This window comes from Algoriella sp., assembly GCF_036647415.1.
Lineage (GTDB): Bacteria > Bacteroidota > Bacteroidia > Flavobacteriales > Weeksellaceae > Empedobacter.
In genome coordinates, this window is the sequence record NZ_JAVXKG010000018.1 from 1 (window position 1) to 57,671 (window position 57,671).

Genomic DNA, 57,671 nt, shown 5'->3' on the forward strand with positions numbered 1-57,671 from the left:
CTCTTCTTTCATAATGATACTTTTTTCTGTATCATTATTTCAGGACGAGACATATTGTTGAATAAAAAAAGCTCAACTAATGAGCTTCTTGTATATTTTTTTTAGTAGGAAGAATTCGTTTTATGAGATTAAAGACAATTAGATAAAAAACAATTGAAATAAAAAGTAATTCAATATTCTCATTAATGTAGCTATATGCTTGTGATGGATGTGTGAATATAGTTTTTACTAAATTTATTGGTCCTGTAAGTAGGTTGGTTTTGTATGTGAGAAGAATTCTAACAATTATGAAAATCATGAAGATTTGATTGAATAATCCATAAAGTAATTCTAATCCTTCGTTTTTGTTATTGAGTTTTAGTTTGAAAGGGTTTTTGAGAAAATTAATGACTATTTTGTTGCTATTTGATAATAGGTTTGGTGAATCTGTTAAATCTGATAATATCCAATAGCCATCTGTGCGTATAAATGGGATTAATTGATATAAAATAATCACTGTACTTGCTCCTATAATGTCTTGTATTTCGTGTATATCTGTTATTAGATAGACTATATAAAGAAATAGAATAATGAATAGTTGTACATATACGCCAGCTAAATTTGTTATGAGGCGTTCTTCTTTTTTTGCTGCCCAAATGGGTGTAATGTTTGAATAAAATACTGGAAATAGAAAATAAATTCCGACACCAATTTCACCATTTTTTTTTGTGAAACGGTTGCATGCTGCAATATGTCCAAATTCGTGAATAAATGCACTAATAATATAAATTATAAATAAATACATTATATACTTTGTATCTAAATGAAAATGGTGTAATGTCCAGATATTATAAATAGCAAGTGTAAAAAGTAATGAAAAACCGATCCAAAAGAAAGTGGGCTGAAATAATGGTTGTATTATTTTTGACCATTTTTCTGCTTTTTTGGGTGAAAGAATAGTTGTTTCGAAAAGTATAAATGATTTTTCTTTTTTCTTATTCTGTTCTTTTTCTTCGTCTAATTCTAATGTTTTTAGATTTTTGCTGACAATTGTATTAAAATCTGCTTCAGAAACATAATCAAATTCTTTGATAAAATCTTGATAAGCTAATGTTGAATTAGCATTATTGCGTTGTAGAATTTCTAGTAATAATTTGATTTCGTTACTTACAATAAAGTATTTTTCGGAATGTTCTAAAATCCAATTGTTATCGTTTTTCTTTTTGAAAATAAAATCTTTATCTGAAAGTGTATTAAGCATGGCGAATCTCGTCTATTTGTAATTTCCAATCTATAATCTGTTCGTTAATTACATTTATCCAATTTACGATCTTATTTAACTCATATTTTTTAGCAATTTCCTTGGCTAGAGAAAACTGTTCTATCATATAAGAAAACTGCGGATTAGCTAATTCTTCTAAAGCAAAAAAAGCTTTATGTGTATAGCTTTGATTATCTGGATAATAATCGTCATCTGCTTTTAGTAATTGAATTGTATTAGAAATAATATATGTAAACTGCTTGTCTTTTAAATCTTCGCTAATATCTGTCATATCATCATACATTTGTATTGCACGAAAAATATAAGATAACATTTCTTTTATTTCTTCTTTCGGATAATTTTTTTGTAATAACTGTATACCATCTACTATAAAAAATACAGGAATGTGCTTATCTACAGCTATTTCCTGAAACTCATCTTTAGATAATACATAACTATCAAAATTCCATAATTTTTCTTTGATTAAAGCATCAAAATAAATTTTGCTATATTTTGCTTTACTTTCAAAAATTGATGAATCTTCACCAAATAAATTGATAAGGGTTTTTATACATTTTTCATGATGTTCTGTTAGATTAACTAACGGATTATCATCTAAAAGTTGTTTATCTATAGGAATCTCATTATCAATTAATTTATCAAGATAAATAATGTATGTATAATATGTTTTGGCAATAAGATCTAATTGTGATTTTTTATCAGAGTTAATATTTATATTTTCAGTTAAAAATTCGACAATATCTTGAAAAAATAATTGATTTATTTGGCTCATTTTTTCAGTTTATGGCTTAGGAATTTTATTAAGACTTACAATTAAACTTTGCTGTGTAGAAAAACTTGAATGATTACTACAGCCTGATCCTTGATCTCCGAAAGTAATACTGACATTAGTATTACCTGTATATAAATATTTATAAGCTATATAGTATTTATAAGTTCCTGCAGCTAAATTTTCATCATAAAAAAGTGTATTAAAACTTTCAAATGGGCAGGTACCACCTGTGTATACAGAAAAAATCTTTGTTCCAACTAATTTAGGTGTACTAGCAACATCTGTTCGTTCTTTAAATAAAGCCACAGCATAAGTAAATCCAGTAGGGGGAAAACCATTATTTATAGATGAGAATGTAATTGTACCAGTCGCATTAGCTGATATCTTATTATCAATTTTGCTAGGATCTGGAATTACAATACCAGTTACTTCATAATTTGGTATTTTTTGCCATCTATATCCTGATGTAGTAGTTGACCCTAAATCACTATCTTTTGCAAAACCTCCATCATTCGTATTTGTTGTAGGAAAAAAAATATTATCAGCAGCACCAGGTATATTATTAGCACTTGTTAGGTTTATAGAGTTACCACCATTTGTAGTAGAATTGAATGTTGTTGCGGAATATGTTTGTATAGTAGGTACATAGTTATCTACTGTACTTGTATTAAGTAATGACGACCATTTACCATCAATAAAGACATAATATCCTAATGTAAAACTAGTATTTGTGTTGTAAACTATCGTTCCTTCTGGTGGCCAGTCTGCTGTATTTGATGGTGCTAAAGCGATTAATGAAACTTTAGGTAATAAAATACCAGCTTTTTTCGAATTTACATCAAAAATAGCTTTTGGAGTAAGCGAACTACTTGTAAGATATGTAGTATCATCTGAGATGACTACTTGTGCACTCAAAAAAGAAGTTGTAAAAAGTAAAAAATATAGTGCTTTTTTCATGATTTTAAAAATTTGGGTTCTCAAAAGTATTTATAACCAATTCAGTAACCATTGTAGAAGAAGGTAAAAAGTTTTGTTTACGCGTTGCTAAAGTTGTCGATTGACAATTAGCAGTATTTCGACTAGCAACAGAAGTAGCGTATGTGATATTATTTGTTCCATCTATTTCTCTAAATTCCATTGCAACCTTCACTTCACTTATTCCTGTAGGTAAGTTTTTTACAGAACTTAATACATCAAATTGAAAATTCATACAATCCGTATACATATTTGCTGATATAATTTTATGCCCTTTTAGTTTAAAATCAGTATCACCAGGACTTTTTATAAATAAAGCTAAACCAAGAAAACCTTTTAATCCATTTTGTTTATTTGAGCCAGTTGGTGCTTGAATTGTACCAGAAGCTTTAAATATATTGTTGTTAATACTATTTTTAATTTCGATGGTTTTTATAGTCCCATTTGCAAAATTTAAATCTGTCCAATAATTAGCAGGTCTTGCAGAATATAACTCATTAATAACATGTTGTCCATTATTATTTGGAGTTCCAACAGCATTTCCATTATTATAGGTTACTGCTACACCTGAGGTATTAAATTTCACAATTTTAGCAAGGTTGCTTAGTTTAGAATTTACAATACTCATATCAGCTATGTTAGTCCAAGAGTCTGTATCCCAGAAGTATAAACCTTTATTTGTATTGGAATTATCTGAGTTGAAAATTAACAAAGAATTTCTAAGATTATTTGCATTAGAGTCTCCTAGATAATCAGTTGTTTTAGATGTTAATTTATAGTTTGGTACAGAAAATCCTTTAATATCAGTTCTACTATTACTTGATATATTAACAATTGTATTTGTACTATTATCAGCAGGAATACCTGTATTAACTTGAGCATTTGATTGAAAAGTAATTAATGCGAAAGTAATTATAAATATTTTTTTCATAATGGCTTAATTTTTAGGTGTTATCTCTGATACTAAAATATTTAAGTTTGTACTCATCGTTAATGCATTTGTATTATTACAATTTCCATTTAATTCACCTTGAGTACCAGAATTAGAGCTTTTTCCCCCAACTGTTAAGTACGTGAAATTGTTTGAATTGTTGGCTTTTCGAGTATAATAATCAGTACGAGTTGATGCAGTAATTTTAGTAATAAAATTACGTCTTCCCATTATAAAAACCTTTGCAGTATAATCCCCAACTTGGTCAAGTTTTATAACTGAGGTTACGGTGTATGGAGTTACCAAACAGCTAAGTAGTGCTCCATTTGCAAATGTACCAACAGTATATAATTGATAAGTAGAATCACTAGCACCTTTCTTTTTAATAAAAATACCAATATTAAATCCTAATGTATATGCTTGTATATCATTTCCACCTGCAATATAATTATTGCTACCAGTTTGTGCATTACCATTTACAGTTACCGAAACAGTATTATTAGTTTGTAAAACTTGAAAATCTAAATCGGTACCTTGTATAGGATTCCATTTTGCATTTGGTAAGTTTGTATAACTTTTATAAGTTAAAGTGGGGATTGGTTCTGAAGTTATATCAGAGCCATTGCCAAAAAATTGACTTACTACGGTAGGAGTATTACCATCTGTTGTAGATGAGTATAAACGAGTGATGTCTAAACGATTTTGTATATTTTTAAGATCTAATACATAATTCCATTGGTTATTTTGCCAAAAATAATATCCAGAACCTAAACCTTCAGTACCACCTTCGCAAAAAATCAACAATCCATCTGGTATAGTTTCAGAGGGAAGGTTTAAGAATGTCTTATCAGTTAAATTTTTAACGATAGGAATTCTAGGTATTAATACACCTTGATTTGTAGTTCCCGTTTCAAATGCAGAATTTACATTAACATTTGTTTTATTAACCCCAATTTGGGCAAAAGTTAAAGATGATATTATATATAAAAGAAGAAATTTTATTTTCATGTTAGGTATAATTTAGTTAAATTAATTAAGAATACGATTAGCCATAAAAATGGCTAATCGTATAAAACTATTAATCCTCTCCTCCTGGATTTGGTGGTGTTGTTCCACCATCATCACAAACTACTGGTTTGTGGCCTCCACAGAATAAATGTAATACACAATAGAAGATAAACTCTTTTCTGTCTTCTAATTTTTCTACTTGAAAATCATTAATTGACTTTTTCATAATAAATTTGGTTTTAAGGGTTAAATAAAAATATATTAAACTTTTGAAGAATGAATAGTATATTCAATCTTCGTATAAAAATTTCTAAAAAAAATAGTAAAATAAAATTTATAAATTGCTCAAAATTATGAAATTGAGCATTTATGCTTTATGTAGTGTATGTAGTTTCATAGGTAGTAGTTGTATAGTTTTGGTATTTCAAATATATAAATTTTTTTATTGATAAATGTTAAATTTTAATTTGGTTAAGTCATTGTTTTTTAGAGTTTAATCCGATACAAATGGTATTAAGTATTTAATTTTTATTTTGTTTTTCTTAAAAATGAAAAAACTAGCTTTATACGATCAATTTTTTATACTTTCGTTTGATAATATTCTCCTTTGGATTTAGAAATTTTAAAACATATTAGTTCACATCAAAACGAAGAGGCTTTTAAGTTACTTGTTTCGTATTATCACCAAAAAATTTATTGGCAAGTGCGTCGCATGGTTTTTATACATGAAGATGCAGATGATGTAACACAGAATGTTTTCATTAAGATTTATCAAAATTTAGATACGTTTAAAAATGAAGCGAAACTTTCTACTTGGATTTTTAGAATTACGTATAATGAAACAATCAATTTTATTCATAAAAATGCAAAAGAAAGAAATGTATCATTTGAGGACTATTCGAATTCGATCGCAAATGAATTAAGTGCAGATGATTATTATAATGGTGATGAGATAGATTTGAAATTACAAAAAGCAATTGCAAATTTACCAGAAAAACAGCGTATTGTTTTTATGATGAAATATTATGATGAGTTGAAGTATGAACAGATTTCGGAAATTTTAGGAACTTCGGTTGGTGGTTTGAAAGCGTCTTATCATCATGCGGTTACAAAAATTAAAGAATTTTTAGAAGTAGAGGATTAAACCTTTCTTAATTTTAATTGTCTTATTATATGATATGAAAGAAAATGAATTTAAAAACGCTTTTAAAGTTCCAGAAGAGTATTTCTCGAACTTGAAAGACGAAATTTATCTCAAAAAAGTAAAAGATCAAGAAAATTTTAAAGTTCCAACCAATTATTTTGAAACATTGGAACAATCTATTTTAAAGCAAACTGTGCAAGCTAAACCAGCAAAAGTGTTTCAGTTGAATTATTGGTTGGTTGCAGCGTGTGTTATTTTATTAGTTGTAATTTCTATTCCTTTAATTTTAAATAATCAAGAAAAACAAACGACTCAGATTGTAGATACAGAAGTAAAAAACGAAGTTTACGAAAAAATATATGATACTTATATTGTAACAGATCAAAATAAAAAATCGCCTAATGTAACATTAGACGATTCGGATTTTGTATTGTATAATTATTAAATAATTTCGGCACTTAAGCCTCGGTTCAATAACTCTGTGCATCGAGGTTTTAAATCTTCTAATTCACCAGTCAAAACTTCACATTTTCCTTTGTAGTGAATTAAAATAGAACATTGTTCTGCTTGTTCAGGCGTGTGATCGCAAACATCTATCAACGACTCTATTACCCAATCAAAGGTATTTACATCATCATTATATACAATAATTTGATATTTATGCGATTCTTGCTCTAATACATCAACAGCAGAATCTTTTTCTGTTTCCCATATTGGCTGTGTTGCGTATCTTATCATACGTATATTATTTTTTGAAATGTAGTGAAATCCACTCATTTCGTTGTTTTTTAGATACAAATTTTAAGCCACGATCTGTACAAAAAGTATAAATGTCATTATAATCTTGTTCCATTAATCCGCTTAAAAATAAATCACCATTTTCATTCAGCACAGTAATGTAAGAAGGAATTTGGCTTATCAAAATATTTTTATTGATATTAGCTAAAATTACATCAAAATGTTTGCTTCCTAAAAGTGAATTATCACCCATTTTTGCATCTAAACTAACACCGTTTCTTTTCCCATTTTCGATAGAATTTTCAACAGCCCATTCGTCAATATCGATACATTCTGCATAATTTGCGCCACGTTTCATTCCCAAAATAGCAAGAATAGAAGTTCCACAACCCATGTCCAAAATATCTTTTCCAGTAAATTCTGTTTCCAAAATATATTCGACCATCAAGTGTGTTGTAGAGTGATGACCAGTTCCGAAAGACATTTTTGGTTGAATGATAATTTCGTAAGGAATGTTTTCTATTGTTTCATGAAATTCTGCACGAATCAAACATTGATCATTTACTAAAATTGGCGTAAAATTTTCTTCCCAAGTCGCATTCCAGTTTTGTTGTTCAATTTCTTTTCGAGAATACGTAAAATCGATGTTTTCTATTTCATCAATTACTTCTTTTATTTCGTCAATATTTTCGTCCGTTTTTGGCATATAAGCATCAAAACCTTCTTCGTTTTCTACAAAACTTTCAAATGGTAATTCAGAAATCAAAGCAATAATAATTTCGTTGAAGGGATCAGTTTCAGTAACTTTAAATTTATATTCGATGTAATTTGTCATAAATAATTTTGAAAACCCTTTTTAAGTTTTCGATTGCAAATTTACGATTTTTAAAATTATCGTAAAAATATAGACCAACAAGTCTTTGATTTGATTTCTTAAAAGTTGTTATAAAGAGAAATTTTTTAACCCAACCATCATTTCTCGTTTACCTGGAGGACCTGGTCGTTTTTCTACAACATAACCAAGTTCTTTTAGTCCTCTTTTTACAGTTCCTTTGGATGCATAAGTTGTAAAAATAGCAGTCGGTTTGGTTGTACTATCTATAATTTCAAATAATTCTTTTTCCCACATTTCTGGTTGTACTTGCGAGCCAAATGCATCAAAATAAACCAAATCAAATTCAGTTTCATTGCAATTTTTTAGGTTGAAAAAATCATCTTTCACTTTTTTTATTCTAAAATATGGTGAAATAATTTGCCAATTTTCCCAATCAGATAAAAATAAATAACGATATATAATATGTAATTCTTCTTTACGATGAGCTAACTCTGGATAGAATTTAAAAACATCATCAAAAAAATCAATTGCATCAAATTCTGCTTCCAAAACAGGAAATTTTTCTATTCCAACATAATTTACATATTGCTGATTTTTCTCAGCTTCTAATAAAGTTATAAAAGCATTTAGTCCAGTTCCTAATCCAATTTCAAGAATTTTAAGAGGTTTTTTAGTTGTAATAAAATGAGAAAAACCATTTTTAATAAAAACATGCATTGCCTCTTGTACAGCACCATGCTTAGAATGGTAAGATTCATTCCAATCCTCAATATAGATAGTTTTTGAACCATCTTCCGTTTCTTGAATTATCCTTTTCATAGTCGAAAGTTATGATTTTTATTATGAAAAAATACAAATAAAATGTATCTTTGGTAACGCAACAAACAAAATATATCATAACATGGTTATAGAAAAAATTGCTGAATCAAAATTTAATGATTCAGTTTTTAACTCGACTGTTTTTGGGAAAGAGTTTACAGATCACATGTTGATCGTACATTACAAAGATGGAAAATGGGATGAACCAAAAATTGTTCCTTATGGACCAATTTCGATGACGCCAGCGGCGATGTCTTTTCATTATGGGCAAACAATTTTTGAAGGAATGAAGGCTTACAAAAATGATAGTGATGAAGTATTTATTTTTCGTCCTGAGAAAAACTTCGAGCGTTTTAATTTATCTGCAGCACGTCTTAATATGCCTCAAGTTCCGAAAGAAATTTTTATTGATGGTTTAGAAGCGATTGTTGATCTTGATCGTCAGTGGGTACCAAAGGATTATGGAACATCTTTATATATTCGTCCAGTAATGTTCGCAACAGAGGAAGCTGTTTCTGCAAGAGCATCTAATGAATTTATTTTTGCGATTTTATTGGCTTATGCACCTAATTATTATGACAAACCATTGTCAGTAAAAATTGCAGATTTCTATAGCCGCTCTGCTCAAGGAGGTGTAGGTTTTGCAAAATGTGGAGGAAATTATGCGGGATCATTTTTCCCAACTTCAGAAGCTCAAAAAGATGGTTATGATCAAGTGATTTGGACAGATTCTATCGAGCATAAATTTATCGAAGAAGCTGGTACAATGAATGTAATGGTTCGTATCGGAAACAAAATTTTAACTGCACCAACATCAGAACGCATTTTGAATGGTGTGACACGTGATTCTGTTTTGACCCTTGCAAAAGATAATGGTTATGAAGTAGAAGTACGTCCAGTTACTGTAGAAGAAATGTACGAAGCGTATAAATCTGGTGAATTGAAGGAAGTTTTTGGTTGTGGAACTGCTGTTGTAATTACACAATATGATGCAATTGGTTTTGGTGAAGAAAGAGCTCAATTACCTGCATTAGAAGAAAAAGATTCTTTTGCATTACAATTAAAAACAAAATTAAAAGATATTCAATACGGTATTGCTGAAGATCCTTATGGATGGAGAGTAAAAATTGAAGAAACTGTAAATGCATAATTTATAGCTGTCTAAAAAATATAGAAAGCTGACATTTTAAGTGTCAGCTTTTTTTGGCACGATATTTACTATTATGTATTACAAAGTACTAAAATTATAAAATGAATTTTTTGCAAAAATTTCTTATCATCTGTTCAGGCAGTAGTTTTGAACTCTTGAAAAAAACTCCAACTGATGTTAATAAACATGTCGGTATTGGCGGAGTTATTTTGTTTACTGGAATCTTGGCCGCATTATCAGCAGGCTACGCGCTAAATACTGTTTTTGATAATATTTATGCAGCAACAGGTTTTGGAATTTTATGGGGATTAATGATTTTTAATCTTGATCGTTATATTGTAACATCTATGAAAAAATCAGGCGGATTTTTCAGACAATTTATGACAGCTTTACCTCGGCTTATTGTGGCAGTTTTATTAGGAATTGTCATATCGAAACCATTAGAATTAAAAATCTTTGAAAAAGAAATTAATAAACAGTTAAATGTTATTGTTAACCGTAATAAAGCAGAATTACAAAAAGGTATTGATGCACGTTATACAGATTTAGGTACACCTTTTTCTAATGAGCGTAAACAAATTTATGATCAGATTGATAAATTGCGAGCAGAATATAATTTAGCTTCGACCGAGTTAGAAAAGGAAATTGTTGGTACAGAAACTGAAACAACAACAGGGCGAGAAGGTAATGGTCCTAATGCGAAACGTAAAGCAGAATTGAAAAAGCAAAAAGCTGCGGAAATTGAAACATATATTCAGCAATCTACGCCACGTTTAGCTGAAATTAATAAAGAATTAGATCGATTGAATTTTTCCAAAGAGAAAGAAATAGATGCAGCCAAACCAACCGAAGAAAATTACAATGGTTTTGCGGCTCGTATGCAAGCTTTAGACGAATTGTCAGCAACAAATCCAATATTAGGAACTGCGGCTATTTTTATAGCACTTGTTTTTATTTCGTTAGAAACTGCGCCAGTTTTGGTAAAATTAATTGCACCCAAAGGACCGTATGATTTCTTGTTAGAAAAACATGAACATTCGTTTAAGATATTTAGTAAAGAATCCATCGAAATAATGGATATAAAATCTGAAAAAAGGATTCGTCACGAAATAGAAAAAGTATAAATCATAAAAAAGTAACTTCTATTTGAAGTTACTTTTTTATTTTTGTGTCTTTATTATTTCTTGATTAGTTGATGTTGAGCAATTCCTTTTTGGGTTTTTACTTTAATAAAATAGATTCCTTTTGGTAATTGAATAGTTTGAGAAAAATGATTTGTATTCAATTGATTAAATTCTAAAACTATTTTTCCTGTTGTATCATAAACTACAATTTCTTGAATTTTGTTACTTTGTTCTGAAATCAGGTTTAACTCACCGTTTGTAGGGTTTGGAGCTAAAACTACTTTTCCTACTTTTTGATTATTGATATCATTTACCGCTAAAGTTGTCAAATCAAATTGATATAAATTATAATCTTGATTTACCAAATATAATTTCTCATTTAGGATTTGAAAATTACGCCAGTTTTTTAGAATATTTTCTTTTTCATTCTTCGATAGACCAAACATCGGAAACCACAAAATTCCTTTGTCTGCCGAAGCGAGTACTTCTCCATTTACAATAGCAACAATGAAATCTTTATAAAGTGTCACTGCAAAATTTCCATAGCTTGGATAATCATATTGAGCCGAAACAAAGTTTTTACCAAAATCCGTAGATGTTTTGATGTAAGGAATTTCATTAATTTGATAAAGATAAATAATTAATCCTGTTTTGTCCACATATTTATGACTGTTGGTTTCTTCTGTAGGTATAGTGAACAAAGTTTCTTTTGTTTTTCCTTCATCATATGTTATATTAACGTTCCTGCTTGCGTAGTCATACCACCAAATAGTCTCTAAATCCAAATATGTACCATATTGCATTTCTTCTGGTATATCTCTTATTTCCCAATTTTTACCACCATCTTTTGTTACTATATTAAGATATTTACCATTAGAAAATGTTGAGACAAAACCCAAATTTTCATCAATAAATTTGATCTTACTAAATCCATCCGCATGAAATATAGCTGGGTTGTTGTATACAAGATTCCAGTTTTTTCCACCATTCTCGGTTTTAAAAATAGAAAAATCTACAAATTGATTCACAACAAAATAACCAACATTTTTATTAATAAAATCTAATCCAATGGAATGATAACTAATTTCTATTGGAGCAGGAAAATCGATTGACTCTTTGGTTTTAAAATTATATAGAGTTGGTTGTAAGTTAGCATCTTGTCCCCAAATTTCTTCATCAGAAAATATATCCAAATGGTCAGTTTTATTTAGGTAATTAATGTAAATTAACTTACTATAAATTTCCCAATTTTTCAAATCATATGAAAGCATCGATTGTCCTTCGTATACACCCAAATATTCGTTATTGTCAATAAATAAATAAGATACAGGGTAAGGCAATTTCATTTTTTCTAAATTTTGACCATCTTCCACAAATTTATAGAGATAATTATCTGCTTGATTTTTATACTGTTGATAAACATAAAAAGTATCACCTTTAAGTATAATTTGTCTATCTAAACCGATTTCAGGTAAAGGTGTAATTTTCCAACTATTCCCATCATCTTTACTTGTATAGATTTCGTTTTTAGAAATATATAAGGCCGTTAATTGGTTTGTATAAAATATTTTACTAGATATGGATACATAGTTGTTTGGCTTTTCAATTTCTCGCTGAGCATTCCATGTGACTCCACCATCTTTAGTAGAGTATATCCAATGTTTATTATTAGCATAGATAAATGCTTTTCCTTCTAAATTATTTTTAAAAGCAAAGTTATAAATACCAATCTTCGTTGCATCAGTGTTTATTTGCGCTCTTATCCATTCTCCAGAAAAGTTATCCATGTAAAAAAAACTTTCTGTATTGTTTTCCCTTGAAGAAATTATAATACGATTATTTTCTAATAATTTTACAACATTAGCATCTTTTACATATTTGTTATTTTTCACTTGTATGAAATTCTCTCCTTTATCATAAGAAACATAAAAATTATCATATCGACTAGTATAAAGTAAAACATCTTTGTTATTTAATATACCAATTGAGTTATAATCTCCTTGAAATTTTTTCGTCCATGTTTTTCCCTTATCGTCACTTTTATATATAATATCATTATAGCTATTGAATCCAAAATAAGAATCTTGTATTTTTACCAATTCATTAATAACAGTTCGCTCACCCAAAAGTTCTGTATTTTCTTTAAGACTTAATTTTTGTGCAGATATAAAACAAGAGATAAAGATTAAAATAAAAAATAAATGTTTTTTCATAAGCGTTAATTTTTGTAAATATATGTATTATAGTGATATAAAATTATTTTAACATAATGCTAAATAGGAAATGTAAATTTTCTTTTTGATTATCTCAAGTAGTAAATAGTGTAATCGAGAATACTTTTTTTTATTTTTGCAAAGATTATGGAAACTTATAAGATAGAAATTTACGGAGAAGACGAAAATCTAATTCAGAGAATGGAAGAAGTTATAACACCAATAAAAGAATTGGTCGGTTATTCTTGGAAATTATTGTGGATTGATGGAGAAAGCGAAACAGATGAATATTCTGTTTTTGAGTTACAAGAGGTAATTGATCAACAAGACGGAATTATTGTTGATTATGACCAATTAGAAAGTCTTTGTTATAAAATGGAAACTGTTTCTGAAGCATTGATTATTGGCGATAGAAACGAAAAAAATCTTTTTGTAAACATAGAAGATGAAAATTTATACAACAACGAAGTTGTTTTTGAATTTGTAAAAGATTCACATTGGCAAATTTTAACATCAGATCTTAATGTGGTTGATACATTCAAAGTTTTCTTTCCGAATAGTAAAATTATTGATTAAAATTGATTAGATTTATAATAAATCTCTCATTATGAATGTAGAAGAGTTAAAAAAGTTAGCAATAGAAAAGCTGAACAAACTTGATGATGTTAATATTATTGAACAAATTAAAAATTTGATTGATTTTGAATCTGAAAGTGATTTTTACGAATTAAATGATGAGCAAATAATTCGTGTAAAGGAAGCTAAAAATGAATACAAAAATTCATTTGTTTTAAACGAGAATGAAGCCAATCAAGATATTGAAAAATGGCTAAACGAAAAATAGTTTGGACAAATACTGCAAATCTTGAACGAAAAGATATTTTAGAATACTGGATTTTGAGGAATAAATCAAAGAGATTTAGTTTAAGATTAAATTATTTGATTCTTCAAACATTAGAAGTTTTGCGTGAAAATCCAACAATAGGTCGTCGTACAAATGTTGATAACGTAAGAATAAAACTTATCAGAGGTTATTTATTATTGTATGAATTTACAGTTTCTGAATTAATTATTTTGAGTATTTGGGATGCTCGTAGAGATATAAAATAATAAAGCCACTAATGAAGTGGCTTTATTATTTTTTAATATTTTCCTTGTAAGGCATTATAAATTTGTAAAGTTTCTTTTGCAGCTTTTACATCATGCACGCGCAAAATTTTTGTACCTTTTTGTAACGCAACCATATTAAGAACAGAAGTTCCATTTAGAGCTTCTTGTGGAGTTGTGTCAAAAAGTTTATAAATCATAGATTTTCTTGAAACACCTACTAATAAAGGAAAATCTCCAAAACCTAAAGCTTCCATTTTACTGAATAATTCATAATTCTGTTCCAAAGTTTTAGCAAATCCAAAACCAGGATCCAAAATAATATCATTTATTTTTGCGGCTTTCAATTGCGCAATTTTTTTAGCAAAATATTCATTTACTTCCAGTGTTACATCTTTGTATTCAGCATTTTTTTGCATGGTTTGCGGCGTTCCTTTCATGTGCATCAAAATGTATGGAATTTTTAAATCCGTAATTGCGGCAAACATATTTTCGTCCAATTCCCAACCCGAAACATCATTTATAATTGCAGCACCAGCTTTTACAGCTTCGCGCGCAACATTTCCACGAAAAGTATCAATAGAAATAATCAATTCTGGATGATTTTTAATAATTGTTTCAATAATCGGAGCAGTACGGTCAATTTCTTCTTGTTCCGAAATGGCTTCAGCACCAGGTTTTGTCGAATATCCACCAATATCCAAAATATTTGCACCTTCAGAAAGATGTTTTTCTACTTTTTCTAAAATCAAATTTATTGATTGATTACTTCCACCATCGTAAAAAGAATCTGGTGTCGTATTCAAAATTCCCATAATTTTAGGCTCGCTCAAATCAATCAAGCGTCCATTACAATTAATTGTCATATCTTAGAAGTTCTTTAAGTAATTTCAATTATTTTTGAAATCGAAACGAAATTATGAAAAATACGTCAATTCAATTCAAAGAAATCATCTCAGTTTGTCGAGATTTATATATCAAAAAATTAAAAGATTACGGTCCGGCTTGGCGTGTACTGCGTTTGCCATCTTTAACAGATCAAATTTTTATCAAAATTAGTCGTATCAGAACGTTGCAAGAAGCGACGGAGCGAATGATAGATGAAGATGAAGAAGGAGAATTTATTGCGATTGTAAATTATTCGATAATGGCACTGATTCAGTTAGAATTAGGTTTTGCAGATCAACCAGATTTGACGGACGAAGAAGCAATAATCTATTATGATAAATATGCTATAATTGCACATGATTTGATGTTGAAAAAGAATCACGATTATGGCGAAGCTTGGCGAGATATGCGTATAAGTTCTATCACAGATTTAATCTATCAGAAGGTTTTACGTACCAAAAGTATCGAAGACAATAAAGGAAAAACAATAGTGTCAGAAGGTTTGGATGCGAATTATTTAGACATGATAAATTATTCAATTTTTACACTTATTTTAATTAACGAAAAGAAAACAACATGAAATATTTAGTTCAATTTGCTCGAATTATTGTCGGCGTTCTTTTTATTATTTCTGGATTTGTAAAAAATGTAGATCCAGTTGGATTGAGTTATAAATTAGAAGAATATTTTTCGCCAACCGTTCTTAATATTCCATTTTTAGAGGGTTTAAGTTTACCATTAGCAACATTTTTCTCACTTTTCGAAATTGTTTTGGGTGTATTGTTATTACTTGGTGTTTGGAGAAAATTTACCACAATTGCACTTTTATTAACAATTGTATTTTTTACATTTCTTACATTTTATTCAGCCTATTTCAATAAAGTGACAGATTGCGGATGTTTTGGCGATGCGTTAAAATTAGAACCTTGGACATCATTTTACAAAGATGTTGTTTTATTAGTTTTGATTATCATTTTAGTTGTTGGTCAAAAATATATACAACCATTGTTTTCAGCAAAAGTAAATTATGGTATAAATACATTGGTATTAATCGTTTCAGCAATCATTGCATATTTAGGAATTTCTCACAATCCTATTATTGATTTTAGAGCTTATGCAGTCGGAAAAAACTTGATTGAAGGAATGAAAACTCCAGAAGAATTAGGTCTAAAACCAACCACTTATAAAACCATTTATACTATGAAAAATAAGGTTGATGGACAAGTTGTAGAGATTGACGATGCGCAATATATTGCAGATGATAAGTGGTACAAACAGGGAACTCCTTGGCAAATTGAAGAAGACAAAACGCGTACAATTGTAGAGAAAAAAGGATATGAACCACCAATTCATGATTTTAGTTTTGATTGCAATGGAGTAGATAAAACTTCAGAAATTTTGAATGCGTCAAAAACATTAATTTTTGTTGTTCCATTTGTTGAAAAAGTGGATAAAAGTCAAATTGCTAAATTGAATAGTCTTGGAAAAGAGGCCAAACAGAAAGGTTTTGTAGTAACGACAATTTCTAATAATCCAATCAAAGGTTTAGAATTGGAGAATTGTTTTATGGATCAAACAACGATGAAAACAATTATTCGTTCAAATCCTGGTGTCATGATTTTGGAAAAAGGAACAGTGAAAGCAAAATTTCATTACAATGATTTTCCAACAATAAATCAATTAGAAGAATTATTTTAAGAAGTGATTAATTATATTTTAAATAAAATTTTCTACGGATTTTTAACGCTTTTTGGTGTTATAACTGTAGTTTTTCTACTGTTTTCTGTACTTCCAGGTGATCCTGCACGAATGATGCTCGATCAGAAAGAAGATCCAGAACAATTGACTCAGATTAGAAAAAAATTAGGTTTAGATCAACCTTTATGGAAACAATATGCTTTTTATATAAATGATTTATCGCCGATTTCGTTTCACAATAATGATGTAAATACAACATATACGTCATTAAGTTCGGAGAAATACAATTACACAAAATTGATAGATTTCGGGACAAATGAAATGGTTTTAAAAACACCTTATTTGCGCGAATCTTTTCAGAAACAAGGAAAAAACGTTTCAACAATTATTGGTGAAACCTTACCAAATACAATTGTTTTGGCGGTAGCTTCTATTATTATTGCAACTATTTTTGGTGTATTGTTAGGAATTATTTCTGCATTGATGAAAGATACTTGGGTAGATCGTTTACTATTGATTGTGACAAGTTTCGGAATGAGTATTCCTTCTTTTTTTGCAGCAATTATTATTGCCTATATTTTTGCATTTTTGATGCATGATATTACAGGACTTAATATGATTGGAAGTTTATATGAAGTGGATGATTTAGGCGAAGGAAAACATCTTGTATTGAAGAATTTAATTCTTCCTGCAATTACATTAGGGTCTCGTCCGTTAGCGGTTTTTACACAATTGACACGCAATTCTTTGTTAGAAGTTTTGAATCAAGATTATATACGAACAGCATTTGCAAAAGGTTTATCACGAAAAACAGTTATTACAAAGCATGCACTTCGTAATGCGTTGAATCCTGTTGTTACAGCAATTTCTGGATGGTTTGCATCTATGTTAGCAGGTTCTGTTTTTGTGGAATTTGTATTTGGTTGGAATGGATTGGGAAAAGAAATCGTAAATGCCTTAAATACATTAGATTTACCAATTGTAATGGGCGCAGTTTTAGTAATTGCTGTGATGTTTATTGTGATTAATATTATTGTAGACATATTATATGGTGTTTTAGATCCTCGTGTTCGTATAAAATAAATCAGCTTTTAAATTCGTAAGATTTAATTATCTTGCAGTATAGTTAAAACCAAATCAAAACAAAATACACTTTTATGCGAGATAAAATCGTTGCAGGAAACTGGAAAATGAACTTAAACTTTGAAGATGCTATAAAATTAGCAACTAATATTAATGCGTGGGTTGCGGATAATCATCCAATTGCGCAAGTTATTATTGCGCCGTCTTCACTTTATTTACAAACCTTGTTAGAAGGAGTTGATGAGCAATACGTAAAAATTGCATCACAAGATATTTCTGCACACGAAAAAGGTGCCTATACAGGAGATATTTCTGCAGAACAATTAGATAGTATTGGCTTAGATTTCGCAATTATTGGACATTCTGAACGTAGAGAATATCAAGGAGAAACAGATGTAATAGTTGCAGAAAAATTAAAACAAGCATTCAAACATCAAATAAATCCAATCTTATGTGTTGGAGAGAAATTAGAAGAACGCGAAGCAGAAGAGCATTTTAATGTAGTGAAGACTCAATTAATGAATGCTTTAGTTGTTCAAAGTCCTGAAAATTTATCTCGATTAATTATTGCTTACGAACCTGTTTGGGCAATCGGAACAGGAAAAACAGCTTCACCAGAACAAGCGCAAGAAATACATGCTTTTATTAGAAAAGTATTGAAAGAAGAGTTTGGAGTAGAAGTAGCTAACAAAACAAGCATTTTATATGGTGGTAGTGTAAGTGCGCAAAATGCAAACGAAATTTTTGCTCAACCCGATATTGACGGTGGTCTTGTTGGAGGAGCTTCCTTAAAATATGATGATTTTGTGCAAATAATTGCTGCATGTAAATAATTTCAAAACTCAATCTTAGGATTGAGTTTTTTTATTTTATAAACTAAAAGTCGCTCTGCATAAGGTTTCATTAATAATAAAAATATTTTCTTTAAGAAAATTATAACATTTATTACCATTTATTAAGATTTTTCGGAACAATGTCTGCAAACTGTAAATTGTACTAACTATTAAAAAGTATCATTTTTAAAAACAAAACACATTTATTATGAAAAAATTGACGCAGATATTAGGAGTTGTAGCAATAGGGTTAGTTTCTTTCTCTTTTACAACAAAAAGTGAGGTTCCAGTTTCAACAACATATTCAGTTGTAGAAGATGCACCAAAAGTGGTGATTTTAGATATTGTAGATAATATTGCAGCGCAGTCTGGTTCTAACATTGCTACAGAATTTAAAACAAAATTAGAATCATTAAACAAAGAGAATGTACAAGTTCTTTTATGGAAAGATTTAACGAAAGGGTTAAAAGATGAAGAAAAAAGAGCAATTATCGATAGTTTAAAACCTGAGTTAATCATGACATTAAATTTTGATAAGACTGACGATAATACAAATAAAGTAGCAGCAGTAGTATTTAAACAAAATGTTGCTTTTGATGAAACGATTAAAGTAGCAAAAGAATTAACAGAAAACTTAAATTCAACAGTTGTAAAGAATGACGGAGTTTATCAGAATGAATCAAATTATATTCAAGATAATGCAGCTCCTTCAATTTTTTTAAGTGTAAAAGTGAAGAATGAGCCAACATCTAATGCAGAAATTATTAATAAAATTTCTAATTTCATTGAAACAGCAGATTTTGTAGAAACACCAATCGCAGTAGAAGCACCAGTTATAGAGCAACCTGTAGCAGTAGCAGAAGTTGCAACAGAAGTGAAGCAAGATGTGAAAAAAGTAGTGAAAGATGTACAACAGAAAGTGAAAAAATCGAAATAAAAGAAATCGTCTTTTCGAATATATGATTTTTTATTAATGGAAAAAAGTAACATTTTAGATAGAAATGTTACTTTTTTTTGTTTTTAAAATAAGAAGACTTAAGTTTGTTCAAATACTTACAAACCAATGTCAAAACAGGGATATATTGCGCGTTACTTCAATATTGTTCGTAAATTATCGCAACAAAAATATTGTTCTTTTGAGAACCTTGAGCGTTTTTTGGAACGCGAATTTGAGATGTTGCAAATTAATGACGATACATTAGAATTTAATTTTTCGAAACGAACGCTACAACGTGATATAAAAGAGATTCGTAATGTTCTTGGAATTGATATTATGTATAGCCGTAGCCAAAAAGGATATTATATTATTCAAGATGATTATAGCTCAGATTTATTTCTGAAAACTTTAGAAGAAATCAATAGTTTTTCTGCGTTGAAATTGACAAATTCGCTCGAATCTATTGTTTATTTAGAAAAAAGAAAACCAAAACGTGCCGAATTTTTACCTGATATTGTACAAGCAATTCAACGAAAAAAGAAAATAGAATTTCATTATCAGAAATTTGGTGAAGAAAAAGAAACTCTGCGTAAAGTTTCGCCAATCGCAATCAGAGAACACAATAATCGTTGGTATTTAATTGCGGATGATAAAGGAACTGTGAAGAATTTTGGTTTGGAACGAATGAATAAAGTGAAAATCTTGTCAGATAAAATTGATGATAATATTGAATTTAATTATGATGATAAATACAAATTTGCATTCGGAATTATTGTTCCAACAGATGAAAAACCTGAAAAAATTGTATTGAGTGTCACAAAAAAGCAAGCCGAATATTTACAATCTTTGCCTTTGCACGAATCTCAAGAAGTAATAGAAACGAAGAATAATGAAGTTTTAATTGGTCTTGAATTATTTTTGACGGATGATTTTATAAGTGAAATATTGGCTATGAGCAGAACTGTAACCATTATAGAACCAAAGAAATTAAAAGATAAAGTAAAATCTATTTTGAAAGAAACTTTAGAGAAATATGAATAATAATAGAAAAAAAAATCTTCGATAAGCTGAGAAACACATTCTAAATATTTGTCATTCTGAGCTTGTCGAAGAATTTATAAATTTTAACCTTGAAAAAAGATCACAAAGACAGTTTCTCTAAATTTGCTCAAACTCCAAATTAAAATTCATATCAAGAATAATTTTTCCAGCAACTTTTTCTCCAGTTGTAGGATTAATTAGTCCTGTCATTTTACCCGTTTTTTGTTTGGTTACTAAATCCAATATTTGTTTATCAGTTAGTTTTTTACTCATAAAATCAAACGGAATTTTAAAACCACATTCCTTAAAATTAGAACAACCATACGCCGCTTTTCCTTTCACTAATTTGTGTGATTTACATTTGGGACAAGTTGCATCTTCCAAATTTATTTCCTCTTTTGGTTTACGCTCTCGTTTTGGTTTTTCGGGAGTTTCAACAACTGCTTGATGAGAAGAAATCGGTCTGAAATAACTATTTTTAACATCAAATGTTAATTTAGAAACCATTTCTATCAATTCTTGTTTGAATTGTTCTAACTCATATTCACCTTTTTCTATCAAACGAAGTTTTCGTTCCCAAACTCCCGTCAATTCAGGAGATTTTAATAATTCGTCTTGTATCGTATCAATCAAATCAATACCAGTTTGTGTCGCCACAATATTACGTTTTCGTTTTTCTATATATTTTCTACGAAACAAAGTTTCGATGATATTTGCTCGTGTAGATGGACGTCCAATTCCATTTTCTTTCATCAATTCGCGCATTTCATCATCATCAACTTGTCGTCCAGCAGTTTCCATTCCACGAAGTAAAGTCGCTTCTGTATAATTTTTTGGCGGAGTTGTTTTTCCTTTATGTATAAACGGTTTGTGAGGACCTTTTTCTCCAATCTCAAAAATTGGCATTATTTTTTCTTCGTCTTTATCGTCTTCTTTTTTATCTTTTGCATAGACATCGCGCCAACCCATTTCGAGAATTTGTTTACCAGTCGCTTTAAAATTAATGGCAGAAATAGTTCCATCTTTACCAGTATTTTCTACTTTTCCTTCTACAGTTGTATTGGCAACTTTACATTCTGGATAAAAAACGGCAATAAAACGGCGGGCAATCAAATCATAAATACGCTTTTCTTCGTTAGATAAACCTTGTGGAAAGATTTCTGTCGGAATAATTGCGTGGTGATCTGTTACTTTTGTATTATCAAAAACTGTTTTCGACATCGGAATTGGTTGTACCATCAATGGAGCAATCAAATTTTGATAAGCCGATAATTTATTCAGTATTCCAGGAACTTTTGGATAAATATCTTCGGATAAATAAGTTGTATCAACACGTGGATAGGTTACAAATTTTTTCTCGTAAAGACTTTGTACAAATTTTAATGTATTCTCTGCAGAAAAACCAAATTTTTTGTTTCCTTCTACTTGTAAAGCGGTCAAATCGAATAATCTTGGATTCTTTTCTTTTCCTTCTTTTACTTCAAAATCAATAATTTCAAACTCACGATCTTTGATAAAATCCAAGCCTTGTTTAGCTTTATCTTCAGATTTTAGACGCGCAATTGTGGCATTAAATTCAACTTCTTTAAAAACTGTTTTCAATTCCCAATATTCATCAACCACAAATGCATTTATTTCTTTTTGACGTTGTACAATCATGGCTAAAGTAGGTGTTTGTACACGACCAATTGAAAGAACTGTTTTTGGAGGAGCAAATTTTTTGGTAAACAAACGTGTTGCATTCATTCCCAAAAGCCAATCGCCTATGGCACGGGCTTGTCCTGCCGAAAAAAGATTGAAATATTTATCACCATCTTTCAGATTTTGAAAACCTTCTTTTATAGCTTCTTCTGTTAAAGATGAAATCCAAAGACGTTTCATTGGAGCTGTTGCTTTTGCTTTCAATAAAACCCAACGTTGTATTAATTCTCCTTCTTGTCCAGCATCGCCACAGTTAATAATCTCTTCAACTTGACTATCAGTTACAAGTTTTTGAATGATTTTAAATTGTTTAGCAACGCCTTTATCGTGAATTACTTTTATTCCGAAGCTTTTTGGAATCATTGGAAGATAATTTAAATCCCAGCTTTTCCATTCGGGTGTATAATCTTGCGGTTCCTTTAGTGTACATAAATGTCCAAAAGTCCACGTAACCTGATATCCATTTCCTTCATAATAACCATCATTGCGCTGATTAGCACCAATAACTTTGGCGATATCTTTGGCTACACTAGGCTTTTCGGCGATACAAACTTTCATATACTTTAGATTAAATAGATGTGCAAAAGTCAAAATAATAATTTAAAACTTAAAAAAAAATATAAATATGTATAATTATTGAATAAATTTGCAATAGGTTAACTTTTGTGAAAAGGCTAATTTTGATAAATCTACAAGATGTTTAATATTAAGTTTATTGCTTCGATTGATTTTTAATTATCAAATCGATAAAAATTATTATTGATTTTAAGCAAATTATAAATTTAACGTCATAACAACGCAAAAAATTTAGAAGAATTAAAAAATTTTCACTTAATTTACACCCACATTAATAAAAATCATAATATTTAAAAGAATTAGTAAATGGAAAAGAATGTAACAGTACCAGCTACGACTAAAAAGGGAGGAATTAACCCGGTGATTACTATGATCATTTTAATTGCTATCGCAATAGCAATTTTCTATGGTGTTTTTGGAATGGAATCTAATTTTGAAGGTGGAGACACAGCAAAAGGAAATCCTTTAAATCCACTAGGGATTATTTATAAAGGTGGGGTAATTATTCCATTCTTAATGTCTTTCTTCTTTATGGTAATTGTTTTCTCAATTGACCGTGTTATCGCTTTAAACAAAGCAAAAGGAACAGGTTCTGCAGAGAAATTTGTAAACGACATTCGTGCTTTATTAAACAAAAACGAAATTAACAAAGCAATCGAATTATGTGACAAACAAAAAGGAGCAATCGGTAACGTAGTAAAAGAAGGTTTAACAACTTTCAAAGCGTTAGAAAACGATACAACTTTAAACAAAGAACAAAAATTAGCTCAATTAGGTAAAACTTTAGAAGAAGCAACGACTTTAGAAATGCCTACATTAGAGAAAAATATGACAATCATTTCTACGATTGCCTCAGTAGGTACATTAATTGCCTTAATGGGAACTGTAATCGGGATGATTAAAGCATTCTTCGCATTAGGTGAAGGTGGAGGATCTCCAGATGCTGCACAATTATCAGTAGGTATTGCTGAAGCCTTAATTAATACAGGTATGGGTATTGGTGCATCTGCATTCGCTATCATTATGTATGCTTTCTTAACTTCAAAAATTGATGATTTAACTTTCAAAATTGACGAAGTAGGAATGAGTATTCAACAATCTTTCTCTGCTCATAATTAATATTCCTTGTATAAAATCCTTAGAATAAAAGTATAAGGAAATTATCCAAACAATAATAAAAATAGAATATTAATATAATACAGAGAAAATGGCAAGAGTAAAACCAAAAAGAAGAGGTCCTTCGATGGACTTAACAGCTATGTCTGACATGGCTTGGCTTTTGTTAACTTTCTTTATTTTAACATCTAACTTCAGAGAACCTGAGGTAGTACCAGTAGTAACACCTACATCTGTTTCTAACCAGAAAATGGCAGCAGAAAACATGATGGTTATTAAAATTGATGATAAAGGTAAGTTCTTATTCGGATTAGAAGAAAAAGATCGTATCGCAACATTAGAAAGAATGGGTGATAAGTACGGTGTGAAATTTACAGATGCTGAAAAGAAAACTTTCAAAAGCATAGTGGAATTTGGTGTACCAATGAATGAAATGAGAAATTATTTAAATCAGTCATCTGATAAACAACAATCATATCATCCAGGTATTCCATTAGATACAATACCAAACAAAAATCAAGAATTAATTGATTGGGTATTTGAAGCTAAAGAAGTGAACCCAGATGTTTTCTTAGCAATTAGAGGTGATCAAAAATCTGAATATAAACAATTCAAAAATTTGATTCAACAATTGCAAATGAAGAATATGAACAAGTTCCAGTTAATTACATCTCAAGAATAATTATAAGAAATTTAACCCAATGGCGCAAATACAAACTCAAGATAGCGGCAACGGAAAAAAAGTCCGTTCCAAAAAGAATTCGACTGCGGTCGATATGGCTCCGTTAGTAGATTTAGGTTTCTTATTAATTACATTCTTTATGTTTGCAGCGACATCGATCAAACCAAACGTGATGAACTTGAATATGCCTCCAAAAATTGATCAGCCACAGCCAACTGATATTCCAGAAATTAAATTACAAAACTCTTTGTCAATTTTAATTTCAAAGGATAATAAGTTATTTTGGCATCAACAAGATGAGGCAGGATTAAATGCAGGGACTTTAAATGCAACTGATTATGCTGCGGTTCGTAATGTTATTACAACAGCACAAAAAAGAGCATTAGATAAAGATAAGTTTACAGTAATTATCAAACCAATGGATGATGCCACGTATGATAATGTTGTAACAATCTTAGATGAAATGGAAATTACAAAATCTACAAAATACGGTATCGTGCCAGTTGCACCTTTTGAACAAAAAGTGTACGACGAAAAAGTAGGTAAATAGTTTATTTGTTAAATTTAAAAGAATTAAAATGTCAGATAATAACAAACAACTAAAATCCTTAGACGAGATAGTATTTGAAGGTAGAAATAAAGCGTACGGTGCTTATGACATGAGAATGACTGAGAAAAGTACACTTTTGAAAGCTTTTATCCGTGGATTTATAGTTATTGCAATTATAGCTTTTGGTCTTATAGCTTCTGCAACAGATATGTTTGGAGGTAAGAAGAACGAAGATGTAGTTGTTGATGTTCAACTTGAAGATTTAAACATGCCAGAACCTCCTAAAGAGGAAGAGGTAGTTGAACCAGAGCCAGAGCCAGAACCTCAAGAGAATCGTTATCAAGAGGAAACAGCGCAAGTGAAAGTAGTTATTCCAGAACCAAAAGCTCAACCTAAAAAAGAAGAGACAATTCCTGATATTAAGGAGATGGAAAATAAAGATTTAGGATTAGTTGATAGAGAAGGACCAAAAGCTACAGGTCAAACTGGTGGAGCTAATGAAGTTAATACGAATAAAGAAGCTCCTAAAGAAGCTCCTAGTAATCCAAATCCAGGGAAAGGAACAGCACCGTCTGCTCCAGAAACTGTAACAGCACGTACAGCTGCTATTATGGCAGTATACCCAGGTTGTGAGAAAGATGCTGCTAAAGGTAAACAAGCTGCTACAGACTGTTTATCTAAAAAGTTATCTGCTGATTTGCAAGATGAATTACAAGATTTTGCAAATGACGCTGCAGGAGAAGGATTATCAGGTATTGTTGCTGCAAAACTTACTTTCCAAATTGATACGGAAGGTAGAATTGTAGGAATTTCACCTATGGGTGATGCGAAATTAGGTCCTGAAGCAAGAAAAGCTTTAGAGCGTATTACGCAAAGACAACAAAAAAGAGGGAAAACTATCGTGCCAGCGAAGTCTGATGACGGACGCCCAGCGAAGTTAAACTTTAACATCCCTGTTAAAATGCAAATTGAGTAATATTAATTATTCATTATATAGAAAAGAGGCTAAAATTATTTAGCCTCTTTTCTTATCATCTAATTTTTTAGAAACTGAAACCTTTCAAAAGATTTACATAACGTTCTATTCCGTGTTCTATTTCTGATAAATAAATATATTCGTCTGGAGTATGAGAACGTGCAGAATCTCCAGGTCCCATTTTTACTGTTTCGAAGTTCATCATCGCTTGATCTGACATTGTAGGAGAACCATAGGTCATACATCCTAATTCGATTCCTTTTTGTACTATTGGATGATTTTCTGAAATACGAGATGAGTTTAATCGTAATGATCTCGCTTTAACCTCTGCCTTTGGTAAATAATTTATAATCGTATCTACGACTTCTTGATTAGAATATAATTCGTTAACGCGACAATCTACAACCAAATGACATTCGTCTGGTACAACATTGTGCTGATGACCAGCATTTATTTGTGTAACAGTCATTTTTACAGGACCAAGCATATCCGACACACGTTCAAAATTGTAAGTCTTAAACCAATTCATAGCATCAATGGCTTCATATATAGCATTTACACCTTCGTTGCGTGCAGCATGTCCCGTTTTTCCTTTTACGGTAACGTCCATTACAACCAAACCACGTTCTGCAATTGCCATGTCCATTTGTGTTGGTTCACCTACAATTCCTAAATCAATTTTAGGAAGATTAGGTAAAATACTTGCAACATTCAATTCGCCTGAACTTTCTTCTTCGGCTGTAATAGCAACAATTAGATTATAAGGTATATCTTCTTTCAGAAAATTAATATACGTAGCCAATAAACTTACCGCAGACGCACCAGCATCGTTACTTCCTAATCCAATTAGTTTATCACCTTCGATGGTTGCTTTAAGTGGATCATACGTCCAAGAAGAACCGAATTTCACTGTGTCGTGATGAGAGTTTAACAGAATTGTTTTTTTATTTTCATCAAAATTTGGATGAATACTCCATACATTATTATTTTGACGATGCGCTGTTGCACCATGTTCTGTTAAGAAATTAAAAATAATATCGGCCGTTTTATCTTCTTCACTCGAAAAAGATTGTGTTTCGATTAATTGACACAATAAATCGACAGCTTTCTTTTTAAGAACAGCTAATTCTAACATAAAATTGTTTTGATATCTGAGTTAATGTTACGTGCATGCACTAAACAAACGTTTTTTACACCTGCATTGATTACTTTGAATGAATTATCTAACTTAGGAATCATTCCCTCGAAAATTACACCTTCTTCTTTCAATTGCAAATATAAAGTTTCGTTAATTTTTGGAATTAATGTAGCATCATCATTTACGTCGCGAAGTACACCAATTTTATCAAAAACAAAATTTAACTCAACTTCATTTTTTTGAGACATCGCAACAGCAATTGTAGAAGCAATTGTATCTGCATTTGTGTTTAATAATTGTCCATTTCCGTCATGTGTAATGGCACAAACAACAGGAGTTATTGTATTATCAATTAACAATTGAAAAAAATCATGATTTACGCTTTCATCTGTTAAATCACCTACAAAACCATAATCTATAGTTTTTACAGGTCGTTTAGATCCCTTTATTGCATTAGCGTCTGCACCCGATAATCCCAATGCATTACAGCCTAATTTTTGTAATTTGGCAACAATTGTTTTATTGATGTTTCCTGCGTATAATCCAGTTACAACATCTAAAGTTGATTGATCGGTAATACGTCTTCCTTCTATCATTTTAGGTTCGATACCTAATTGATTTAACATTTTTGATGCGCCCTTTCCTCCGCCATGAATTAAGACTTTTGGACCATCAATTGTTGAAAACGTTTGTAAGAATTGTTCTAATTCTTGTTCGTTATCAATAATTCCACCTCCTATTTTAATAATTTTCAACATGTTAATAAATATGTAAATTTTGTTTGTTTTTTTTGGTTTGACAAAAATAAAGTATTTAACTTTGCATCTCAGTATAATAACTGAATATCTTGTTGATTAATGGAAGAAATTACTGAAATTGTTCTTCTCAATTATGAGAGTAACTTTCGAATAGGAAGCAGAATAATCCTTTCTCATAATCTTTTAAAGTGTGATGGAGAATCTCCATCTTTTATTGGTTCCCCTTTATTAATCGACTTTCCCCTAAATTATGTATGTTAGAATAGCAAATGCAGATGATGCCAAGTACACAGAATTACTGTGCGAATGGTACGAAGAATCAGCTCGTATGAGAAAAACGGGTATTGCTAAACGAAATCCTGTTTATTTGGAGCGTAAAATGCGTAACGGAAATGCAGTGATTGCTTTTGATGATGAAGATCAATTAGCAGGTTTTAGCTATATAGAAACTTACGAAGAAGAAAAATTCGTAGTAAACTCTGGACTTATAGTTCGCTTAGATTTAAGGAGCTCTGGAATAGGAAAAGAAATAAAAAAATCAGTTTTTCAACTGTCTCGAACTAAATTTCCAAAATCAAAAATTTTTAGTATTACAACTAGTTTAGCTGTAATGCGCATGAATACCAAATTGGGTTATAAACCTGTTACTTTTTCTGAATTAACACAATCAGATGAGTTTTGGAATGGATGTAAAAGTTGTAAAAATTATCATATTTTGATGGATAACGACCGCGAAAGATGTATTTGTACAGGTTTGGTGTACGATAACCTTGATGATGAGTTTGCACAACAAGCGAAACAAAACAGCGATAAAAAAGAAAATGAATAAATATACGAACAGAGGTTTTTTTTTGCCTAAAATGAGTATATTTGCATAAATTTACGAATAAATATTCAAAATGAGTAATAAAAAATACAGATTTCAGGTCATTAAAGATTTAATAATAAATCAAGAAATTAGTAGTCAAGACGAGTTATTAAAGAAGTTAATTGATTTAGAAATAACAATTACTCAAGCTACTTTATCACGAGATTTACGCGAATTGAAAGTTTCAAAAGTACCTAATAGTTCGGGACAATACATTTATCGCTTTACAGAAAATACAGTACCAACAACAACTGTAACACATAACGAAAATATGAGTTTAGTTTTTTCTCAGAATATGGGAGTTATAAAAACAAAACCTGGTTATGCAAACAGAATAGCGTTTGAAATAGATAATACTTATTTCACAACTATTTTAGGTACAATTGCTGGAGATGATACGGTGTTAATTATTATGAAAGAAGAGAGTAGCCGAGAAGAGGTTATTAATGAGTTAAGAAGAATTATTCCCAATATAAACAAATAAACAAACAATGAGCAACAAAGCAGTTTTAGCTTACAGTGGAGGTTTAGACACATCGTACTGTTTGGTTAACTTAACAAAAGATCAAGGTATGGAAGTGCACACAGTAATTGTAAATACTGGTGGATTTTCAGACGAAGAGTTAAAAGATATCGAAGCTCGCGCATACGAGTTAGGATCTTCTAAACACGTAACAATTGATATTACTGAAAAATATTACAACGATTGTGTACGCTACTTAATCTACGGAAATGTACTTAAAAACAATACATATCCTTTATCTGTAAGTGCAGAACGTATGTTTCAATCAATTGCGATTGCTCAGTACGCAAAAGATGTAGACGCAGAATACATTGTACATGGATCTACAGGAGCAGGAAACGACCAAATTCGTTTTGATGTTGCTTTTGCAGTAATCTCTCCAAACTCTAAAATTATCACACCAATTCGCGACGAAAAATTATCTCGTCAACAAGAAGTAGAATATTTACAAGCGAATGGTGTAAATTATAGTTGGGAAAAAGCGAAATACTCTATCAACAGAGGTATTTGGGGAACATCAGTTGGTGGTGTAGAAACATTAACATCAGATTTAGCATTACCAGAAGAAGCTTATCCAACACCATTATCAAGAACAGAACCTTCTGTTATCGAGATAGAATTTGAAAAAGGTATTCCAGTTGGTTTAGATGGAGAAAAATTATCTCCAGTAGCTTTAATTCAAAAATTAAACGAAATAGGTGGTGAATACGCTATCGGACGTGATATACATGTCGGAGATACAATTTTAGGAATAAAAGGACGTGTAGGTTTTGAAGCGCCTGCAGCTTATTTATTGATAAAAGCTCACCATTTATTAGAAAAACATACACTTACACGTTGGCAATTGTTACACAAAGATTCTTTAGCGAATTGGTACGGAACATTGCTACACGAAGCACAATACATGGATCCGGTAATGCGTGATATTGAAGCATTTTTAGAATCTTCTCAAAATCACGTTACAGGTAAGGTGAAAGTTCAATTAAATCCATATTATTTCTCAATGATAGGAATTGAATCTCCTTACGATATGATGCAATCTAAAGTTGCTACTTATGGAGAAGAAAATGAAGCATGGGACAGTAGAGATGCAAGAGGTTTCATCAAAATATTCGGTAATCAATTAAAGATAGTTCATAGTTTCAACTAATTGATTCTTAAAGTGGATTCTAACGGGTCCACTTTATTTTAGAAATAAAGTAAAAAGGTATTATACCTTAAAACACGCACAAAAAATAACAAATGACAAACAAAATTAATGTAAGTATTGTAGGAGGTGCAGGCTACACGGCGGGTGAACTGCTAAGAATATTGATTCATCATCCGATGGTTAATATTTCGTCAGTGTACAGTACGTCCAATGCGGGCAATCCAATAACCAAAGTACACGACGATTTGTTTGGAGAAACTGACATCGTATTTTCGGATAAAATAGACGAAAATGCTGATGTCGTTTTTTTATGTCTTGGTCACGGAAAATCTGCAGAATTTTTACAAAACAACACATATTCAGCAAATACAAAAATTATTGATTTGAGTAACGATTTCCGATTAGATGCGAACCACATCTTAGGAGATAGAACGTTTGTTTACGGTTTGCCAGAATATAATCGCGAAGCAATAAAAACAGCTCAGAATATTGCAAATCCTGGTTGTTTTGCAACAGCAATTCAATTAGCTGTTTTGCCATTAGCCGCAAATAACGAAATAAAGGAAGATATACACATCAATGCTGTAACGGGTTCTACGGGAGCTGGACAAAGCTTATCATCTTCTACACACTTTAGTTGGCGAAATAACAATGTTTCGTTTTACAAAGAATTTACACATCAACACGAAGGTGAAATTTATCAAACATTAAATCTTTTAGAAAAAGATTTTAATAGTAAAGTTTACTTTTTACCAATGCGTGGAGATTTTTCGAGAGGAATTTTGGCAGGAGTTTATTTAAAATCTGATTTAACAGAAGAACAAGCGAAAAATTTATACAACGAATATTATAAAAATGAGCCTTTTACATTTGTTACAGACGAACCAATTGCACTGAAACAAGTTGTAAATACTAACAAATGTTTTGTACATATTCAGAAACAAGATGATGTTTTATTAATCACTTCTGTGATAGATAATTTGACAAAAGGCGCTTCAGGACAAGCGGTAGAAAACATGAACTTGATGTTCGGTTGGGAAGAAAATTTAGGACTTAATCTTAAAACGGTTGCTTTTTAAAGCGCTTAAAACATAGAAAAAATGAAACTATTCGACGTATATCCATTAATGAATGTAACTCCGGTTAAGGCTAAAGATTGTATTCTTTGGGACGAAAACGGAAAAGAATATTTAGATCTTTACGGAGGTCACGCAGTGATTTCTATTGGTCACTCGCATCCACATTATGTAGAAAAATTAACTGAACAAGTAAACAATATTGGTTTTTACTCAAACTCAGTTCATATACCAATTCAACAAGAATTAGCAGAAAAATTAGGACGTTTATCAGGTTATGAAGATTACACGTTATTCTTGATAAATTCTGGTGCAGAAGCAAATGAAAATGCAGTAAAATTAGCCTCTTTTCATACAGGAAAAGATCGTGTAATTGCTTTCAAAGATGCATTTCATGGACGTACTTCTGGAACAGTAGCGCTTACAGATAATCCAAAAATTGTTGCGCCTTTCAATGCTCATCACAAAGTATCTTTCGTAGAATTTGATATTAATCAAGTAAAAGAAGTAATTGCTGGAGGAGATGTTGCAGCGGTAATTTACGAGCCAATACAAGGAGTTGGAGGAATCGTTTTACCTTCTGACGAATTTGTACAAGAATTAAGAAAAGTTTGTACAGAAAATGGAGTGGTTTTAATCGCAGACGAAATTCAATGTGGTTACGGACGCTCTGGTAAATTCTTTGCGCACCAACATTCAGACATCAAAGCAGATTTGATTACGATGGCAAAAGGAATGGGAAATGGTTTTCCAATTGGTGGAGTTTTAATCTCTCCAGAATTTGAAGCTTCTTACGGCTTATTAGGAACAACTTTCGGAGGAAATCATTTAGCTTGTGCAGCTGCGGTTGCGGTTTTAGATGTTATCGAGAAAGAAAATTTAATCGAAAACGCAAAAGAAATCGGAGAATATATTGGTATTCAACTTAACAAATTCCCGATGATAAAAGAAGTTCGTGGACGTGGATCTATGATCGGAATCGAATTTGATTTTCCTATCGGAGAGTTAAAAAATAACTTATTAACAAAACACAATATTTTTGTAGGATACGCTGGGACAAACGTTATTCGTTTATTACCACCACTTACAATTACAAAACAATACGTAGACAAATTTATATCAGCTTTAGAAACTGAAATTAACATGATCATCAATGGATAAGACAGTAAAATTAGTATTCCAAGACGGATTAGAAATCGAAGGAAAATCTTTCGGTGCATTTACTTCTGCTGCGGGCGAAGTAGTATTCAACACAGCTTTGGTTGGATATAATGAGAGTTTGACTGACCCTTCTTACAAAGGGCAGATTATGGTAATGACAGCTCCAATGATCGGAAACTACGGTGTTCCTGATGACAAAGCAATGATTAATGAAATTGAAGCTTGGGTAGAATCTAACAAAATTCAAGTAACAGGATTAGTCGTTTCATATTATTCTGATGATTATTCACATTGGAATGCTATTCAGAAATTAGGAGATTGGTTAAAAGCGCATAATATTCCAGGAATTTATGGAGTTGATACACGTATGATTACCAAAAAATTACGTGACCAAGGTTCTACTTTAGGAAAAATTGTAGCGGATACAGATGTAGAATTTTACAATCCTGATTTAGACAATTTGGTTGACCAAGTTTCTATAAAAGAAATAAAACGTTACAATGAAGGTGCTGCTATCAAAATTGTTTTGATTGATTGTGGAGTCAAGAATAACATCATCCGTTGTTTTGTAAAACGTGATGTTGAGGTAATTAGAGTTCCTTGGGATTATGATTATTCAACATTAGAATATGATGGATTATTTATTTCTAACGGACCTGGAGATCCAGCATTGTGTGTTGCAACTATTGATAATTTAAAAAAATCATTGAAAGAAGATAAACCAATTTTCGGAATTTGTTTAGGAAATCAGTTAGTAAGTTTAGCGGCTGGTGCATCTACTTTCAAATTAAAATATGGACACCGTTCGCACAATCAACCTGTACAATTAGTTGGAACAAAAAGATGTTTCATTACATCTCAAAACCATGGTTTTGCTGTTGATGATTCTAATTTACCAGAAGGATTTAAAACATTCTTTACGAACTTAAATGATGGAACGTGTGAAGGAATTCGTCACGAATCAAAACCAATCTTTACAGTTCAATTCCATCCAGAAGCAATGGGAGGACCAGTTGATACAGAATATTTATTTGATGAATTCATCGACGAAGTAAAAAAATATAAAAGCGCTAACGCATAATCAGAATCACGATGTTAAAAAAAGATATTAAAAAAGTATTAGTATTAGGATCAGGAGCTTTAAAAATTGGTCAAGCTGGAGAGTTTGATTATTCTGGTTCGCAAGCGTTAAAAGCGTTAAAAGAAGAAGGAATTAAAACAGTTTTAATCAATCCAAATATTGCAACTGTTCAAACTTCAGAAGGTATTGCAGACGAAGTTTACTTCTTACCTGTAACACCTTACTTTGTAGAAAAAGTTATCGCAAAAGAAAAACCAGACGGTGTTTTGGTAGCTTTTGGTGGACAAACTGCCTTAAACTGTGCAGTTGAGTTAAACAAAAACAATATTTTCGAAAAATATGGCGTTGAGGTTTTAGGAACTCAAATTCCTGTAATCGAATCGACGGAAGACCGTGATATTTTTATCGAAAAATTAAACGAAATCAATGTTTTAACTGCTCGTTCTGAAGCAGCAGAAACTGTAGAAGATGCAATGGCAGCTGGTAAACGTATCGGTTTTCCATTAATTATTCGTGCAGCTTACGCTTTAGGAGGTTTAGGTTCTGGTTTCGCAAATAATGAAGAAGAATTATTAGAATTAGTTGAAAAAGCATTCAATTATTCGACACAAGTTTTAGTGGAAGAATCATTAAAAGGCTGGAAAGAAATTGAATACGAGGTAGTTCGTGATGCTTACGACAACTGTATTACGGTTTGTAATATGGAAAATTTTGACCCGATTGGAGTTCACACTGGAGAGTCAATTGTAATTGCGCCTTCTCAAACTTTATCTAATTCAGAATACCACAAATTACGTGAAGTTGCCATTCGTACAATTCGCCACCTTGGTGTAGTTGGAGAATGTAACATTCAGTACGCTTTCGATACAGTTTCTGAGGAATATCGTGTAATTGAGGTGAACGCTCGTTTATCTCGTTCATCAGCTTTAGCATCAAAAGCGACAGGTTATCCTTTAGCATTTGTTGCGGCAAAATTAGCTTTAGGATATTCTTTAGATGAGTTGAAAAATAGTGTAACGCAAACAACATCTGCGATGTTTGAGCCTGCGTTGGATTACTGTGTAGTGAAATTGCCTCGTTGGGATTTAAACAAATTCTATGGTGTTCGTCGTAATATTGGTTCAGCAATGAAATCTGTTGGTGAGGTTATGGCAATCGGACGTTCTTTCGAAGAAGCAATTCAGAAAGGAATTCGTATGTTAGACATTGGTCACAGAGGATTTGTGGCAAATCAATTTGCTATTCCAGAAGGAGAATCATTAGATACTTGGTTATCTGAGCCAAATGATGAGCGTTTATATGCAATCACAGAAGCTTTCAAAGCGGGATATTCTATCGAAAAAATTCATGATTTAACGAAGATTGATTTATGGTTTTTACAACGTTTAGAAAGAATTTTTAATGTATCAAAAGAATTTGAAGTATTAGAAAGATTTGAACAAGTTGAAGCTGATTTAGTAAAACGTGCAAAATTATTAGGATTCTCGGATCAACAAATTGGAGTTTTAGTAAAAGGAAATCAAAACGTACATAGAAACGAATTAACAGTTCGTGAATTGCGTAAAAACTTCGGAATAAAACCTGTTGTAAAACAAATTGATACGTTAGCAGCAGAGTTTCCTGCGCAAACAAATTATTTATACACAACATACCACGGTACAGAAAATGATTTGACACGAGAAACTGAAAAAGCAGTTTGTATTTTAGGGTCTGGAGTTTACCGTATTGGTTCGTCTGTAGAGTTCGACTGGTGTTCTGTAAATGCAGCGCATACAGCGTCTAAAAATGGTTACAAAACAATTATCATCAACTATAATCCAGAAACTGTTTCGACGGATTATGATGAATCTGACCGTTTATACTTCGAAGAATTATCTTTTGAACGTGTAATGGATATTTTAGAATTTGAACAACCTCACGGAACAATTATTTCGACTGGAGGTCAAATTCCAAACAATTTAGCAATGAAATTGTACGATCAAGCCATCAATATTTTAGGAACTTCTCCTTTAAGAATTGATGATGCAGAAAATCGTCACAAATTCTCTGAAATTTTAGATGAATTAGGAATCGATCAACCACGTTGGAAAGAGCTTTCTTCTTTAGAAGCGATTCACAAATTTGTGGAAGAAGTTAATTTCCCAGTTCTTATTCGTCCTTCTTATGTCTTATCTGGAGCTGCGATGAATGTAGTTTCTAATACACATGAGTTAGATGCTTTCTTGAAATTAGCAAAAGAAGTTTCACCAGATTATCCAGTTGTAGTTTCAGAATTTGTACAAGGTGCAAAAGAAATTGAGTTGGATGCGGTTTGTCAAAACGGAGAAATTGTAGATTATGCAGTTTCGGAACACGTAGAATTTGCAGGAGTTCACTCAGGAGATGCAACAATGTATTATCCACCACAAAAAGTGTACATCGAAACAATTCGTCAAATGCGTAAAGTTGCAGCGAAAATTGCAAAACGTTTTGAAATTTCTGGACCGATGAACATTCAGTTCTTGTCAAAAAATAATACAGTACGTGTTATCGAAACTAATATTCGTGCATCTCGTTCGTTCCCATTTGTATCGAAAGTTGCAGGAAATAATATGATCGAAAAAGCAACAAAAGTTTTATTAGGATTAGAAGTAGAAAAAGGAAATTCAGAAATCGTTTACGATTTGGATTATGTAGGTGTTAAAGCATCTCAATTCTCATTTACTCGTCTTGATGGTGCAGATCCAGTTTTATCGGTTGATATGTCGTCTACAGGAGAAGTTGGTTGTATTGGAGATACAGCGGAAGAGGCTTTATTAAAATCGATGTTATCTGTTGGATATGATATTCCAGCGCGAACAGTTTTAATTTCTGGTGGACCAATTGCTTCTAAAGTTGCTTTATTAGAGCCTGCGAAACAATTAATAGAAAAAGGTTACAAAATTTATGCAACAGAAGGTACGCACAAATTCTTTACAGAAAATGATGTGTATTCTACGCTTGTATATTGGCCTTCTGATAAAAAAGAGCCAAATGTAATGTCTTATTTACATGACAAGAAAATTGATATGGTAATTAATATTCCGAAAAACTTAACAAAAGCGGAATTAGATAATGACTATAAAATTCGTCGTACAGCAGTAGATTTCAATATTCCGTTGGTTACAAATGCACGTTTAGCTTCGGCTTTCATCAACGCATTTACAAAATTAACAATGGAAGATTTAAAAATCAAAACTTGGAACGAATACCGTAATAAGTAGAAATTAGAATCTAGATATTAGAAGTTAGAAAGCCTCGCATTTGCGAGGCTTTTTTTTGTATTTATTTTTCTATCATTCTGAAAGCTTGTCATTCTGAGGTATCTCGAATAAGATTCTTCACTTCGCTGTCGCTTTATTCTGAATGACAATGAGTATCTGTCATTCTGAGTTTATCGAAGAATCTAAACTTAATGCGAAGCTGATATGAATTCAGCTTTACAAAGCGTTAAATCATTCTGAACTCGTTTTAGGATCACATCATGCTTATTTTTATCAAACATGTAAATACGAATAGATAATAATTCCAAGAACGATTACGGAGAAAATAAATGTATTGATTCCCAATAATAAAATTCCTTTGATTGATGTTTTAATTAAACCTTGATTGTAAAGTTTTTTTAATGCAATAAAAAAATAAGCAACAATATATAAAATAATGAATAAATTAATAAAATAGATTATTGTCGAAATAGCCTCAGAATTTACTAAATCTGAGAGATGATTCAATAGAAATATCGTGAGAATAGAGATTAGAATTACGGTAAAATAATGAAGTGTAAAAATCCCGTGATCAAAATACCACCATTTCTTTTTGTTGTAAAAAATCCATAATAAAAATGCAAAAAATGGCATGTAAACAAACAAAACTTTCGGAATAAGATGTAATGACTTCTCAGTAATAGCATCATTTAATTGTTCATTGGAAATTTTATTTTGCTTTATTTCTTTGTATTTACTTATAAGAGGATGAAGGAGTGGAGCTTCTTTTTTAACACCATTTTCAATATCCGAAATAGTTTCTGCATTCAAATCGTCCAAAGAATTGATTTCTTTATTTTTTTTAAATTCTGTTTTTATTTTTGCGCCTTGTTCAGCAGTCGTAAATCCTTTATTTTGTAAAGTATCAGTTATTGCATTTACTGCTTTTTCTATTTTTTCAGTAGAAACCGTCGTTTTTGGAGATTCAACATTTTCTTTAATTATATGACTTTTTGATGGAAAAATTGAGATAACAAAAAATGTTATAAAACTGACAAAAATATACATTTTAACAGGATTAACAGAGCTGTTTCTTTTCCCACTCAAATATTCTTTGGTTAATTCGCCAGGTTTCAAGAAAAGTTTTTTAATCGTTTGTCCAAAACTTCCATCATAATGAACCAAATCCTCTAAGAAATGAGTAAATAAAAAATGAAAAGGTTGTCTGGTTTCAGTATTTTCTTGTCCGCAATGTGTACAATAATTTTCTTCTACGTGATGATTACAATTTTGGCAAGTGTGATCTTCTCTAATTTTTCCGTGACTCATGTGTTAATTCTTAGTGAATTATAAATCTATAAAAAGATTATTTATTTTGAAATAAATACGAAAAAATATTTGATTAAATGTGATTAAGAAAATTTGTATTCTGTCATTCTGAGCTCGTCGAAGAATCTAAACTTATTTTCTTTTTCTGAAATTGAAGAATAAACTAATAATGAGTAAAATACCTAAAACACTTAAACTAATTAAATAATATTTTTCTTTTTTTTCGGATGTAAGCTTATATAATTCAAATTCTTTTGATAAAATTTCTTTATCATCATTTTCATATAATTGTAATGGAATATCTAATGAATTTTTATTTTTTTCTTTAAATTTTTTTAGCTTATTAATCTCATCTTTAGAAACGTTACTTAACACGTCTGTTCTTGTACATATATTAGTAGAAACTCCTACTGAAGTTTTATAACCATAGACTAAATATGTTTCATTTAATCTAAATGTACTTCCACAACCTCCAAATAAATTACCTAAAGGTGTATATATTGTTGTATAATATTTCTTAGAATTTTCTTTAGGTAATTCACGTTTAAAATCCTCTACGAACTCAAAAGTATATGCATAAACTGGATTTGATGAATAATCATATTTTGTAGAATCTATAGAAATAACTTTTCCTATAAATATAGCATTAGAAGTTTTATAATTATCTTCAATTGTAGATTGAACACAACTACAACCAAACGTAAAAGTTGAAATTAATAAGATTAAAGTATATAAGTATTTCATTCAATTTGTGTTTTAACCCGTTGTTCATTTTGAATTAAAATTCGTCAGTTCGAGTGATTTTCTAGAAATGACACTTCGATAAACTCAGTACAAGAATGAATTAAAATTCTATCGAGAATAGAATTTCATTCGAACTGACAGTTTAATTGCTAAAATTATTAAAATGCACAGCAGGTATTTTAACTAATTTACAATATTTTTGAAAACAAAAAAATCTGTTATTCCGTGTTGATGATAAAAAATAAAATTTACGTTTAAGTATTATATTTTTTATGTAACTTTATGTAATTCAAAAAATTAATATATGGAAAAAATTGTACTCATTTTATTTTGTTCTCCCATTTTATTTGCTCAAGATTATTTACCAATGGCAAAAGAAAATAATTCGTGGAAATTGAGAATGGATTTTGGTTTAGCTATAGGACAAGGTTGTGGGGACCAATTATCACAAAAAGTAGTTAATTATACGATTGATTTGGGCGAATCCAAAACAATAGATAATGTTATATATAAAGAAGTGTTCAGAAAGCATGAATTTAATTCGTTAGCAAGTTTTCAAAATGCAAAAAAATGTGACACTAATGCAGAAAGTAGTAGATATTTAGGTTATTTGAACGAATCTAATTACAATCAGAAAGTTTTGGTTGGTTATTTGCGTGATGATGTGCAAGCTAAAAAAGTATATTTAAGAGATTTACAAAATGTAGAAGAAGAGATTTATGATTTCTCGAAACAAGTTTATATTAATCCTAATTATTATGTAACGAGTTTATATGAAATTAACAATGCACAATATTTTAATGTTCAAACAAAAGAGTTTGTATATAAAACGCCTGCGTTAAGTTCTGTTCAAAATATATATGAAGGAATAGGAGATATTAAAAGTGATTTTGTTTACCAAACTTCAAATAATATTGATGGTGTTTTTTGTAATTTATTAGGTTTTTCAACTGATAAGGGTTCAAGTTTTTATCAAAAAGATAATGGTTTATTAAAAGTAAATGATTTAAAACCTTCAAAAAAATATCAATTAAAACAAAACCCAGTTTCTAAATCGATAGAAATTAATACTGTAAAAGATATAAAACAAATTAAACTGATTGATGTAAATGGGAAAATTATTTTGCAGCAAGAAACTAATTTTCAACAGATAAATGTTGCTGATTTACCAGTAGGTAAATATTATTTAGTTATTATATCTAACTCAAAACAGGAAGTAATAGGTTTCCTTAAAAAATAATAATAACAAATAATGCCTTGAATTTTCGAGGCATTATTTGTTAAAATAAGTAATAAATATTGATTTTGTTATTCTGAGCTTGTCGAAGAATCACTAAAAGATTCATCACTTCATTTTTGCTTCGTTCTGAATGATAATTGAATGTCTGTCATTCCGAAGAAAGGAGGAATCTAAATTTAATGAGAAGCTGAAATGAATTTAGCTTGACAAAACGTTAAATCATCTTGAACTTGTTTCAGGATCACATTAGTTAAAGCTTTTGTTTTGATTATACAGAATATTGTATTTTAGTAAAAATCTATAGGGAAATTTTATGTTTAAATCTTTACAGCTTAAAACGGAAGTTGCAAAACAATATACTACTGGTGAGGAAGATAATAATTTGAATAATCTTTCTAGGATCAACATTTTTATTGGACCTAATAATTCTGGTAAAAGTCGTTTTATGAGAGATTTGTTTTCAAATAAAGAAATCAGAAATAATTTAAGTCAATTAAAATTGATTGAGCTGAATGAAATTTATAATCAAGTATCAATTAATATAACAAATATAAAAACAAAATATCAATATACAATTACTAGTAAACTTAATCTAGATAATTGTTATATTAAAGATGACTATGATAAAAATGAATTAGAGATTTTATTTGATGCATATAATAAGATTGATTTGAATGAGCAATATTCAAATTATCGTGCAATTAATAAAGATATATTTAATAATTTGAAATTCTTAAAAGATAGTTTTAATCAAGTTGATTTTGAAAATCTTTTAGAAAATTACGATTTTTCTAACAAAGCTATCTACATTCCAATTCTTCGTGGTTTAAGAAGTATTAATTATCAGAATGAAGAATTTACAAGAGAAGATTTTTATTTAGAAAGAACGAAGCTTGATTATTTCAATAAAGAAGAGTTCGGATCTAATCTGAATATTTATGATAAATCTATTTTTACTGGTTTATCTCTATATGACGATGTTCAAGATTTGCTACTTGGCAATCATGAGCAAAGAAAATTAGTTAAAGATTTCGAGGAATTTTTAAGTAGAACATTCTTTCAGAATAAGAAAATTACTATTATTCCAAGACTAAAAGAGAAAGATGTTTATATCAATATAGAAGGAGAAAAAGAAGATCGTCCAATTTATAATTTAGGAGAAGGAGTACAGGCAATTATTATTCTAACTTATCCATTATTTTTTAATAAAGGAAAAAATCTTAAAATTTATATTGAAGAACCTGATGTTTATTTACATCCAGGTTTTCAACGTATTTTAATTGAAACTTTATTAAAGACGAAAGGTTTTGAAGAATTTCAATATTTCTTTACAACTCATTCTAATCACTTTTTAGATATGACATTAGATTATAAAGAAATCTCTGTATATAAATTTACAAAAGAAGAACAGCAATTTCATATACATAATATTGATAATCCTGACATTACATTATTAGAACATTTGGGTGTTAAAAATTCCTCTGTTTTTCTAACGAATTGTACAATTTGGGTAGAAGGTATTACGGATAGAATTTACATCAGAAAATATTTAGAACTTTATCAAGAGAGTTTATTAGATACAGAAAAAAAATATTTTGAAGATGTTCATTATTCTTTTGTTGAGTATGGAGGAAATAATATTACACATTGGAGTTTTTTAGATAAAGAAGATCATCCAATTAATGTAGAGAAATTATGTGGTAAACTTTTTTTAATAACTGATGATGATGGGGTTGAAGATACAACGAAAAAAGGGATACGCCTTCAGGACCTAAAAAAAGCACTTGGAAATCGTTATTATAGATTAAAGGCGAGAGAAATAGAAAATTTATTAACGGATAAAATTATATTAGAAACAGTTAAGAATTTAGAAATTGAAAAAAATAGAGATAATATAAAATATAAATCTAATTATTCATATAGTGATGAATTAAAAATTGGAGATTTTATATTAAATAATATATTAGGAATTAAACAAAAATCAAATTATAAGAAAAATGGGACAATAAATATAAAAGTTCCATTTGCCCAAAGCGCTGTAGAACAATTAAAATTATTCCACCAATTAGGTAAAGAAGGACAAGATCTTACAAAGAAAATTTATAATTTTATCAAAGAAAATAATTAAAACAAAAAAAATCCACTTTGAGAAAAGTGGATTTACTATTTTATTAGAAAAAAATCTTAGAATTCTGCGAAAAAAGCCTCAACTTTTTCTACGCCATTTGCGTCAAGTGCCTCAAGTAATTCTTTCTTGATTTCTGTTAACTCTTTCTTTTTTGCTTTTTTAAGAATTGATTTCGAAATGTCTAAAAACGCGTCAATTTGTTCTAAACCGCGAGAGCTTAAGAATTTTTCGTCTGTTTTTTTCAATTTAGCATAAACCTGAACCAACATTCTTAATTGTTCCAAAGCCAACGTATATTCTTTTACCGTTTCCAAGGTAATCATATAATGCAACATCAATTGCACAGAAGGCATATTGCGTTGATGACCATGTTGCGTATATTTTTCTAATGCAATTCCGAAAGCTTCTTTACTGCGTTCAATATTTTTGTTTAATGTAGCAGAAATCACAACATTAAACCAATCATCCGAGTTATTAGAGTTTTCCGCTAATGCATAAAAAGATTTATCTGCATTTTCAAAATCCTGTAAACTATAATAAGCTAATGCAATTAATTTTTTTGCATCATATAATTGTTTTGGATCTTTTGCATCCAACAAACCTTCACAAATTTTAATACACATATCAAAACTCTCTTGACCAAATAATTCTCTTGCAGTATTTAACAACGAGTTAGTCGCATTTTGTTCTAAAGCTTGCTCGTACATAAATTGGCGAGATCTCAAAACATCTTCGTACGTGATATAATCGTAATTGATTTTCATTTTTCTAAATGTGCGTTAATTTTCAACTAAATTAATTAAAACTTTAAGAAAGCGCTTAATTATTTTCTTTTTTTAATAAATAATGAATAACCGTTTCTGCTGCATAAAGTCCAAAAAGAGCGGGCATCCAAGAATTTGTTCCGTAAAAAGATTTCTTATAATTTTTTCCATCCGTCAATTTTACAGCAGTTTCATCTGTTTCTTCTGTCGAAAAAACAGCTTTGAAACCTTTGGATATTTTTTCTTTTTTCAAACGTTTTCTGATATTTTTGGCCAGCGGACAAACCGATGTTTTCGAAATATCACGAACCAAAACTTTAGAAACTTGCATTTTTCCACCAGCTCCCATGCTGCTCACAACTTTTACTTTTTTGCGTTTTGCAGCGATAATCAAATTGAGTTTTGGTGTTAATGAATCGATACAATCCATCACATAATCAAATTCTTTTGTCACGATTTCTGTTGTACGTTCTGGACTTAGAAATTCATTGATGCGTGTTAATTGTAACTCAGGATTAATGTCCATCAAACGATCTCCCACAACATCTACTTTGTGTTGACCAACGGTAGAATGTAAAGCAGGTAATTGACGATTAACATTTGTTATATCTACAGTGTCACCATCTACAATAGTCATTTTTCCTACTCCCGCACGTGCAATAAATTCTGCTGCAAAAGAGCCAACACCACCTAAACCAACCACTAAAATGTGTGCATTTTTAAGTTTTTCTAAACCTTCTTCCTTGAAAATTAATTCAGCTCTTTCTTGCCAAACTGCCATTTTTTTATTTTTTTATTTGTGAACTTCATATCCAAAAATTGTTTTCCAATTTCGGGCTTGTTGAAGTTGTAATTCTTCTATTGTTATATTTCTTATTTCGGCTGCAAATTGATAAATTTCTTTTATCGGAATTTCGCTTGCGTCATTTTCCAGAAAAAACTGATTTGCCGAAAGTTTTGCAAATATAATTTGTAAGTTTTTGTTATAAAGAAGATTTTTACCAAAAGATGCAAAACAATTTTGCGCAATAATTTGATTAAGTATTTGTTCATTTTTATTAAATCCATGAAAAATAAACGGAATCGTAAGATTTAATTTTTTTCGAATATGTAATATTTCTTGATAAGCTCGCACAGAATGTATAATTACAGGTATTTTATTTTCTTCTGCAATCTTTATTTGTTTCTCAAAAACATCAATTTGTAAATTAAAATCTGTTTCACATAATTTATCTAATCCGATTTCACCAATTGCTAAGCAACTTTTATTATGAATATTTTGATTGATAATTTCTATTTCTTCTTCTATTGATAAGATATTGATGTAAGCTGGATGAATACCAATAGAAAATAGTTTTGCATCAAAATTCATCTCTTTCGGAAATTGATTATATAAATCCAAAATATCTGATTGATGAGCTAAATGATGCGTATGTGTGTTGAGAAACATACATCAAATTTAATCTATTTTCTTGAACTTAGGAAGTTGTAAAAGGGAATGAATTTTGCGTTGAATTAAATCATTAAAAAAATCAAAATGTCAGAAAGAATCAATATTAAAAAACTAGAACCAAAAGCGTATGAAGCGATGTTTGGTTTAGAAAAATATTTATCAACTTCAAAATTAAGCAAAACAATATTAGAGTTAATTAAAATTAGAGCTTCACAAATCAATGGTTGTGCGTATTGTATTGATATGCATACACAAGAAGCAATAAAACATGGTGAAAATCCACGTCGAATTTTTGCAGTTAGTGCTTGGTGGGAATCTCCTTTGTTTGACGAAAAAGAGCAAGTTGTACTAAAAATGACTGAAGAAGTCACATTAGTTGCTGATAAAGGATTGACAACTAAAACTTATGATTTGGCAAAAACAATTTTTGATGACAACGAAATTGCACAAATTATTATGCAAATTGCAATAATTAATACTTGGAATAGAATAGCTGTTTCTACTCGTATGATTCACGAAATATAAGATGAATTCTACAAATAATATAGATGAAAGAATGCTAAAATATTTGCCATGGCTAGGTGCTATGGCAATTTTTATGCAAGCTTTAGATGGTACAATTTTAAACACATCTTTACCCACAATAGCATTAGAATTGGGTAAATCTCCATTAGAAATGCAATCTATAATTGTAGCTTATACTTTGACGGTTGCTTTACTTATTCCGCTTAGTGGTTGGCTTTCGGATAAATATGGTACGAAAAAAGTGTTTCAATCTGCGATATTAATTTTTACATTAGGCTCAGTATTTTGTGCATTTGCAACAACTTTACCAGCTTTGGTAATTTCTAGAATTGTACAAGCTGTTGGAGGATCTATGATGGTGCCAGTGGTTCGTTTAGCAATTTTATATGCATATCCCAAAAAAGAACTTTTAAAAGTAATTAACTTTATCACCATTCCAGGATTAATAGGACCTTTACTTGGACCAAGTTTAGGTGGTGTTTTAGTAGAAACGCTATCTTGGCATTGGATTTTTTTGGTAAATATACCGTTTGGAATAATTGCTCTTTGGATGACAACTTTTGCGATACCAGATTATAAACATCCTGTTTTTAAATTTGACATCAAAGGATTGATTCTTTTTAGTGGAGGAATTACCGTATTAACTTTGGTGATGGAGTTAACTTCCTCTCGTGTTATAAATTCTACAACAATTCTTTTATTATTAATTGTTTCTGTCTTTTTGATATTCCTTTATATCTATCATGCAAAACGAAAAAGTCATCCTTTAATAGATTTAAATTTATTTAAAATCAGAACGCTTAAAATTGGAATAATTGGTAACCTAATTACACGTTTAGGAATTGGAGGAATGCCTTTTCTTATTCCACTTTTATTGCAAGTTGGTTACGGATATTCGGCTACAATAGCAGGATTAATAATGATTCCGTCAGCAGCTAGTAATATTTTTGCAAAATCATTTGCAGTTCCTATTGTGAATAAATTTGGTTATCGAGATACATTAATTGGTAACACACTTATTTTAGGAATATTAATATGTCTATTTTATTTTCTAAAATCAGAAGCACCAATTTATTACATTCTACCTTTATTGGTTGTACATGGATTTTTTAGTTCGATACAATTTACTGCGATGAATACGCTTTCGTTGGCAGATTTGGATGAAAAAACGTCAAGTGAAGGAAATAGCTTGTTATCAGTAACGCAACAATTATCGTTAACATTTGGAATTTCTATGGCAGCTCTTATTTTAGGAATTTTTAGAGAAGCAACAGTTTTAACAAATGGAGTAGAAGTACAAGCATTTCGTTATTCGTTTTTAGCTTTAGGATTTCTAACAATTTTATCAACCTATATCTTTTTCCAATTGAAAGATACCGATGGACAAGCAATGGCAGGTAGGAAATAGAGAATAAAAAAAAACTCTACATTTAGAGATTTTTTCGTTTGAAATTTATTAAAGACTGAAATATTTATTATTATATATTTTTTTCCATTCATCTTTATTTTGATTTCTTACAGATGGATGAATTAATACTTCATATTCATTATATTCTTTGTAATATTTTTTGAATAATTTATGAGTTTTTGTTTTTCCAAGAAGTATAATTTTATTCGATTTATTTAAGAAAAATTCGTTGTATTTCTTATATTCCCTAAGAGTAGTATCTAAATTATCTTTGGGAATGTTATTTAGAAGTTCATATGATATATTAAGAAAACAGATTCCATTTTGTAAAAGTTCTATAAAAAAATCTTCAGTTTTTTTCTTTTCTTCTATCAATTTATAAATAAAATTACTATCGTAACCTAAAGCATTTAAAACATACTTTCCAGAACAATTATATTGTAAAAGTTGAGTGAAATCATTTTTACAAAAGGCTATTCCACTTGCATTTTCTGGATAAATATCTTGACCAATAATACAAAATTTAAGATTTGAAACTTTGTCTAGTTCATTTAAGTATTTTTCTTGTTGTTTGTTAGGGAAATTCATTTTTAATTATAAATAGGACATTTTTTATTATCGAAATTTACACAATTCAATTCTTTGTCAATATAGAAAAAGTTTTCATCATCTAATAACAGTTTAGCGTATTCATCATTATTGTACATAAATTGAGTAATTTCTTTAAATATTGGTTGAAAGATTACATCTCCTTTATAATTAATTATACCCCATGTTCTATTATAATTTGATATTTTTTCAATTTTTATGTAGTTGTCATGAAATTGAATACTATATAAATCGTCAAAAAATGCTTTAGTTTTACCAATACTATCTATAAAAATATATCTTGTTTTATTATTACCTATATATTTTTCTGCAATAGCATATTCAGATTGATTACGGAAGTAAATAGTTTCATTATTTTCTCCTTTGTATAATAATTTTCCTTTTGTATTAAATAAAATAGGATAACTTCCCATTGTACCAATATTTTGTCTTTTTATAACATTGTTATTTAAATCTTTTGTAACAAGATCGTATCCAAAAGAGTTCCAGTTTTTTGAATGTACAACTATAAAATCTTTTATAGCCATATCTCCTTTTTCAAATTTAGGTTCTAATACTAATTTTCCATTAATACTTAAGTATCCTATTTTGCCATCTTTTAAAATTTGAATAATATCTGAATTGTATGAAAGTACGTTATCGAATTTTATATTTCCAATTTTGACTCCATTTCTATTTGTGAGATAGAAACTAGTATCCGAAACTAAAAAACGATCATTTTCTAAATAAAGAATTTTTTTATATTTAAAAGGTATTTTTACGTTGTTTAACGTATCAATTAATCCATATAAATTTTCTTTTTTTGAAATAAAAAATCCATCTCGATATTCTTTAATATCATTGTAGATAGCAGGGATGTTTTCATTATTTGTAACAAGGTTTTTAATCCCATATTTAATTCCATTTTGAGTGAAAATGGAATATTTTTCATATTTATTTTCTTGTGAATAAGATTTAATAATTATAAAGAATGATAAGAACAATAATTTTATTTTCATTGGATAAATATTTATATGCACAAAGTAATTATAAGAAAATTAAGAAAAATACGGTTTTCCATAATTAGTTTATAAATCATAAAAAAATCTCTACATGTAGAGATTTTTTCGTTTTATGAATATTTTATTTAATTAGTATAAAAATGATGACGAAGTTCGCCTTTCAGATTTGATTCATATTGTAGACGGAAATCTTCTTTCGATAAATTTTGTCCCAACAAATAAATTGCTTTTGTAATAGCACCTTCCATAGTCAAATCAAAGCTAGAAATAGCCCCCATTTTAAGTAAAGCATCACTTGTTGCGTAACGTCCAATTTCTACCATTCCACCTGCACACTGTGTATTAATAATTAAATGAATACCATTATTTACTTTTTCTTCTAACAAATCAATAAACCATTGGTCTGTAAAAATATTTCCTGTACCAAATGCTTCAATAATAATAGCTTTCATGTTTGGTGCATTCAAAACACTTTCAATCACAACACGATTCATGCCTGGGAAAATTTTAAGTAAACCAATATCAGTATTAAAATTTTTGTTGATTGTAAGTTTTCCGTTAATTTCTTTTTTCCATAACAAATCTTCTTTCACTTCGAGATGAACACCAGAAACTGCCATTACTGGATAGTTTGGCGACTCAAAAGCATCAAAGTTTTCGGCATTTATTTTTGTAGCACGATTGGCACGAAATAATTTATATTCAAAATAGATACAAACTTCTTGTATTATTGGTTTGTCATCTTTACGAAGCGAAGCTAACTGAATAGAAGTAATCAAATTTTCTTTTGCATCAGTTCGTAAATCTCCAATAGGTAGTTGCGAACCCGTAAAAATTACAGGTTTCTCCAAATTATCTAGCATAAAACTTAGTGCAGATGCAGTATAAGCCATTGTATCTGTTCCGTGTAAAACCACAAAACCATCATAGTTTTCATAATTTACTTCTATTGTTTCGGCGATATTTACCCAATATTCAGGTTTCATATCAGAAGAATCAATTGGTGTTTCAAAACTATGATAATCAAACAAACAATCTAATAAAGCTAATTCTGGTATTTGTTTTAAGAGATTGTCAAAATTGAAAGGTTTTAGAGATTGATCACCATAATCTTTGGCCATACCAATTGTTCCTCCTGTATAAATCAATAAAATTTTTGTTTGCATACGTCTTGATTAAATTATTGCTAAAATTAGAAATTAAAAAAAAGCTACACAACTACTTTTTAAATCTAGTATTTTTGCTAAATTGATAAGAGAATAGAAAGCTATAATTTTAAAATAAAAATGCAATGAAAAATATATTTTTAGTCCTAACACTTTTAACTGCCGGTTTTGTAAATGCACAAAATGATGATGGATTATTTGAGGTAGAATATGAAATGAATGGTCAACAATTAAAATCATTTGCTTTTACAACTGCTAATTGTTCGTCGACTATTATTTATAAATCATGGGAAAATTGGGTGTCAAACAAAGAAGGTTCGTCTGGATTTTTAAAGAAACATGAAGCCAATAATGTGAAGTTTAAAAACTCGGACGATGTTTACAAATCTATCATAAGTTTGGTTGAAGAAGAAGGCGGAAAAACGACAATTATTAATAGTTTAACCGATCAAAATGGAATGCAGTTTACAAGTTCTTCAGCAGAGTTTAATGAAATATATAATCGTTTGCAAGATTTTGGTTATCAAACAAAACAAGCTTGTGTAAGAAATGATTTGAAGTTAGCAAACGAAAATATGATTAAGCTAACGAAAGAAAATGCAGATGCTCAATTAAAAAAGGGAACATCAATCAAATCATATTTAAAAAATAATAATGCATTGCTTAAACTAGAAAATAAAAAACAATTGTTGGGTGATAAATTAGATTTGGTCGTAAATCAGCTCGAAAGAGCATCGGATGATAAAGCGATTGATGGTTTGATGAAGAAGAAAATGAAAACAGAAAATTCGTTGCGATCTATCGAAGATCAGGTTGTTTCGTTAAATACAAAAATACAAACAGCAGAAGATAACGATAAAGGTTTGGATGCAAAAATTAATCAATTAACAGCTCAAATTCAGCAACAAAGATTGATTTCAGAAAATTTAAAAAATAAATATTCATCAATTGCACGATAATTGATTCATTAATATTATATTTACTTATATAACAACTTAAAAAATTATTAAATCAACTCACTATGGGATTATTTTCATTTATTAAAAATGCCGGAGAAAAATTATTCGGTGGAGCAGACACTCCAGAAGAAAAAGCAGCAAAAGTAAAAGATCATGTTGCTAAACAAGGATTCGATTTATCTGGTGTAACTTTTTCTGCAGACGGAGAAAAAATTGTAGTTGCTGGTCAAGCATTAAATATTGACGAAAAACAAAAAATCTTAGCTACGGCAGGTAACGTAGAAGGAGTAGAGTCTGTAGAGGATCAATTAACTTTGAAAACTCCATTAACTATTGAAATTCCAGACATTTCTAAAACAATGTATACTGTAAAAAGTGGGGATTCTTTATCTAAAATTGCGAAAGAAGTTTATGGAGATCCAATGCAATACCCAAAAATTTTCGAGGCAAATAAGCCAATGTTGAAACACGAAGATAAAATTTATCCGGGACAAGTATTATATATCCCTCAGGGTTAATACAATATAAGAAATTTAAATACGTTAAAACTCCTACTTAGTTATCTAATTAGGAGTTTTTTATTTTTAAGCATGGTTTTTGAGGATAAATGAGTTCAATAAAAAAATAATAACATATATTCGTATAACTGAAATACAAAATAATTATGAAATTTACAATTTTGCCGGTAGCGGTTATCGCTGCTTCAACTTTATTTAGTTGTGTGAGTCAGAAGAAGTATGATGAATTACAAAATAAATTCAATTCAGCTTATTCAGAAAATCAAGGATGTCAAACAGAATTGGCTGTTGCAAAAGCTAAATTAGCTAATTTCGAAAGCAACCAAGGTCAATATGAAAACACAGTTCAGAGCGAAAGAAATCAAATTAAGCAATTACAAGAGCAATTAAAGAATTGTATTAATGGTGGTACTAAAAATGTTTCTGAATTAGTTAAAGAAATCAACGAATCAAACAAATACATCAAACATTTAGTAAATGCAAAAAGCAAATCTGATAGTTTGAATATGGTTTTAACAAACAACTTAACGCGTTCTTTATCAAGCGAAGAAACAAAAGATGTTGATGTTAAAGTCTTAAAAGGTGTAGTTTATATCTCTTTAGCAGACAATATGTTATACAAATCTGGTAGCTACGAAATTTCTCCTGCTGCTGGAGAAACATTAAGTAAAATTGCTAAAATTATTAACGATTATAGAGATTACGATGTTTTAATTGAAGGTAACACAGATAATGTGCCAATTTCTAAACCAAATATCCGTAATAACTGGGATTTATCGGCTTTAAGAGCATCTTCTGTTGTACAAGCATTACAAAACCAATATGGTGTAGATCCTAAGCGTATGACTGCTGGAGGACGTGGAGAATTCAACCCATTAACTACAAATGCTACGCCTGATGGAAAATCTAAAAACAGACGTACACAAATTATTATCTTACCTAAATTAGATCAATTTATGGATTTAATTGGGCAAGCTCCAAAAAATTAATTTGATAAAAAAATAAAATTAGAGTATAAAGAGCCACTGAAAAGTGGCTCTTTTTTTGTATCTTTTTCAAAATTTTTAATCTATACCAATGGAACTTTATTATTCTTTTTCAGTTCTAATTGTTCTCGCAGCGCTATTTTCTTACGCAAATATCCGTTTTCTAAAATTGCCAGGAACAATTGGAATTATGCTTATCGCCATGTTAGTCTCCGTTGCAATCCGTTTGTTAGGTGACAGTTATTTTCCGGATGCAACCAAAGAGTTTTTTCAACTTTTCAATAGTCTTGATTTTAATGAAATCTTGATGGGAGCAATGCTTAATTTTCTGCTTTTTGCGGGAGCAATGCACGTTAATTTTTCGGATTTGAAAAATCTACGCTGGACAATCGCAACTTATGCAACCATATCTGTTGTAATTTCAGCTTTCATTATTTCGGGAATTTTATATTATTTAGCACCGTATTTCGGTATTCAAATTCCATATATTTATTGTTTACTTTTCGGAACTTTAATTTCACCAACAGATCCTATTGTTGTATTAGGAATTTTAAAACAAGCAAAAGTTCCTAAAATTATCGAAACTAAGATTACAGGAGAATCACTATTTAACGATGGTGTAGCCGTTGTTATGTTTGCTGTGGTTTTACAAATTGCAACCAATGTAAATTTTGACGCAACTTTCGAAAACGTTTCATTATTATTTTTAGAAGAAGCAGGTGGAGGAATTATATTAGGGCTATTATTAGGATTTACAGCATCGTCTGCTATGAAAAAAATTGACGATTATAAAGTTTCTGCTCTTATCACACTTTCTATTGTAATGGGTGGATTTTTAGTCGCCAAAGAACTACATGTTTCTAGTCCATTAGCCATGGTAATTGCAGGTTTAATAATTGGTAATTACGGCAAAAAAGTAGCAATGAGTAGTTCTACACAAGATTACCTTACAAAATTTTGGGAATTAATAGATGAGGTAATGAATGCTATTTTGTTCTTATTTATTGGTTTCGAATTATTATTAATAGAGGATTTAATCGATCAAATATTATTAGGCGTTGTCACAATATTTATTGTTCTATTGTCTCGTGCATTGTCAATTGTGATACCAGCACGTACGCTTCTTCGTAAAAATACATTCTCAAAAGGATCGTTAATCGTCTTAGTTTGGGGAGGAATTAGAGGAGGTGTTTCTATTGCATTGGTGCTTTCTATGCCAAATTCTGAATGGAAAGAATTATTATTAGAGATAACTTATATTGTCGTTTTATTTTCGATTGTTGTACAAGGTTTAACAGTTGGTAGCGTTGCAAAACGTGTATTGAAAGACGAAGTAGAAGAAGCAAAAGAGGAGGAGGAAGTAGATTATATCAACTCGAGTAAACTATAAAATAATAAAATTATAATTTTTTAAAGCGACTTTATAGTCGCTTTTTTTAGTAAAACTTTAAATCATCAAAGTTGTGAAATCTTTAATATTTTTATAAATTGAAGGTTGTTTAATAACCATAAAAATGCAATTAAAAGACCTATCTACTCAACTCGAAATATCACTCGGAAGTTTACAAAATTTTATCAACGATTTTAATATTGATTTAAGTTTTTGTATTGATGAAAATTTTAATGTAACCAATCAATTCAAAGAATTTTCTGAAGAAAATAAAGACTTTCTTCAGAAATATGCAGAAGATTATTCGAAAGAAAAAACAATAGAAGATATTGCCAAAACAATAGAAGCGAAAGAAGAAGATGTTCTACATTTTTTCACTTCAAATGGAATTCCTGCTGAGGTTGCAAAGCAAATCAAAACCAATATCTCTAGTTATTTAATTCATACTTATATCAGTGGAAATTATCCGTTTATAGAAAAAGCTTTTCCGCAATGCGAAGATTTCTCGACAAAAAGTTTAGTTGGTTATACCGATTTGTATTTTTATTTGACTGATATGTTAGATCCTTTTATCAGTAAAAATCAACTAGAAAGTTGGGGAATTTCTAAACCCGTTGGTGTTATTTTGTATGGACCTCCAGGAAGTGGAAAAATATATTGGGCAAAGAAAATTGCAGATATGATTGGATACGAATTTGTCCATGTTTACAACGATTATTTACTAGGAAATTTCAAGAACTCGAAGAATTCGTTTTCTAATTTTCTTTCAAAAAAAATGAGTCAACCCAAAACGTTACTTTTTATTGATTCTTTTGACGAATTATTAAGCTCAACTCATGATAATAATTTTTATCCAGAAACATTAGAGTTGATTTATTCGGTTCTTCGCCATATTCACAAAGATGATCAACAAGAATTGCTAATCGTTGGTTCTGCTGAGGTTTTAGGCGGTTTGACAGATGATATTGTGACGCCAGGAAGATTTGATTTGCATATTCCTATTTTTCCACCAAGTTTTGATGAACGTAAACAGTTAATTCTACATCATCTTACCAATAATCTCGCACCAAATTCGCCTTTATTGGCAATTCTAAAAAAACAAAATGCACTGAACAAAGAATTTTGGACACCGATTGCGGCTCAAATGAAACTATTTTCGAATACAATGCTAATTGATTTTACACAATCACTTAAAAAACGTTTGTATGCGTTATATCGAAAAGATGAAAAACAGAATATAGAGTTGACTCAAAAAATATTATTTGCAGCTTTTACAGAAGCAAAAGCGAAGCTAACTGTCGATTATTTTAAGCGTTGTGCGGTTTTTGTAAGCGAAGCAAAGCAAAATGTAGGACAAGATTTTCCACATCGAATTTTGGAGATGGAAATGGATTTAGAATTTTATTATAAATCGAAAGAAGAACCGATTTCAAAAATAGGGTTTAAACAAACCGAAGAAAAAGGTGAAGATAAAGAAGAAGAAACTAAAATTACAACTGTAGAATCTTAATAAATAAACAAAGCGATCAATTAATTGATCGCTTTTATTGTAATATTTGATTAGAAATTATTTTCCTAATTTTTTCAATGTTTGTTTTTGAACACCATTTTTGTGTACCAAAATATTAGTTGTTTTGTATTGTACAAAAGCTTTTGTTACATAAAGATATCCTTCGTAATCGTTTGTTAATCCCCAAGAATTTTTCACGATATAATATTCTTTTCCGTTTTGATCTTTTGCCGTTCCAACAATGTGCATACCATGATCATCAGTTGTTTGATAATCATCAAAAGCAGCTTGACGTAAATCTTCTGTAATTACTTTTTCTGGCTTTGGACCTTTGAACATATCAGCTTTTTGTTGAGTAGTCATATCTGCAAAATCAACTTCTGGTACATAAGCAACACCATTTTTCCAGCTAAATCCTTTTTCAGAAACATCAGTTGCCCAAGCTACCGTATACCCATTTTTCAAAGCATAATCAATATTATCCGTCATTTCTGTCATCGGAATATTATAGAATGCTTCGTACGCCCAGTTATCTGGAATTGCTAAAACATAAGACGTGTAATATGGTTGTTCTTTGAAAGATGTAATCGCTAAATAATCGTTTGGATTAATTCCTACAACTTGGTCTGCAAATGTACGAGGTGTATATTTTTTACCATTGTAAGTAAAATCTGCTGGATATTGCCCTAAATAACTATCAATAACAGCTGTATATGCTTTTTCCCAGTTTGGTGTTAACTTTCCGTTTGGATTAGAAACAACCGCTTTCAAAACTCCTTCTTGTATTGCAGCCATTTCACCAAATTGATTGGTTTTTGTACCATAATTCAATCCAGAATATGTTTCAGCAGGAACTGCTCCATATTTTTTGATCGTATTTAAAACATCAAAAAAAGAACCTCCATCTCCTAATGTTGTAGCGCCATGCATGCGTACATATTGTTTTCCTTTTTCTACGTATGTATTTCTTGCATTAAAAATAGCAGATAATTGGATTGGTTGTTTTCCCATTCTCAACATTTCAGATTCGAAGAAAGAATTTCCTGAATATGACCAACAAGTTCCCGACGAACCTTGATTTTCTACTGGTGTTTTTGCTAAATTGATAACTTCTGTAAATTTGAAAGCATCTTTACTATTTTCGCTTACATTTTTACTTAATGAGTTTACTAAGTTGTCTTGTGCAGTAACAAATTGTGCCGAAGCCAAGAATAAAGCAGAAGCTAAAATTGGATAAAAAATTTTACGCATAATATTTTCTTTGTGTGAGTATTCTATATAAGTAGCTAATTTCACGAAAATGTTAACAATAAACCTATAAAAATTTAAAGTTTTTTTAATTAAATCTGTTAGTAATCATTTACACAATGTGTTTTGTTAAGGTGAAACGAACTTGTTTGTAATAAAATTATCTTTACAGACATTACAAATAGGGTTAGTTTTTACGAAGTATATTATTTACAGATAAATAATTATATTAGTGGGTAATTTAATGAAATGCAGATATAGGTTTTTTAACTAGGCTAATCTATACTTTGTTTAGTAAGAAATAATTTTATGTGACATTTTTTTAAACTGAATGTATGATAATTAAAGCTGAAATAATTAGTCGATCTTATTCGGGTGTTTTTAAAGAAAAAATTTACGATATAGAAAGTTCATGGAATTCTCAAGATTGGACTTTTATAAAATTTACTGAAGACGATTATTCAGAGTGGTGTGGACAATTTAGAGGATTTCCAAAATCCGTACAAATTTCTAAAAAACACTACATGATTTTAATCTTAACAAGTGATTATTTGTTTCAAATAGACTCACAAACAGCTGGATTAAAACTCTTTGAAGATAAACATCAATATCAAAGCTTGATAGTTACGCCTTCTGATGATTTTTTAATTGCAGATTATATGAATATTGAAAAAATATCAGATTCAATTAGAAATAAAAAACTTATTGAAAGTCCTATCGAAATGGATTTTATTGAGTTTCAAAGCTGGAATAATAACAGTTTAGAATTTAAGTGTGATGAATTTATATATTGGGATAGACATTATGTAATGGAATATAACGATGATACTGAAACTATAAAAATAAAAAACTTCCGCTAACATTATATTTATAAAATGAATATTTTATGCTAAATAAATAATTTTTGTAATGTTTTTTTTTAAAACTGACTCAATATTCCAAAATGGATTTTTGATTCTTTAAAATCAAATGAAGTTTCGCCCGTTTTACCCACAGCGTAACTCAAATTGAAAATTCCCATCTTCGTCAAAAAAGAAATTCCTGTACCAATACTTAGCAGTGATGTATTGATATTGGCGCGTTTATTATCGATAAAACCATAATCAGAAAAAAGACCAATATAAAAGGCTTCGCTGGGCACAAAACGATAATCCATACTTACAAATCCGTACATATTAGCTGTTATACTTTCTTCGTTGAAACCTCTTATACTCCCAAAACCACCAATTCTGTACAATTCATTTTCGGAGAAAATATCATCTTTTGTTAATAAACCACGAAACTCCACGGCACCTTTTATGTAATGTTTTTTGGCGAGTTCAAATAATCGGAACGATTGCAAACCAATTTCATATTGATTGACGGTTTTATTCTCGATTTCTTCTGTCCAAGAAAAATTCTTTTCCTTTTTTCTGATAGAATTTACCATTACATTCAGCATCGATTTTCCTTCCATCATACGCAAAGGATGTTTCAGAAAATAATTATAACTCAATCCTACACCCGTTTTTGAATAATCATCGTAACTCGATTTTAGAAACGAATCATCTTCTAACAAA

At 30.0% G+C, this 57,671-nt stretch carries 58 protein-coding genes (1 of these 58 running past the window's edge); 34 read left to right on the top strand and 24 right to left on the bottom strand.

Translation table 11 applies throughout. From position 1 onward, the window contains the following. Positions 1-76: 76 nt before the first annotated feature. The 6 genes from RSC72_RS08840 to RSC72_RS08865 all read right to left on the bottom strand — a co-directional run bounded on the left by RSC72_RS08840 (position 77) and on the right by RSC72_RS08865 (position 5,173). A complete protein-coding gene (locus tag RSC72_RS08840) occupies positions 77-1,240 on the bottom strand; it encodes a hypothetical protein (protein WP_332578476.1) in 1,164 nt (387 codons plus the stop codon). Beyond that, positions 1,233-2,033, bottom strand: coding sequence for a hypothetical protein (locus RSC72_RS08845; protein ID WP_332578477.1), 801 nt, complete (start codon positions 2,031-2,033; stop codon positions 1,233-1,235). Before RSC72_RS08845 ends, RSC72_RS08840 begins: the two co-directional genes overlap by 8 nt. Before the next feature lie 9 nt (positions 2,034-2,042). Next, a complete protein-coding gene (locus tag RSC72_RS08850) occupies positions 2,043-2,990 on the bottom strand; it encodes a hypothetical protein (protein WP_332578478.1) in 948 nt (315 codons plus the stop codon). A gap of 4 nt (positions 2,991-2,994) precedes the next feature. Beyond that, complete coding sequence (locus RSC72_RS08855) at positions 2,995-3,939, bottom strand: hypothetical protein (RefSeq protein ID WP_332578479.1); 945 nt, start codon at positions 3,937-3,939, stop codon at positions 2,995-2,997. Positions 3,940-3,945: 6 nt separating this feature from the next. Next, entirely contained in the window at positions 3,946-4,947 is a 1,002-nt protein-coding gene (locus RSC72_RS08860) for a hypothetical protein (RefSeq protein ID WP_332543792.1), read from the bottom strand. A gap of 70 nt (positions 4,948-5,017) precedes the next feature. Next, positions 5,018-5,173 carry a hypothetical protein gene (locus tag RSC72_RS08865; RefSeq protein WP_332543793.1) on the bottom strand — a complete coding sequence of 52 codons (156 nt, stop codon included), beginning with the start codon at positions 5,171-5,173 and terminating at the stop codon, positions 5,018-5,020. A 381-nt stretch (positions 5,174-5,554) separates the two neighbouring features. Here RSC72_RS08865 and RSC72_RS08870 point away from each other — a divergent pair, with 381 nt between their 5' ends. Together RSC72_RS08870 and RSC72_RS08875 are read left to right on the top strand one after the other, a co-directional pair. Then, positions 5,555-6,091: an RNA polymerase sigma factor gene (locus RSC72_RS08870; protein WP_332543794.1), complete on the top strand. Its 537-nt coding sequence runs from the start codon at positions 5,555-5,557 to the stop codon at positions 6,089-6,091. A 34-nt stretch (positions 6,092-6,125) separates the two neighbouring features. Further along, the gene (locus RSC72_RS08875) at positions 6,126-6,536 is read left to right on the top strand and encodes a hypothetical protein (protein WP_332543795.1); all 411 of its coding nucleotides are present in this window, start codon (positions 6,126-6,128) and stop codon (positions 6,534-6,536) included. On the opposite strand, the gene RSC72_RS08880 is transcribed toward RSC72_RS08875, so the two are convergent. The 3 genes from RSC72_RS08880 to mnmD form a co-directional block, all read right to left on the bottom strand. Further along, complete coding sequence (locus tag RSC72_RS08880; protein WP_332543796.1) at positions 6,533-6,829, bottom strand: ATP-dependent Clp protease adaptor ClpS; 297 nt, start codon at positions 6,827-6,829, stop codon at positions 6,533-6,535. The two genes, RSC72_RS08875 and RSC72_RS08880, sit on opposite strands and share 4 nt — an antisense overlap. 7 nt (positions 6,830-6,836) lie before the next feature. Then, complete coding sequence (gene prmA, locus RSC72_RS08885) at positions 6,837-7,664, bottom strand: 50S ribosomal protein L11 methyltransferase (RefSeq protein ID WP_332543797.1); 828 nt, start codon at positions 7,662-7,664, stop codon at positions 6,837-6,839. Between the two features lie 108 nt (positions 7,665-7,772). After that, on the bottom strand, positions 7,773-8,483 hold the full coding sequence (mnmD, locus tag RSC72_RS08890; RefSeq protein WP_332543798.1) for a tRNA (5-methylaminomethyl-2-thiouridine)(34)-methyltransferase MnmD: 711 nt from the start codon (positions 8,481-8,483) through the stop codon (positions 7,773-7,775). Between the two features lie 82 nt (positions 8,484-8,565). On the opposite strand from mnmD, the gene RSC72_RS08895 reads away from it, so the two are divergent. Next, a complete protein-coding gene (locus RSC72_RS08895; protein WP_332543799.1) occupies positions 8,566-9,633 on the top strand; it encodes a branched-chain amino acid aminotransferase in 1,068 nt (355 codons plus the stop codon). A 101-nt stretch (positions 9,634-9,734) separates the two neighbouring features. Next, a complete protein-coding gene (locus RSC72_RS08900) occupies positions 9,735-10,757 on the top strand; it encodes a DUF4407 domain-containing protein (protein WP_332543800.1) in 1,023 nt (340 codons plus the stop codon). Positions 10,758-10,810: 53 nt separating this feature from the next. Here the strand turns inward: RSC72_RS08900 and RSC72_RS08905 are convergent, their stop codons facing one another. After that, positions 10,811-12,970 carry a T9SS type A sorting domain-containing protein gene (locus tag RSC72_RS08905; protein ID WP_332543801.1) on the bottom strand — a complete coding sequence of 720 codons (2,160 nt, stop codon included), beginning with the start codon at positions 12,968-12,970 and terminating at the stop codon, positions 10,811-10,813. A 147-nt stretch (positions 12,971-13,117) separates the two neighbouring features. Here RSC72_RS08905 and RSC72_RS08910 point away from each other — a divergent pair, with 147 nt between their 5' ends. The 3 genes from RSC72_RS08910 to RSC72_RS08920 are packed head-to-tail and all read left to right on the top strand — an operon-like array spanning position 13,118 to position 14,080. Next, positions 13,118-13,546, top strand: coding sequence for a hypothetical protein (locus tag RSC72_RS08910; RefSeq protein ID WP_332543802.1), 429 nt, complete (start codon positions 13,118-13,120; stop codon positions 13,544-13,546). 31 nt (positions 13,547-13,577) lie between these two features. After that, positions 13,578-13,814, top strand: coding sequence for a hypothetical protein (locus RSC72_RS08915; RefSeq protein ID WP_332543803.1), 237 nt, complete (start codon positions 13,578-13,580; stop codon positions 13,812-13,814). Then, positions 13,796-14,080: a type II toxin-antitoxin system RelE/ParE family toxin gene (locus tag RSC72_RS08920; protein ID WP_332543804.1), complete on the top strand. Its 285-nt coding sequence runs from the start codon at positions 13,796-13,798 to the stop codon at positions 14,078-14,080. Before RSC72_RS08915 ends, RSC72_RS08920 begins: the two co-directional genes overlap by 19 nt. A gap of 32 nt (positions 14,081-14,112) precedes the next feature. Here RSC72_RS08920 and folP read toward each other — a convergent pair whose 3' ends face one another. Beyond that, positions 14,113-14,943, bottom strand: coding sequence for a dihydropteroate synthase (gene folP / locus RSC72_RS08925; RefSeq protein WP_332543805.1), 831 nt, complete (start codon positions 14,941-14,943; stop codon positions 14,113-14,115). A gap of 53 nt (positions 14,944-14,996) precedes the next feature. Between folP and RSC72_RS08930 the strand changes: the two genes are divergently transcribed. From RSC72_RS08930 to RSC72_RS08955, 6 genes are all read left to right on the top strand, one after another. Continuing rightward, positions 14,997-15,545 (top strand): DUF1599 domain-containing protein, encoded by a 549-nt coding sequence (locus RSC72_RS08930; protein WP_332543806.1) that lies wholly within the window; start codon positions 14,997-14,999, stop codon positions 15,543-15,545. Further along, entirely contained in the window at positions 15,542-16,663 is a 1,122-nt protein-coding gene (locus tag RSC72_RS08935) for a BT_3928 family protein (RefSeq protein ID WP_332543807.1), read from the top strand. The genes RSC72_RS08930 and RSC72_RS08935 overlap by 4 nt, the downstream gene beginning before the upstream one ends. A 3-nt stretch (positions 16,664-16,666) precedes the next feature. Beyond that, on the top strand, positions 16,667-17,746 hold the full coding sequence (locus RSC72_RS08940; protein WP_332543808.1) for an ABC transporter permease: 1,080 nt from the start codon (positions 16,667-16,669) through the stop codon (positions 17,744-17,746). 74 nt (positions 17,747-17,820) lie between these two features. Next, positions 17,821-18,579 carry a triose-phosphate isomerase gene (tpiA, locus tag RSC72_RS08945; RefSeq protein WP_332543809.1) on the top strand — a complete coding sequence of 253 codons (759 nt, stop codon included), beginning with the start codon at positions 17,821-17,823 and terminating at the stop codon, positions 18,577-18,579. 208 nt (positions 18,580-18,787) lie between these two features. After that, entirely contained in the window at positions 18,788-19,516 is a 729-nt protein-coding gene (locus RSC72_RS08950; RefSeq protein WP_332543810.1) for a hypothetical protein, read from the top strand. 126 nt (positions 19,517-19,642) lie between these two features. After that, the gene (locus RSC72_RS08955) at positions 19,643-20,557 is read left to right on the top strand and encodes a helix-turn-helix transcriptional regulator (protein WP_332543811.1); all 915 of its coding nucleotides are present in this window, start codon (positions 19,643-19,645) and stop codon (positions 20,555-20,557) included. 117 nt (positions 20,558-20,674) lie between these two features. Here RSC72_RS08955 and RSC72_RS08960 read toward each other — a convergent pair whose 3' ends face one another. Continuing rightward, positions 20,675-22,816, bottom strand: a complete 2,142-nt coding sequence (locus RSC72_RS08960; RefSeq protein WP_332565929.1) for a type IA DNA topoisomerase — start codon at positions 22,814-22,816, stop codon at positions 20,675-20,677. A 324-nt stretch (positions 22,817-23,140) separates the two neighbouring features. Between RSC72_RS08960 and RSC72_RS08965 the strand changes: the two genes are divergently transcribed. The 4 genes from RSC72_RS08965 (at position 23,141) to RSC72_RS08980 (ending at position 26,158) form a co-directional block, all read left to right on the top strand. Continuing rightward, entirely contained in the window at positions 23,141-23,953 is an 813-nt protein-coding gene (locus RSC72_RS08965) for a MotA/TolQ/ExbB proton channel family protein (RefSeq protein ID WP_332543814.1), read from the top strand. 88 nt (positions 23,954-24,041) lie between these two features. Next, the gene (locus tag RSC72_RS08970; protein WP_332543815.1) at positions 24,042-24,632 is read left to right on the top strand and encodes a biopolymer transporter ExbD; all 591 of its coding nucleotides are present in this window, start codon (positions 24,042-24,044) and stop codon (positions 24,630-24,632) included. 19 nt (positions 24,633-24,651) lie between these two features. Further along, a complete protein-coding gene (locus RSC72_RS08975; RefSeq protein WP_332543816.1) occupies positions 24,652-25,182 on the top strand; it encodes an ExbD/TolR family protein in 531 nt (176 codons plus the stop codon). A gap of 28 nt (positions 25,183-25,210) precedes the next feature. Beyond that, the gene (locus tag RSC72_RS08980) at positions 25,211-26,158 is read left to right on the top strand and encodes a hypothetical protein (protein WP_332543817.1); all 948 of its coding nucleotides are present in this window, start codon (positions 25,211-25,213) and stop codon (positions 26,156-26,158) included. 67 nt (positions 26,159-26,225) lie between these two features. Here the strand turns inward: RSC72_RS08980 and RSC72_RS08985 are convergent, their stop codons facing one another. Together RSC72_RS08985 and argB are read right to left on the bottom strand one after the other, a co-directional pair. After that, positions 26,226-27,293, bottom strand: a complete 1,068-nt coding sequence (locus RSC72_RS08985) for a M20 family metallo-hydrolase (protein ID WP_332543818.1) — start codon at positions 27,291-27,293, stop codon at positions 26,226-26,228. Then, positions 27,287-28,054 carry an acetylglutamate kinase gene (argB, locus tag RSC72_RS08990; protein WP_332543819.1) on the bottom strand — a complete coding sequence of 256 codons (768 nt, stop codon included), beginning with the start codon at positions 28,052-28,054 and terminating at the stop codon, positions 27,287-27,289. Before argB ends, RSC72_RS08985 begins: the two co-directional genes overlap by 7 nt. Positions 28,055-28,304: 250 nt before the next feature. Here argB and RSC72_RS08995 point away from each other — a divergent pair, with 250 nt between their 5' ends. From RSC72_RS08995 to carB, 7 genes are all read left to right on the top strand, one after another. After that, positions 28,305-28,883, top strand: coding sequence for a GNAT family N-acetyltransferase (locus RSC72_RS08995; RefSeq protein WP_332543820.1), 579 nt, complete (start codon positions 28,305-28,307; stop codon positions 28,881-28,883). Positions 28,884-28,953: 70 nt separating this feature from the next. Beyond that, positions 28,954-29,406 carry an arginine repressor gene (locus tag RSC72_RS09000; RefSeq protein WP_332543821.1) on the top strand — a complete coding sequence of 151 codons (453 nt, stop codon included), beginning with the start codon at positions 28,954-28,956 and terminating at the stop codon, positions 29,404-29,406. A 7-nt stretch (positions 29,407-29,413) separates the two neighbouring features. Continuing rightward, a complete protein-coding gene (gene argG, locus RSC72_RS09005) occupies positions 29,414-30,595 on the top strand; it encodes an argininosuccinate synthase (protein ID WP_332543822.1) in 1,182 nt (393 codons plus the stop codon). A gap of 92 nt (positions 30,596-30,687) precedes the next feature. Then, the gene (gene argC / locus RSC72_RS09010) at positions 30,688-31,674 is read left to right on the top strand and encodes an N-acetyl-gamma-glutamyl-phosphate reductase (protein WP_332543823.1); all 987 of its coding nucleotides are present in this window, start codon (positions 30,688-30,690) and stop codon (positions 31,672-31,674) included. 21 nt (positions 31,675-31,695) lie between these two features. Continuing rightward, positions 31,696-32,832, top strand: coding sequence for an aspartate aminotransferase family protein (locus RSC72_RS09015; protein WP_332543824.1), 1,137 nt, complete (start codon positions 31,696-31,698; stop codon positions 32,830-32,832). Further along, positions 32,825-33,913 carry a glutamine-hydrolyzing carbamoyl-phosphate synthase small subunit gene (gene carA / locus RSC72_RS09020; protein ID WP_332543825.1) on the top strand — a complete coding sequence of 363 codons (1,089 nt, stop codon included), beginning with the start codon at positions 32,825-32,827 and terminating at the stop codon, positions 33,911-33,913. The genes RSC72_RS09015 and carA overlap by 8 nt, the downstream gene beginning before the upstream one ends. Positions 33,914-33,924: 11 nt before the next feature. Beyond that, a complete protein-coding gene (gene carB / locus RSC72_RS09025) occupies positions 33,925-37,155 on the top strand; it encodes a carbamoyl-phosphate synthase (glutamine-hydrolyzing) large subunit (protein WP_332543826.1) in 3,231 nt (1,076 codons plus the stop codon). Between the two features lie 273 nt (positions 37,156-37,428). Here the strand turns inward: carB and RSC72_RS09030 are convergent, their stop codons facing one another. Both RSC72_RS09030 and RSC72_RS09035 read right to left on the bottom strand, forming a co-directional pair. Next, positions 37,429-38,463, bottom strand: coding sequence for a DUF3667 domain-containing protein (locus RSC72_RS09030; protein ID WP_332543827.1), 1,035 nt, complete (start codon positions 38,461-38,463; stop codon positions 37,429-37,431). Between the two features lie 132 nt (positions 38,464-38,595). Then, a complete protein-coding gene (locus RSC72_RS09035; protein WP_332543828.1) occupies positions 38,596-39,207 on the bottom strand; it encodes a hypothetical protein in 612 nt (203 codons plus the stop codon). Between the two features lie 304 nt (positions 39,208-39,511). Between RSC72_RS09035 and RSC72_RS09040 the strand changes: the two genes are divergently transcribed. After that, positions 39,512-40,447 (top strand): T9SS type A sorting domain-containing protein, encoded by a 936-nt coding sequence (locus RSC72_RS09040; RefSeq protein WP_332543829.1) that lies wholly within the window; start codon positions 39,512-39,514, stop codon positions 40,445-40,447. Between the two features lie 313 nt (positions 40,448-40,760). Next, a complete protein-coding gene (locus RSC72_RS09045; RefSeq protein WP_332565928.1) occupies positions 40,761-42,575 on the top strand; it encodes an ATP-dependent nuclease in 1,815 nt (604 codons plus the stop codon). A 56-nt stretch (positions 42,576-42,631) separates the two neighbouring features. Here RSC72_RS09045 and RSC72_RS09050 read toward each other — a convergent pair whose 3' ends face one another. The 3 genes from RSC72_RS09050 to RSC72_RS09060 are packed head-to-tail and all read right to left on the bottom strand — an operon-like array spanning position 42,632 to position 44,789. Next, complete coding sequence (locus tag RSC72_RS09050; RefSeq protein ID WP_332543832.1) at positions 42,632-43,339, bottom strand: hypothetical protein; 708 nt, start codon at positions 43,337-43,339, stop codon at positions 42,632-42,634. Between the two features lie 55 nt (positions 43,340-43,394). Beyond that, complete coding sequence (locus tag RSC72_RS09055; protein ID WP_332543833.1) at positions 43,395-44,120, bottom strand: tRNA threonylcarbamoyladenosine dehydratase; 726 nt, start codon at positions 44,118-44,120, stop codon at positions 43,395-43,397. Between the two features lie 12 nt (positions 44,121-44,132). Then, positions 44,133-44,789 (bottom strand): TatD family hydrolase, encoded by a 657-nt coding sequence (locus tag RSC72_RS09060; protein ID WP_332543834.1) that lies wholly within the window; start codon positions 44,787-44,789, stop codon positions 44,133-44,135. Positions 44,790-44,876: 87 nt separating this feature from the next. Between RSC72_RS09060 and RSC72_RS09065 the strand changes: the two genes are divergently transcribed. Together RSC72_RS09065 and mdtD are read left to right on the top strand one after the other, a co-directional pair. Next, the gene (locus RSC72_RS09065; protein ID WP_332543835.1) at positions 44,877-45,317 is read left to right on the top strand and encodes a carboxymuconolactone decarboxylase family protein; all 441 of its coding nucleotides are present in this window, start codon (positions 44,877-44,879) and stop codon (positions 45,315-45,317) included. A gap of 1 nt (position 45,318) precedes the next feature. Beyond that, positions 45,319-46,725 (top strand): multidrug transporter subunit MdtD, encoded by a 1,407-nt coding sequence (mdtD, locus tag RSC72_RS09070; RefSeq protein WP_332543836.1) that lies wholly within the window; start codon positions 45,319-45,321, stop codon positions 46,723-46,725. Positions 46,726-46,773: 48 nt separating this feature from the next. Here mdtD and RSC72_RS09075 read toward each other — a convergent pair whose 3' ends face one another. The 3 genes from RSC72_RS09075 to RSC72_RS09085 form a co-directional block, all read right to left on the bottom strand. Continuing rightward, positions 46,774-47,313, bottom strand: coding sequence for a hypothetical protein (locus RSC72_RS09075; protein ID WP_332543837.1), 540 nt, complete (start codon positions 47,311-47,313; stop codon positions 46,774-46,776). A gap of 2 nt (positions 47,314-47,315) precedes the next feature. Continuing rightward, positions 47,316-48,332, bottom strand: coding sequence for a WG repeat-containing protein (locus RSC72_RS09080; RefSeq protein ID WP_332543838.1), 1,017 nt, complete (start codon positions 48,330-48,332; stop codon positions 47,316-47,318). A gap of 128 nt (positions 48,333-48,460) precedes the next feature. After that, complete coding sequence (locus RSC72_RS09085; RefSeq protein ID WP_332543839.1) at positions 48,461-49,501, bottom strand: asparaginase; 1,041 nt, start codon at positions 49,499-49,501, stop codon at positions 48,461-48,463. Between the two features lie 125 nt (positions 49,502-49,626). On the opposite strand from RSC72_RS09085, the gene RSC72_RS09090 reads away from it, so the two are divergent. From RSC72_RS09090 to RSC72_RS09110, 5 genes are all read left to right on the top strand, one after another. Further along, positions 49,627-50,460 carry a hypothetical protein gene (locus RSC72_RS09090; RefSeq protein ID WP_332543840.1) on the top strand — a complete coding sequence of 278 codons (834 nt, stop codon included), beginning with the start codon at positions 49,627-49,629 and terminating at the stop codon, positions 50,458-50,460. 62 nt (positions 50,461-50,522) lie between these two features. Further along, a complete protein-coding gene (gene lysM, locus RSC72_RS09095) occupies positions 50,523-50,978 on the top strand; it encodes a peptidoglycan-binding protein LysM (RefSeq protein ID WP_332543841.1) in 456 nt (151 codons plus the stop codon). 146 nt (positions 50,979-51,124) lie between these two features. After that, the gene (locus RSC72_RS09100; protein WP_332543842.1) at positions 51,125-51,967 is read left to right on the top strand and encodes an OmpA/MotB family protein; all 843 of its coding nucleotides are present in this window, start codon (positions 51,125-51,127) and stop codon (positions 51,965-51,967) included. Positions 51,968-52,055: 88 nt separating this feature from the next. Beyond that, positions 52,056-53,354 (top strand): cation:proton antiporter, encoded by a 1,299-nt coding sequence (locus RSC72_RS09105; RefSeq protein ID WP_332543843.1) that lies wholly within the window; start codon positions 52,056-52,058, stop codon positions 53,352-53,354. A 124-nt stretch (positions 53,355-53,478) separates the two neighbouring features. Beyond that, positions 53,479-54,864, top strand: a complete 1,386-nt coding sequence (locus RSC72_RS09110; RefSeq protein WP_332543844.1) for an ATP-binding protein — start codon at positions 53,479-53,481, stop codon at positions 54,862-54,864. Between the two features lie 57 nt (positions 54,865-54,921). On the opposite strand, the gene RSC72_RS09115 is transcribed toward RSC72_RS09110, so the two are convergent. Then, the gene (locus tag RSC72_RS09115) at positions 54,922-56,115 is read right to left on the bottom strand and encodes an aminopeptidase C (protein ID WP_332543845.1); all 1,194 of its coding nucleotides are present in this window, start codon (positions 56,113-56,115) and stop codon (positions 54,922-54,924) included. 332 nt (positions 56,116-56,447) lie between these two features. Here RSC72_RS09115 and RSC72_RS09120 point away from each other — a divergent pair, with 332 nt between their 5' ends. Then, positions 56,448-56,972 carry a hypothetical protein gene (locus RSC72_RS09120; RefSeq protein ID WP_332543846.1) on the top strand — a complete coding sequence of 175 codons (525 nt, stop codon included), beginning with the start codon at positions 56,448-56,450 and terminating at the stop codon, positions 56,970-56,972. A 59-nt stretch (positions 56,973-57,031) separates the two neighbouring features. Here the strand turns inward: RSC72_RS09120 and RSC72_RS09125 are convergent, their stop codons facing one another. Then, positions 57,032-57,671: the end of a ShlB/FhaC/HecB family hemolysin secretion/activation protein gene (locus RSC72_RS09125; protein WP_332543847.1), read on the bottom strand. 989 nt of this gene lie beyond the right edge of the window; 640 of the gene's 1,629 nt are visible here — the last part of the coding sequence; its start codon lies off the right edge, out of view; its stop codon occupies positions 57,032-57,034.

Bases quoted from the DNA above. Each gene is read 5' to 3' on its own strand.
- RSC72_RS09060 (WP_332543834.1), bottom strand. From the start codon at position 44,789: ATGTTTCTCAACACACATACGCATCATTTAGCTCATCAATCAGATATT.
- RSC72_RS09040 (WP_332543829.1), top strand. From the start codon at position 39,512: ATGGAAAAAATTGTACTCATTTTATTTTGTTCTCCCATTTTATTTGCT.
- RSC72_RS08995 (WP_332543820.1), top strand. From the start codon at position 28,305: ATGTATGTTAGAATAGCAAATGCAGATGATGCCAAGTACACAGAATTA.
- RSC72_RS08975 (WP_332543816.1), top strand. From the start codon at position 24,652: ATGGCGCAAATACAAACTCAAGATAGCGGCAACGGAAAAAAAGTCCGT.
- RSC72_RS08930 (WP_332543806.1), top strand. From the start codon at position 14,997: ATGAAAAATACGTCAATTCAATTCAAAGAAATCATCTCAGTTTGTCGA.
- RSC72_RS09030 (WP_332543827.1), bottom strand. From the start codon at position 38,463: ATGAGTCACGGAAAAATTAGAGAAGATCACACTTGCCAAAATTGTAAT.
- RSC72_RS09100 (WP_332543842.1), top strand. From the start codon at position 51,125: ATGAAATTTACAATTTTGCCGGTAGCGGTTATCGCTGCTTCAACTTTA.
- tpiA (WP_332543809.1), top strand. From the start codon at position 17,821: ATGCGAGATAAAATCGTTGCAGGAAACTGGAAAATGAACTTAAACTTT.
- RSC72_RS08955 (WP_332543811.1), top strand. From the start codon at position 19,643: ATGTCAAAACAGGGATATATTGCGCGTTACTTCAATATTGTTCGTAAA.
- mnmD (WP_332543798.1), bottom strand. From the start codon at position 8,483: ATGAAAAGGATAATTCAAGAAACGGAAGATGGTTCAAAAACTATCTAT.
- argC (WP_332543823.1), top strand. From the start codon at position 30,688: ATGACAAACAAAATTAATGTAAGTATTGTAGGAGGTGCAGGCTACACG.
- RSC72_RS08905 (WP_332543801.1), bottom strand. From the start codon at position 12,970: ATGAAAAAACATTTATTTTTTATTTTAATCTTTATCTCTTGTTTTATA.
- RSC72_RS08970 (WP_332543815.1), top strand. From the start codon at position 24,042: ATGGCAAGAGTAAAACCAAAAAGAAGAGGTCCTTCGATGGACTTAACA.
- argB (WP_332543819.1), bottom strand. From the start codon at position 28,054: ATGTTGAAAATTATTAAAATAGGAGGTGGAATTATTGATAACGAACAA.
- RSC72_RS09055 (WP_332543833.1), bottom strand. From the start codon at position 44,120: ATGGCAGTTTGGCAAGAAAGAGCTGAATTAATTTTCAAGGAAGAAGGT.
- RSC72_RS08855 (WP_332578479.1), bottom strand. From the start codon at position 3,939: ATGAAAAAAATATTTATAATTACTTTCGCATTAATTACTTTTCAATCA.
- RSC72_RS08880 (WP_332543796.1), bottom strand. From the start codon at position 6,829: ATGATAAGATACGCAACACAGCCAATATGGGAAACAGAAAAAGATTCT.
- RSC72_RS08980 (WP_332543817.1), top strand. From the start codon at position 25,211: ATGTCAGATAATAACAAACAACTAAAATCCTTAGACGAGATAGTATTT.
- argG (WP_332543822.1), top strand. From the start codon at position 29,414: ATGAGCAACAAAGCAGTTTTAGCTTACAGTGGAGGTTTAGACACATCG.
- RSC72_RS08840 (WP_332578476.1), bottom strand. From the start codon at position 1,240: ATGCTTAATACACTTTCAGATAAAGATTTTATTTTCAAAAAGAAAAAC.
- carB (WP_332543826.1), top strand. From the start codon at position 33,925: ATGTTAAAAAAAGATATTAAAAAAGTATTAGTATTAGGATCAGGAGCT.
- folP (WP_332543805.1), bottom strand. From the start codon at position 14,943: ATGACAATTAATTGTAATGGACGCTTGATTGATTTGAGCGAGCCTAAA.
- RSC72_RS08900 (WP_332543800.1), top strand. From the start codon at position 9,735: ATGAATTTTTTGCAAAAATTTCTTATCATCTGTTCAGGCAGTAGTTTT.
- RSC72_RS08960 (WP_332565929.1), bottom strand. From the start codon at position 22,816: ATGAAAGTTTGTATCGCCGAAAAGCCTAGTGTAGCCAAAGATATCGCC.
- RSC72_RS09080 (WP_332543838.1), bottom strand. From the start codon at position 48,332: ATGAAAATAAAATTATTGTTCTTATCATTCTTTATAATTATTAAATCT.
- RSC72_RS09090 (WP_332543840.1), top strand. From the start codon at position 49,627: ATGAAAAATATATTTTTAGTCCTAACACTTTTAACTGCCGGTTTTGTA.
- RSC72_RS09120 (WP_332543846.1), top strand. From the start codon at position 56,448: ATGATAATTAAAGCTGAAATAATTAGTCGATCTTATTCGGGTGTTTTT.
- RSC72_RS08950 (WP_332543810.1), top strand. From the start codon at position 18,788: ATGAAAAAATTGACGCAGATATTAGGAGTTGTAGCAATAGGGTTAGTT.
- RSC72_RS09015 (WP_332543824.1), top strand. From the start codon at position 31,696: ATGAAACTATTCGACGTATATCCATTAATGAATGTAACTCCGGTTAAG.
- RSC72_RS08935 (WP_332543807.1), top strand. From the start codon at position 15,542: ATGAAATATTTAGTTCAATTTGCTCGAATTATTGTCGGCGTTCTTTTT.
- RSC72_RS08965 (WP_332543814.1), top strand. From the start codon at position 23,141: ATGGAAAAGAATGTAACAGTACCAGCTACGACTAAAAAGGGAGGAATT.
- RSC72_RS08985 (WP_332543818.1), bottom strand. From the start codon at position 27,293: ATGTTAGAATTAGCTGTTCTTAAAAAGAAAGCTGTCGATTTATTGTGT.
- RSC72_RS08920 (WP_332543804.1), top strand. From the start codon at position 13,796: ATGGCTAAACGAAAAATAGTTTGGACAAATACTGCAAATCTTGAACGA.
- RSC72_RS09115 (WP_332543845.1), bottom strand. From the start codon at position 56,115: ATGCGTAAAATTTTTTATCCAATTTTAGCTTCTGCTTTATTCTTGGCT.
- RSC72_RS08915 (WP_332543803.1), top strand. From the start codon at position 13,578: ATGAATGTAGAAGAGTTAAAAAAGTTAGCAATAGAAAAGCTGAACAAA.
- carA (WP_332543825.1), top strand. From the start codon at position 32,825: ATGGATAAGACAGTAAAATTAGTATTCCAAGACGGATTAGAAATCGAA.
- RSC72_RS08850 (WP_332578478.1), bottom strand. From the start codon at position 2,990: ATGAAAAAAGCACTATATTTTTTACTTTTTACAACTTCTTTTTTGAGT.
- mdtD (WP_332543836.1), top strand. From the start codon at position 45,319: ATGAATTCTACAAATAATATAGATGAAAGAATGCTAAAATATTTGCCA.
- lysM (WP_332543841.1), top strand. From the start codon at position 50,523: ATGGGATTATTTTCATTTATTAAAAATGCCGGAGAAAAATTATTCGGT.
- prmA (WP_332543797.1), bottom strand. From the start codon at position 7,664: ATGACAAATTACATCGAATATAAATTTAAAGTTACTGAAACTGATCCC.
- RSC72_RS08895 (WP_332543799.1), top strand. From the start codon at position 8,566: ATGGTTATAGAAAAAATTGCTGAATCAAAATTTAATGATTCAGTTTTT.
- RSC72_RS09035 (WP_332543828.1), bottom strand. From the start codon at position 39,207: ATGAAATACTTATATACTTTAATCTTATTAATTTCAACTTTTACGTTT.
- RSC72_RS09085 (WP_332543839.1), bottom strand. From the start codon at position 49,501: ATGCAAACAAAAATTTTATTGATTTATACAGGAGGAACAATTGGTATG.
- RSC72_RS08865 (WP_332543793.1), bottom strand. From the start codon at position 5,173: ATGAAAAAGTCAATTAATGATTTTCAAGTAGAAAAATTAGAAGACAGA.
- RSC72_RS09075 (WP_332543837.1), bottom strand. From the start codon at position 47,313: ATGAATTTCCCTAACAAACAACAAGAAAAATACTTAAATGAACTAGAC.
- RSC72_RS09050 (WP_332543832.1), bottom strand. From the start codon at position 43,339: ATGAAAATCAATTACGATTATATCACGTACGAAGATGTTTTGAGATCT.
- RSC72_RS08860 (WP_332543792.1), bottom strand. From the start codon at position 4,947: ATGAAAATAAAATTTCTTCTTTTATATATAATATCATCTTTAACTTTT.
- RSC72_RS08910 (WP_332543802.1), top strand. From the start codon at position 13,118: ATGGAAACTTATAAGATAGAAATTTACGGAGAAGACGAAAATCTAATT.
- RSC72_RS08875 (WP_332543795.1), top strand. From the start codon at position 6,126: ATGAAAGAAAATGAATTTAAAAACGCTTTTAAAGTTCCAGAAGAGTAT.
- RSC72_RS09105 (WP_332543843.1), top strand. From the start codon at position 52,056: ATGGAACTTTATTATTCTTTTTCAGTTCTAATTGTTCTCGCAGCGCTA.
- RSC72_RS09110 (WP_332543844.1), top strand. From the start codon at position 53,479: ATGCAATTAAAAGACCTATCTACTCAACTCGAAATATCACTCGGAAGT.
- RSC72_RS09000 (WP_332543821.1), top strand. From the start codon at position 28,954: ATGAGTAATAAAAAATACAGATTTCAGGTCATTAAAGATTTAATAATA.
- RSC72_RS09065 (WP_332543835.1), top strand. From the start codon at position 44,877: ATGTCAGAAAGAATCAATATTAAAAAACTAGAACCAAAAGCGTATGAA.
- RSC72_RS08845 (WP_332578477.1), bottom strand. From the start codon at position 2,033: ATGAGCCAAATAAATCAATTATTTTTTCAAGATATTGTCGAATTTTTA.
- RSC72_RS09045 (WP_332565928.1), top strand. From the start codon at position 40,761: ATGTTTAAATCTTTACAGCTTAAAACGGAAGTTGCAAAACAATATACT.